At 63.0% G+C, this 56,161-nt stretch carries 55 protein-coding genes and 1 pseudogene (2 of these 56 only partly in view); 29 read left to right on the top strand and 27 right to left on the bottom strand.

The features are described 5' to 3' along the window. The 5 genes from lpxK to P0D71_RS09655 all read left to right on the top strand — a co-directional run. On the top strand, nucleotides 1–777 hold the 3' portion of the coding sequence (gene lpxK, locus P0D71_RS09675) for a tetraacyldisaccharide 4'-kinase (protein ID WP_408479814.1). 240 nt of this gene lie to the left of the window's left edge; the window shows 777 of its 1,017 coding nt (coding positions 241–1,017); its start codon lies off the left edge, out of view; the stop codon is at nucleotides 775–777. Then, the gene (locus P0D71_RS09670) at nucleotides 758–961 is read left to right on the top strand and encodes a Trm112 family protein (protein ID WP_007180583.1); all 204 of its coding nucleotides are present in this window, start codon (nucleotides 758–760) and stop codon (nucleotides 959–961) included. Before lpxK ends, P0D71_RS09670 begins: the two co-directional genes overlap by 20 nt. A gap of 161 nt (nucleotides 962–1,122) precedes the next feature. After that, nucleotides 1,123–1,923 (top strand): 3-deoxy-manno-octulosonate cytidylyltransferase, encoded by an 801-nt coding sequence (gene kdsB / locus P0D71_RS09665; protein ID WP_408186051.1) that lies wholly within the window; start codon nucleotides 1,123–1,125, stop codon nucleotides 1,921–1,923. A gap of 214 nt (nucleotides 1,924–2,137) precedes the next feature. Further along, entirely contained in the window at nucleotides 2,138–2,803 is a 666-nt protein-coding gene (gene adk, locus P0D71_RS09660; protein WP_091799577.1) for an adenylate kinase, read from the top strand. 233 nt (nucleotides 2,804–3,036) lie between these two features. Continuing rightward, nucleotides 3,037–3,795, top strand: coding sequence for a 3-hydroxyacyl-CoA dehydrogenase (locus P0D71_RS09655; RefSeq protein ID WP_091799574.1), 759 nt, complete (start codon nucleotides 3,037–3,039; stop codon nucleotides 3,793–3,795). Nucleotides 3,796–3,914: 119 nt separating this feature from the next. Here the strand turns inward: P0D71_RS09655 and P0D71_RS09650 are convergent, their stop codons facing one another. Together P0D71_RS09650 and murJ are read right to left on the bottom strand one after the other, a co-directional pair. Then, nucleotides 3,915–4,757 (bottom strand): SirB1 family protein, encoded by an 843-nt coding sequence (locus tag P0D71_RS09650; protein WP_091801044.1) that lies wholly within the window; start codon nucleotides 4,755–4,757, stop codon nucleotides 3,915–3,917. A gap of 5 nt (nucleotides 4,758–4,762) precedes the next feature. Further along, nucleotides 4,763–6,313, bottom strand: coding sequence for a murein biosynthesis integral membrane protein MurJ (murJ, locus tag P0D71_RS09645; protein WP_408479813.1), 1,551 nt, complete (start codon nucleotides 6,311–6,313; stop codon nucleotides 4,763–4,765). Nucleotides 6,314–6,847: 534 nt separating this feature from the next. On the opposite strand from murJ, the gene rpsT reads away from it, so the two are divergent. Further along, a complete protein-coding gene (rpsT, locus tag P0D71_RS09640; RefSeq protein ID WP_012434165.1) occupies nucleotides 6,848–7,126 on the top strand; it encodes a 30S ribosomal protein S20 in 279 nt (92 codons plus the stop codon). Nucleotides 7,127–7,315: 189 nt separating this feature from the next. Here the strand turns inward: rpsT and P0D71_RS09635 are convergent, their stop codons facing one another. Beyond that, nucleotides 7,316–7,657, bottom strand: coding sequence for a DUF3579 domain-containing protein (locus P0D71_RS09635; RefSeq protein ID WP_091799568.1), 342 nt, complete (start codon nucleotides 7,655–7,657; stop codon nucleotides 7,316–7,318). A 437-nt stretch (nucleotides 7,658–8,094) separates the two neighbouring features. Between P0D71_RS09635 and argF the strand changes: the two genes are divergently transcribed. Together argF and P0D71_RS09625 are read left to right on the top strand one after the other, a co-directional pair. After that, nucleotides 8,095–9,024, top strand: a complete 930-nt coding sequence (argF, locus tag P0D71_RS09630; protein WP_091799565.1) for an ornithine carbamoyltransferase — start codon at nucleotides 8,095–8,097, stop codon at nucleotides 9,022–9,024. 262 nt (nucleotides 9,025–9,286) lie between these two features. Then, a complete protein-coding gene (locus P0D71_RS09625; RefSeq protein ID WP_091799562.1) occupies nucleotides 9,287–10,513 on the top strand; it encodes an argininosuccinate synthase in 1,227 nt (408 codons plus the stop codon). Nucleotides 10,514–10,681: 168 nt separating this feature from the next. Here the strand turns inward: P0D71_RS09625 and murB are convergent, their stop codons facing one another. Continuing rightward, a complete protein-coding gene (gene murB / locus P0D71_RS09620) occupies nucleotides 10,682–11,722 on the bottom strand; it encodes a UDP-N-acetylmuramate dehydrogenase (protein WP_408479812.1) in 1,041 nt (346 codons plus the stop codon). Between the two features lie 209 nt (nucleotides 11,723–11,931). Here murB and P0D71_RS09615 point away from each other — a divergent pair, with 209 nt between their 5' ends. After that, a complete protein-coding gene (locus P0D71_RS09615) occupies nucleotides 11,932–12,417 on the top strand; it encodes a YajQ family cyclic di-GMP-binding protein (protein WP_007180572.1) in 486 nt (161 codons plus the stop codon). 41 nt (nucleotides 12,418–12,458) lie between these two features. Here P0D71_RS09615 and plsY read toward each other — a convergent pair whose 3' ends face one another. Together plsY and ybaK are read right to left on the bottom strand one after the other, a co-directional pair. Next, nucleotides 12,459–13,103 (bottom strand): glycerol-3-phosphate 1-O-acyltransferase PlsY, encoded by a 645-nt coding sequence (gene plsY / locus P0D71_RS09610; RefSeq protein WP_408186046.1) that lies wholly within the window; start codon nucleotides 13,101–13,103, stop codon nucleotides 12,459–12,461. A 125-nt stretch (nucleotides 13,104–13,228) separates the two neighbouring features. Continuing rightward, complete coding sequence (gene ybaK / locus P0D71_RS09605; RefSeq protein WP_408479811.1) at nucleotides 13,229–13,720, bottom strand: Cys-tRNA(Pro) deacylase; 492 nt, start codon at nucleotides 13,718–13,720, stop codon at nucleotides 13,229–13,231. 140 nt (nucleotides 13,721–13,860) lie between these two features. Between ybaK and P0D71_RS09600 the strand changes: the two genes are divergently transcribed. Next, nucleotides 13,861–15,423, top strand: a complete 1,563-nt coding sequence (locus P0D71_RS09600; protein WP_408479810.1) for a class I adenylate-forming enzyme family protein — start codon at nucleotides 13,861–13,863, stop codon at nucleotides 15,421–15,423. A 28-nt stretch (nucleotides 15,424–15,451) separates the two neighbouring features. On the opposite strand, the gene xerD is transcribed toward P0D71_RS09600, so the two are convergent. The 3 genes from xerD to queG form a co-directional block, all read right to left on the bottom strand. Further along, nucleotides 15,452–16,387 (bottom strand): site-specific tyrosine recombinase XerD, encoded by a 936-nt coding sequence (xerD, locus tag P0D71_RS09595; protein WP_408479809.1) that lies wholly within the window; start codon nucleotides 16,385–16,387, stop codon nucleotides 15,452–15,454. After that, a complete protein-coding gene (locus P0D71_RS09590; RefSeq protein WP_091799543.1) occupies nucleotides 16,384–16,854 on the bottom strand; it encodes a methylated-DNA--[protein]-cysteine S-methyltransferase in 471 nt (156 codons plus the stop codon). Before P0D71_RS09590 ends, xerD begins: the two co-directional genes overlap by 4 nt. Before the next feature lie 104 nt (nucleotides 16,855–16,958). Continuing rightward, entirely contained in the window at nucleotides 16,959–18,206 is a 1,248-nt protein-coding gene (queG, locus tag P0D71_RS09585; RefSeq protein ID WP_408186042.1) for a tRNA epoxyqueuosine(34) reductase QueG, read from the bottom strand. 17 nt (nucleotides 18,207–18,223) lie between these two features. On the opposite strand from queG, the gene tsaE reads away from it, so the two are divergent. Beyond that, nucleotides 18,224–18,802: a tRNA (adenosine(37)-N6)-threonylcarbamoyltransferase complex ATPase subunit type 1 TsaE gene (tsaE, locus tag P0D71_RS09580; RefSeq protein ID WP_091799537.1), complete on the top strand. Its 579-nt coding sequence runs from the start codon at nucleotides 18,224–18,226 to the stop codon at nucleotides 18,800–18,802. Further along, nucleotides 18,784–20,355, top strand: coding sequence for an N-acetylmuramoyl-L-alanine amidase (locus tag P0D71_RS09575; protein WP_408479808.1), 1,572 nt, complete (start codon nucleotides 18,784–18,786; stop codon nucleotides 20,353–20,355). The genes tsaE and P0D71_RS09575 overlap by 19 nt, the downstream gene beginning before the upstream one ends. Before the next feature lie 148 nt (nucleotides 20,356–20,503). Here P0D71_RS09575 and P0D71_RS09570 read toward each other — a convergent pair whose 3' ends face one another. Then, entirely contained in the window at nucleotides 20,504–21,406 is a 903-nt protein-coding gene (locus P0D71_RS09570) for an EamA family transporter (protein WP_408479807.1), read from the bottom strand. A 180-nt stretch (nucleotides 21,407–21,586) separates the two neighbouring features. Between P0D71_RS09570 and P0D71_RS09565 the strand changes: the two genes are divergently transcribed. After that, a complete protein-coding gene (locus P0D71_RS09565; RefSeq protein ID WP_408479806.1) occupies nucleotides 21,587–22,462 on the top strand; it encodes a pirin family protein in 876 nt (291 codons plus the stop codon). Nucleotides 22,463–22,583: 121 nt separating this feature from the next. Continuing rightward, a complete protein-coding gene (gene trxA / locus P0D71_RS09560; RefSeq protein WP_408479805.1) occupies nucleotides 22,584–23,432 on the top strand; it encodes a thioredoxin in 849 nt (282 codons plus the stop codon). A 102-nt stretch (nucleotides 23,433–23,534) separates the two neighbouring features. On the opposite strand, the gene tcdA is transcribed toward trxA, so the two are convergent. After that, entirely contained in the window at nucleotides 23,535–24,392 is an 858-nt protein-coding gene (gene tcdA / locus P0D71_RS09555; protein ID WP_091799522.1) for a tRNA cyclic N6-threonylcarbamoyladenosine(37) synthase TcdA, read from the bottom strand. 227 nt (nucleotides 24,393–24,619) lie between these two features. Here tcdA and pdxH point away from each other — a divergent pair, with 227 nt between their 5' ends. The 3 genes from pdxH to P0D71_RS09540 all read left to right on the top strand — a co-directional run bounded on the left by pdxH (nucleotide 24,620) and on the right by P0D71_RS09540 (nucleotide 27,979). Next, nucleotides 24,620–25,261: a pyridoxamine 5'-phosphate oxidase gene (pdxH, locus tag P0D71_RS09550; RefSeq protein WP_408479804.1), complete on the top strand. Its 642-nt coding sequence runs from the start codon at nucleotides 24,620–24,622 to the stop codon at nucleotides 25,259–25,261. Between the two features lie 142 nt (nucleotides 25,262–25,403). Then, entirely contained in the window at nucleotides 25,404–26,618 is a 1,215-nt protein-coding gene (locus P0D71_RS09545; protein WP_091799516.1) for a class I SAM-dependent methyltransferase, read from the top strand. 71 nt (nucleotides 26,619–26,689) lie between these two features. Further along, a complete protein-coding gene (locus tag P0D71_RS09540) occupies nucleotides 26,690–27,979 on the top strand; it encodes a DUF72 domain-containing protein (protein ID WP_408479803.1) in 1,290 nt (429 codons plus the stop codon). 30 nt (nucleotides 27,980–28,009) lie between these two features. Here the strand turns inward: P0D71_RS09540 and msrA are convergent, their stop codons facing one another. Continuing rightward, nucleotides 28,010–28,558, bottom strand: a complete 549-nt coding sequence (msrA, locus tag P0D71_RS09535; RefSeq protein ID WP_408479802.1) for a peptide-methionine (S)-S-oxide reductase MsrA — start codon at nucleotides 28,556–28,558, stop codon at nucleotides 28,010–28,012. A 263-nt stretch (nucleotides 28,559–28,821) separates the two neighbouring features. On the opposite strand from msrA, the gene P0D71_RS09530 reads away from it, so the two are divergent. Beyond that, entirely contained in the window at nucleotides 28,822–29,331 is a 510-nt protein-coding gene (locus tag P0D71_RS09530) for a flavin reductase family protein (RefSeq protein ID WP_408479801.1), read from the top strand. A gap of 20 nt (nucleotides 29,332–29,351) precedes the next feature. Here the strand turns inward: P0D71_RS09530 and P0D71_RS09525 are convergent, their stop codons facing one another. Beyond that, complete coding sequence (locus tag P0D71_RS09525; RefSeq protein WP_091799504.1) at nucleotides 29,352–29,867, bottom strand: Lrp/AsnC family transcriptional regulator; 516 nt, start codon at nucleotides 29,865–29,867, stop codon at nucleotides 29,352–29,354. Nucleotides 29,868–29,997: 130 nt separating this feature from the next. Between P0D71_RS09525 and kynB the strand changes: the two genes are divergently transcribed. The 4 genes from kynB to P0D71_RS09505 all read left to right on the top strand — a co-directional run bounded on the left by kynB (nucleotide 29,998) and on the right by P0D71_RS09505 (nucleotide 34,224). After that, nucleotides 29,998–30,636 carry an arylformamidase gene (gene kynB, locus P0D71_RS09520; RefSeq protein WP_408479800.1) on the top strand — a complete coding sequence of 213 codons (639 nt, stop codon included), beginning with the start codon at nucleotides 29,998–30,000 and terminating at the stop codon, nucleotides 30,634–30,636. A 29-nt stretch (nucleotides 30,637–30,665) separates the two neighbouring features. Continuing rightward, nucleotides 30,666–31,916 carry a kynureninase gene (gene kynU / locus P0D71_RS09515; protein ID WP_408188001.1) on the top strand — a complete coding sequence of 417 codons (1,251 nt, stop codon included), beginning with the start codon at nucleotides 30,666–30,668 and terminating at the stop codon, nucleotides 31,914–31,916. Nucleotides 31,917–31,926: 10 nt separating this feature from the next. Further along, the gene (kynA, locus tag P0D71_RS09510; RefSeq protein WP_408479799.1) at nucleotides 31,927–32,868 is read left to right on the top strand and encodes a tryptophan 2,3-dioxygenase; all 942 of its coding nucleotides are present in this window, start codon (nucleotides 31,927–31,929) and stop codon (nucleotides 32,866–32,868) included. Nucleotides 32,869–33,771: 903 nt separating this feature from the next. After that, entirely contained in the window at nucleotides 33,772–34,224 is a 453-nt protein-coding gene (locus tag P0D71_RS09505; RefSeq protein WP_408479798.1) for a hypothetical protein, read from the top strand. A 410-nt stretch (nucleotides 34,225–34,634) separates the two neighbouring features. On the opposite strand, the pseudogene P0D71_RS09500 reads toward P0D71_RS09505, so the two are convergent. Beyond that, nucleotides 34,635–35,531, bottom strand: a pseudogene (locus P0D71_RS09500) (AraC family transcriptional regulator); the annotation flags it as partial. 459 nt (nucleotides 35,532–35,990) lie between these two features. Between P0D71_RS09500 and dalD the strand changes: the two are divergent. The 3 genes from dalD (at nucleotide 35,991) to P0D71_RS09485 (ending at nucleotide 40,073) form a co-directional block, all read left to right on the top strand. Then, nucleotides 35,991–37,403, top strand: a complete 1,413-nt coding sequence (dalD, locus tag P0D71_RS09495; RefSeq protein ID WP_408186526.1) for a D-arabinitol 4-dehydrogenase — start codon at nucleotides 35,991–35,993, stop codon at nucleotides 37,401–37,403. 150 nt (nucleotides 37,404–37,553) lie between these two features. Next, nucleotides 37,554–39,035 (top strand): xylulokinase, encoded by a 1,482-nt coding sequence (gene xylB, locus P0D71_RS09490; protein WP_408479797.1) that lies wholly within the window; start codon nucleotides 37,554–37,556, stop codon nucleotides 39,033–39,035. 90 nt (nucleotides 39,036–39,125) lie between these two features. Continuing rightward, complete coding sequence (locus P0D71_RS09485; RefSeq protein WP_091799490.1) at nucleotides 39,126–40,073, top strand: sugar-binding transcriptional regulator; 948 nt, start codon at nucleotides 39,126–39,128, stop codon at nucleotides 40,071–40,073. A 52-nt stretch (nucleotides 40,074–40,125) separates the two neighbouring features. On the opposite strand, the gene P0D71_RS09480 is transcribed toward P0D71_RS09485, so the two are convergent. From P0D71_RS09480 to P0D71_RS09435, 10 genes are all read right to left on the bottom strand, one after another. Further along, nucleotides 40,126–40,422, bottom strand: coding sequence for a DUF1330 domain-containing protein (locus P0D71_RS09480; RefSeq protein ID WP_011489704.1), 297 nt, complete (start codon nucleotides 40,420–40,422; stop codon nucleotides 40,126–40,128). 57 nt (nucleotides 40,423–40,479) lie between these two features. After that, entirely contained in the window at nucleotides 40,480–40,614 is a 135-nt protein-coding gene (locus P0D71_RS09475) for a hypothetical protein (protein ID WP_408479875.1), read from the bottom strand. 24 nt (nucleotides 40,615–40,638) lie between these two features. Next, nucleotides 40,639–41,223, bottom strand: coding sequence for a hypothetical protein (locus tag P0D71_RS09470; RefSeq protein WP_408479796.1), 585 nt, complete (start codon nucleotides 41,221–41,223; stop codon nucleotides 40,639–40,641). A gap of 144 nt (nucleotides 41,224–41,367) precedes the next feature. Further along, nucleotides 41,368–43,167, bottom strand: coding sequence for a cholesterol oxidase substrate-binding domain-containing protein (locus tag P0D71_RS09465; protein WP_408479795.1), 1,800 nt, complete (start codon nucleotides 43,165–43,167; stop codon nucleotides 41,368–41,370). A gap of 277 nt (nucleotides 43,168–43,444) precedes the next feature. Further along, nucleotides 43,445–44,554: an ABC transporter ATP-binding protein gene (locus P0D71_RS09460; protein WP_091799482.1), complete on the bottom strand. Its 1,110-nt coding sequence runs from the start codon at nucleotides 44,552–44,554 to the stop codon at nucleotides 43,445–43,447. A 119-nt stretch (nucleotides 44,555–44,673) separates the two neighbouring features. Then, the gene (locus tag P0D71_RS09455) at nucleotides 44,674–45,387 is read right to left on the bottom strand and encodes an HAD family hydrolase (RefSeq protein WP_408479794.1); all 714 of its coding nucleotides are present in this window, start codon (nucleotides 45,385–45,387) and stop codon (nucleotides 44,674–44,676) included. Beyond that, nucleotides 45,384–46,217 (bottom strand): carbohydrate ABC transporter permease, encoded by an 834-nt coding sequence (locus P0D71_RS09450; RefSeq protein WP_286162061.1) that lies wholly within the window; start codon nucleotides 46,215–46,217, stop codon nucleotides 45,384–45,386. Before P0D71_RS09450 ends, P0D71_RS09455 begins: the two co-directional genes overlap by 4 nt. A gap of 38 nt (nucleotides 46,218–46,255) precedes the next feature. Beyond that, a complete protein-coding gene (locus tag P0D71_RS09445; protein WP_408296016.1) occupies nucleotides 46,256–47,191 on the bottom strand; it encodes a carbohydrate ABC transporter permease in 936 nt (311 codons plus the stop codon). Between the two features lie 164 nt (nucleotides 47,192–47,355). Next, nucleotides 47,356–48,678, bottom strand: a complete 1,323-nt coding sequence (locus P0D71_RS09440) for an ABC transporter substrate-binding protein (RefSeq protein ID WP_091799469.1) — start codon at nucleotides 48,676–48,678, stop codon at nucleotides 47,356–47,358. Nucleotides 48,679–48,750: 72 nt separating this feature from the next. After that, nucleotides 48,751–49,533, bottom strand: a complete 783-nt coding sequence (locus tag P0D71_RS09435; protein ID WP_408479793.1) for an L-iditol 2-dehydrogenase — start codon at nucleotides 49,531–49,533, stop codon at nucleotides 48,751–48,753. 322 nt (nucleotides 49,534–49,855) lie between these two features. Between P0D71_RS09435 and P0D71_RS09430 the strand changes: the two genes are divergently transcribed. From P0D71_RS09430 to P0D71_RS09415, 4 genes are all read left to right on the top strand, one after another. Then, complete coding sequence (locus tag P0D71_RS09430; RefSeq protein ID WP_408186533.1) at nucleotides 49,856–50,335, top strand: Fur family transcriptional regulator; 480 nt, start codon at nucleotides 49,856–49,858, stop codon at nucleotides 50,333–50,335. An 84-nt stretch (nucleotides 50,336–50,419) separates the two neighbouring features. After that, on the top strand, nucleotides 50,420–51,376 hold the full coding sequence (locus P0D71_RS09425) for a metal ABC transporter solute-binding protein (protein ID WP_408479792.1): 957 nt from the start codon (nucleotides 50,420–50,422) through the stop codon (nucleotides 51,374–51,376). Beyond that, complete coding sequence (locus P0D71_RS09420; protein WP_091799457.1) at nucleotides 51,373–52,320, top strand: ABC transporter ATP-binding protein; 948 nt, start codon at nucleotides 51,373–51,375, stop codon at nucleotides 52,318–52,320. The genes P0D71_RS09425 and P0D71_RS09420 overlap by 4 nt, the downstream gene beginning before the upstream one ends. Further along, entirely contained in the window at nucleotides 52,313–53,095 is a 783-nt protein-coding gene (locus P0D71_RS09415; RefSeq protein WP_408479791.1) for a metal ABC transporter permease, read from the top strand. Before P0D71_RS09420 ends, P0D71_RS09415 begins: the two co-directional genes overlap by 8 nt. A gap of 63 nt (nucleotides 53,096–53,158) precedes the next feature. Here P0D71_RS09415 and fghA read toward each other — a convergent pair whose 3' ends face one another. The 3 genes from fghA to P0D71_RS09400 form a co-directional block, all read right to left on the bottom strand. Next, complete coding sequence (gene fghA / locus P0D71_RS09410) at nucleotides 53,159–54,010, bottom strand: S-formylglutathione hydrolase (protein ID WP_408479790.1); 852 nt, start codon at nucleotides 54,008–54,010, stop codon at nucleotides 53,159–53,161. A gap of 24 nt (nucleotides 54,011–54,034) precedes the next feature. Then, on the bottom strand, nucleotides 54,035–55,141 hold the full coding sequence (locus tag P0D71_RS09405; RefSeq protein ID WP_020069206.1) for an S-(hydroxymethyl)glutathione dehydrogenase/class III alcohol dehydrogenase: 1,107 nt from the start codon (nucleotides 55,139–55,141) through the stop codon (nucleotides 54,035–54,037). Nucleotides 55,142–55,367: 226 nt separating this feature from the next. Further along, nucleotides 55,368–56,161, bottom strand: partial view of a xylulokinase gene (locus tag P0D71_RS09400; protein ID WP_408479789.1) — the 3' portion only. 652 nt of this gene lie beyond the right edge of the window; only the last 794 of its 1,446 coding nucleotides appear in the window; the start codon falls outside the window, past its right edge; the stop codon is at nucleotides 55,368–55,370.

Here is a 56,161-nt window from a genome sequence, read left to right as displayed (position 1 = left end):
GCGTTACGCGCCGCGGGCTTCAAGCCCGGCGTGGTATCGCGCGGCTACGGCGCGCGCGTGAAGAGCCCGACGCGGGTCACGCCTGCATCGGCGGCGAGCGTGGGCGGCGACGAGCCGCTGCTGATCGCCCGCCGTACCGGCGCGCCGGTCTGGGTCTGTCCGGATCGCGTGGCGGCTGCGCAGGCGCTGTGCGCCGCGCACCGCGAAGTCGACGTGATCGTGAGCGATGACGGCTTGCAGCATTACCGGCTCGAACGCGACGCCGAACTGGTCGTGTTCGATCACCGGCTCGGCGGCAATGGTTTCCTGCTGCCGGCCGGCCCGCTGCGCGAGCCCTTGTCGCGCCGCCGCGATGCGACGCTCGTCAATGATCCTTACGCGCGCACGCTGCCCGCGTGGCCGAACACCTTCGCGTTGAAACTCACGCCCGGCGACGCTTGGCATCTGGACAATCCCGCGTTGCGCCGACCGCTCGCGCAATTCAGCGGCGATCGCGTGCTGGCCGCGGCCGGCATCGGCGCGCCGGAGCGTTTTTTCGCCACGCTGCGCGCCGCCGGCCTGACGCCGGCCACCCGCGCGTTGCCGGATCATTACGCGTTCGAACGCAATCCTTTTACCGACGTGGACGCCGACGCCATCCTGATAACAGAAAAGGATGCGGTAAAATTAGGGTCCTGGCACGACGCGCGCATCTGGGTAGTCCCGGTCGAAGCCGCGCTCGATCATCGCCTCATCGCATTAGTTGTGGAGAAAGTCCGTGGACGCTCGCCTGCTTGAAATTCTCGTCTGCCCGATCTGCAAGGGCCCGCTCAGCTACGACCGCGCCGCGCAGGAACTGATCTGCAACGCGGACAAGCTCGCCTATCCGATCCGCGACGGGATTCCCGTCATGCTGGTCGACGAAGCGCGGCAAACCGTGGAAGGCACGCCGGTCGATCTGAATCCGGGTTCCGTGGCCTGAAGCCGGGCCGACTCGCACCGGGCGGCCGCCATGCGGGCGCCCCTTGTGTTTCGATCCGCATCCGCCGTCTTTCCGGTCCGCGCCCTTGCAGTTTGCGCGGCCACCTTCCCGCGGCTTGATCGCCGCCCGCCGTTCCGCCCGTCTCTGCGCCTGTCCTGCCGATGACCCACGCCAACACCACCACGCCTCCGTTCATCGCCGTCGTCCCGGCCCGGCTCGCCTCGACGCGTCTGCCCAACAAGCCGCTCGCCGATATCGGCGGCAAGCCGATGGTGGTGCGGGTCGCGGAACGCGCGCGCGAATCCGGCGCGCAGCAGGTGCTGGTCGCCTCGGACGCGCAAGCGGTGCTCGACGCCGCCCGCGATCACGGCTTCGAAGCCGTGTTGACGCGCGCGGACCATCCGTCCGGCACGGACCGCCTCGCGGAAGTCGCGGCGCAATTCGGCTGGAGCGACGACACGATCGTGGTCAACGTACAGGGCGACGAGCCGCTGATCGATCCAGCGCTCGTGTGCGGCGTGGCGTCGCACCTTGCGGCGAGCAGTGGTTGCGCGATCGCCACTGCTGCCCACCCGATCACCGACCCCGCCGAAATTTTCAACCCGAACGTCGTCAAGGTCGTGCTCGACGCGCGCGGCGTCGCGCTGTACTTCTCGCGCGCGCCGATTCCCTGGGCACGCGACGCGTATCAGCCGCACTGGCCCAATGTCGCGTCGATGCCCACTCCGCCCGCACCCGCGGTGGTTCATCGGCATATCGGCCTGTACGCGTATCGCGCGCAATTCCTGCGCACCTACCCGAGCCTCGCGATCTCGCCGATCGAACAGGTCGAAGCGCTCGAACAACTGCGCGCGATGTGGCATGGCGAGCGGATCGCGGTGCTCGTCACCCACGACGTGCCGCTGCCCGGCGTCGACACGCCCGCCGATCTCGCGCGCGTGCAGGCTTTATTCGGGTCTTGAGCGCAAAAACCCATGGCATAATCGGACGGTTGTGCGCGCCTCCCGAGACAAACGAGGTTCAGGGTTTGCCCGGTCGCGCCGTTGCGGTCCCTGCAGCGCCGTTTCTTTAACGTGCAGCGCGAGACTCGTACCGGCAGCCGACGCGGAGCCCTTCGAGACATCGTGGGACGGCTGCAGCGCCACCAAAGAATTCACATAGATCTGGAGATAGCACATGCGTTTGATCCTATTGGGTGCGCCCGGCGCGGGTAAGGGCACTCAGGCGACCTTCATCAAGGAAAAGTTCGGCATTCCGCAAATTTCCACCGGCGACATGCTGCGTGCGGCCGTCAAGGCAGGCACGCCGCTTGGCCTCGAAGCGAAGCGCTTCATGGATGCCGGCGAACTGGTCACGGACGAGTTGATCATCAACTTGGTGAAGGAACGTCTGCAGCAGGCCGACTGCGCGAACGGCTATCTGTTCGACGGTTTTCCGCGCACCATTCCGCAAGCCGAGGCGATGAAGCAGGCCGGCGTCGCGATCGACTACGTGCTGGAGATCGACGTGCCGTTCGACGAGATCATCTTGCGTATGAGCGGTCGCCGTTCGCACGCCGCGTCGGGCCGTACGTATCACGTCAAGTTCAATCCGCCGAAAGTGGAAGGCGTGGACGACGTGACGGGCGAACCGCTGATCCAGCGCGACGACGACAAGGAAGAAACGGTCAAGAAGCGTCTGGAAGTGTACGAGGCGCAAACCAAGCCGTTGATCGAGTACTACAACACCTGGGCGAAGAATGGCGATTCGTCGACCTCGTTGAAGGCGCCGCAGTATCGCCGCATTTCGGGGCTCGGCAGCGTCGAGGAAATTCGTGAACGCGCATTCGAGGCATTGAAGTAAGCGCGTTTTCGTTTGCGTTTGTTTCAATAGGACCCGCCCTTGCCGGCGGGTTTTTTATTGCATTGCGCGGATGCAGTGCCCGTTCTCTGCGCGTTGCACCTCGTATTACTTAGCCATCCATAATGGTTTGCTTTCAGCCCGTCGCGCTTTCCGCGTTGCAGCATAGTCGCTACAATCGATCATCGAAAAAATATTCGATCTAGACACTACTGAACCGTAGCAAAGGAGAAGACATGGAGATTCGTGACAATGTGTTCCTGATCACCGGCGGTGCGTCAGGCTTGGGCGCAGCCACGGCGCGCCTGCTCGTCCAAAATGGCGGCAAGGTGGTGCTCGCCGACCTGAATGTGGAGGCCGGCGAAGCGCTGGCCAGGGAACTCGGCGGTGTCTTCGTCAAATGCGACGTCAGCCGCGAAGACGACGCCACGCAAGCCGTCGATGCCGCCACCAAACTCGGCACGCTGCGCGGCCTCGTCAATTGCGCGGGTGTCGCGCCTGCCATCAAAACGGTCGGCAAGGACGGCCCCCATCCGCTCGATTCGTTCGCGCGCACCATCTCGATCAACCTGATCGGCACGTTCAACATGATCCGGCTTGCCGCCGCAGCCATGTCGAAGAACGAGCCGAATGCGAATGGCGAGCGTGGCGTGATCATCAATACGGCGTCGGTGGCCGCCTATGATGGCCAGATCGGCCAGGCGGCTTACGCCGCGTCCAAGAGCGGCGTGGTCGGCATGACGCTGCCCATCGCCCGTGACCTGTCGCGCAACGCGATCCGCGTGATGACCATTGCGCCGGGCATTTTCGAAACGCCCATGCTGCTCGGCATGCCGCAGGAAGTGCAGGACGCCCTCGGCGCAATGGTGCCGTTCCCACCGCGTCTCGGCAAACCGGCAGAGTACGCGATGCTGGCCAAGCAGATCTTCGACAACCCGATGCTCAATGGCGAAGTGATCCGTCTGGACGGCGCGATCCGCATGCAGCCGAAGTGAGCATCCATGCGGCGTGCCGGCTGAAAGGGGCGCGTCAATGAAAAAACGCCTGCACACGAATGTGTGCAGCCGTTTTGTTTTGAGCCGTACCAGCGGGCGCTACCCCCACTGCGCACTGCCTAGTCGCGATCGTTGTGCTGGGTACGCTGCCGCAGTTCGTGCAATTGCGACTCAACCACCGTTGCGTCTTCGGCATCCGGCCGGTCGCCGAGATAACGCTCCAGGTCTTCGAGCGCGGGGCGCAGGTAATCGAGCCGCGCATACGCGAAGCCGCGGTCGCGCACTTCTTCGATACTCTCCGGCAGCAGGATCACGAGACGCTGCTGCACCGCCAGCAAACGCTGCCAGCGTTCCGTCTGAAGATACGTGGACTTCAGGTTGCGCAGCATGCGGGCGATGATCTCGCGGCGCGTGGCCGGTTGCAGCAGCATGCGCAGCGCCCTGCTCACCGATTCGCCCGCCGACGCGACATAAGGTTCCAGCATCTCCACCATCTCCGACTCGGACAGCGAATGTCCGCTGGTCGGATCGAGCATCACGTCGCCGTCGGGCGTGGTCACGCGCAACAGGAAGTGGCCGGGAAAAGACACGCCGCGCGCCGGAACGCCGATCTGCTCAGCCATCTCCAGATACAGCACGGCCAGCGAAATCGGAATGCCGCGGCGCCGCTTGAGCACCGCGTTCAGATGGCTGTTGTCCGGGTCGTAATAGTCGTTGAGATTGCTGGCGAAACCCAGCTCGCGAAAGAAGAACCGGTTCAGAATGCCGACTTTCTGCTTGATGTCGGCGTCGTCCGGCATGCGCCGCTGCAGACGCACCACCAGCTCGTCGATCTCGGCGAGCGTGGCTTGCAGATCGAGGTCGGGATAAGCATCCTGCGCGAGCGAGAGCGCCGCCTCGGTCAACGGAAGACTGTCGTCTTCGGCAACCAGCGTGCTGAAATAGTCGAGAACTCGCGTCATCGTGATCACTTCGCTCGCCTTTTGAAATACGCGTACTTGAAGCCCATCAGCCAAAGCATACCGAAATATAGCGCGGCGAACAGAACGAGGCACGCTGCGAGCAACGCCATGCGGTCGACCGGCCGGCTATGCAAGCCGATCCAGTCGAAGCTGATCGCCAGCCAGTGCATCGCGCCGGACAGCACCAGGCAGGCGCCGAGCAACTGCACGAAGAATTTGAGCCAGCCGCTAGACGGCGTATAGATGCCGCGTTTGCGCAGGCCGAGAAACAGCAGCAGCGCATTACCGCAAGCGCCGAGCCCGACGCTCAACGTCAAACCTGCATGAGCGAAGATCGGCACGAACAGATAGTTGCTCAACTGCGTGAGAATCAACACGCCAACACCGATCTTCACCGGCGTCTTGATGTCCTGCTTGGCGTAGAAACCCGGCGCGAGGATCTTGATGAGAATGAGGCCGATCAGCCCGACGCCGTACGCGGACAGCGCGCGGGAGGTCATCACCACCGAGTTGCCGTCGAACTTGCCGTAGTGGAACAGCGTGGCGGTCAGCGGCTCTGCGAAGAAGAACAGTGCGACGGCGCTCGGCGCGGCGAGCAGAAAGGTGACGCGCAATCCCCAATCGAGCAGCGACGAATACTCGTGCGGATCGGCGTCGACGTGCGCCTTCGAGAGGCTCGGCAGCAGGATCGTGCCGAGCGCGACACCCAATAGCGCGGTCGGGAACTCCATCAGCCGGTCGGCGTAGTTGATCCAGGACACCGCCCCCGGGCCGATGCGCGACGCGATATTCGTGTTGATGATCAGGCTGATCTGCGCGACCGAGACGGCGAACATCGCGGGCACCATCTTGGACAGCACGCGCTTCACGCCGCGATGCGCGAGCGCCTTCACCGGATTCAGGCCGATGCGCGGAATCATGTCGATCTTCTTCAGACCCGGCAGTTGCACGACGAACTGCAGCACGCCGCCCGCGATCACCGCCCACGCGAGCGCATAGACCGGCGTTTGCAGGCGCGGCGCGACGAACACGGCGGCGACGATGAACGCGACGTTCAGCAGAACCGGCGCGAATGCGGGCAGCGAGAAGTTCTTGTACGTATTCAGCACGCCCGACGCCAGCGACGTCAGCGAAATGAAAATGATGTACGGGAACATGATGCGCGTCATGGTGACCGCGAGCGCGTACGCCTGGCCCTCGTGCGCGAGGCCCGAGGCGACGATGAACACCACGCCCGACGCGCCGACCACGCCGATCAGCGAGAGGACGGCGAGCGCCCAGGCGAGCACCGTCGACGTGGCGTCGACCAGTGCCTTGGTGGCGTCATGGCCTTGCTGATTCTTGAACTCGGCGAGGATCGGCACGAAGGCCTGCGAGAACGCGCCTTCAGCGGAGATGCGGCGCAGCAGGTTCGGAATGCGGAAGGCGACGTAGAACGCGTCAGTGTATTGACTGGCACCGAACGCGCGTGCGATCAGCGTTTCGCGGGCCAGTCCGGTCACGCGCGACAGCAGCGTGAAGCCGCTGACCGTCAGCAGGGCTCGGAATAGATTCATGGGGCGCTTATTATACGGGTGCCGCAAGTGCGGACGACGAGCCGGAACGCGATTCGGACCGATTTGCCGCGCAGACGTTCGATCCGACAGGCGGATTGGCGCGTTTTTTGTGGCCCGCCCGCGCGGCGGCGTCCTGTCGGACATCCCCGCAGCCCACTTCCAGGCGGACTCCGGCCAGACTTCGGGCGGCGGCCCCGGCATCGCCGCCAGCCGGGTGCCAGGCTTTACGCCACGGGGCGGCAGGACTTCGTAGCGCTTTCCCGTTGCCACGTGCCTGATTTTGTTGCTATAATCGCCGGTTTCGAAGCTCGCTCAACTTTCGGTCTACTTCCAGACGAGGTCGCGGCCGGCGACACGCCACCTGCGAACATCCTCGAATAGCCCGAAAACACAGGCCCGCCTTCACGTAGTCCGATCGATTTTTTTCGACACTTTTGCGCTCTTGGGCAATCGCTTCCAAGAGTTCGATCTAAAAGCAGCACCTCACCACTTGAAGGTCAGGTACTGGAAACAGGAACAGGATAAGGAACCGTCATGGCTAACTCCGCACAAGCACGCAAGCGCGCCCGCCAGGCCGCCAAGGCAAACTCGCACAACTCGGCACTGCGCTCGAAGTTCCGCACGGCTATCAAGGCTGTCCGCAAGGCGATCGACGCCGGCGACAAGGCTAAGGCCGCTGAGATCTTCCAGGCATCGTCGAAGACCATCGACATCATTGCCGACAAGAACATCGTTCACAAGAACAAGGCTGCTCGCCATAAGAGCCGTCTCGCTGCAGCCATCAAGGGTCTGCAAGCGTCCGCAGCGCAGTAATTCCGGTCAGCCCGCTTCGGTGGGCTACCTCCTGTTTCCGCTGCACAGAAAGGCCCGCCTCGGCGGGCTTTTTTGCTTGGCACCGGCGCAGGCCGATCGTGCGCCCCACTCGCCGATGCCGATGCTTCGGTCGCAAAAAAACCCGCTGCTGGCGGGTTTTTGTTTTTGCCGACTCGACTGGCTTGCGCCTTAGCGCGTGTTCTTGGTCTGCTGCGTGCCATGCTCCGGCGGCAACTCGCAAGCCTCGGTCACGATAAGGTCGTTGTCTTTCGCGAAGTTGAGGACGAAGTCGAAAGCCATCGGCTCGATGTCACGCAAGCGCGAATCGAGAATCACGCACTTGAGGTCGCCGAGCATGGTCGGCCGGACGTAAAGCGAGTACTGCATATAAGCGTTCGGCCCCTTCCTTGCACCGGGGCCGAAGCACGCCATGACGCCTGCGAGGCGCTCCGACCAGTCGCTCGGCCGAAACTTTTTTCCCGTCGACGTAATGCCCTGAATGAAATATTCGGTTGGAGCTGCTTCGGCCATGTAGGAATACCTGTGTGACTGCCCAGCGGGATGACGGCAAAGCGAACGGCGAAGCGGCTTTGAATTGCCTGGACTCGCCGACCGTGCCGCGATGGCGAACCACACCACCGAAACCGCGAAGGGCCGGCTGAGCCGCCTTTGCGCTTGTCATGACGGCACACCGCGAGCAGGCCTTTCCGAGCCGCGCGAGCCGTGTCCCGCAAGCGAAATACCGGCCTGCTGGGCTTTGGGATAACCCGTAGATTATAGCGCAGCGGACCTTTTTCCGCAGCGCACACAAGACAAGTCTGAGATATCGGCGACGCTTTCAGCCGGCTTGCCCGGCCTTTTGGCCGACTCGTCAAATCGGGCGAAATCCTTTATGCTGCATTGAGTTACCACAAACGACGGCGGCGCCGTCCGGCAATCCTGCCGGGTGAGACCGCCGTATTTGTTTCATGACCGCCAAGAAAATTCGCCACTACCTGCAGTTCAAGGATTTCTCGCTGGAAGACTACGAGTACGTGCTGGAACGCGCGCGCATTCTGAAACGCAAATTCAAGAACTACGAGACCTACCATCCGCTGCACGATCGCACGCTGGCGATGATCTTCGAAAAAAATTCGACACGCACGCGCCTGTCGTTCGAAGCCGGCATCTTCCAGTTGGGCGGTCACGCCGTTTTCATGAGCACGCGCGACACGCAGCTCGGCCGCGGCGAACCGATCGAAGACGCAGCGCAAGTGATCTCGCGCATGGTCGACATCATCATGATCCGCACGTTCGGCCAGGACATTCTCACCCGCTTCGCCGAGAATTCGCGCGTGCCGGTAATCAACGGGCTGACCAACGAATATCACCCGTGCCAGGTGCTGGCGGACATCTTCACGTACTTCGAGCATCGCGGTCCGATTCGCGGCAAGACGGTTGCGTGGGTCGGCGACGCCAACAACATGCTGTACACGTGGATCGAAGCCGCGCAGATTCTCGGCTTCAAGCTGCGCCTGTCCACGCCGCCAGGCTACAAGCTCGACCGCGCCATGGTCGCCGCCGAGAGCGCGCCGTTCTACGAAGAATTCGACGATCCGAACGAGGCCTGCACTGGCGCCGACCTCGTGACCACCGACGTCTGGACCAGCATGGGCTTCGAGGCCGAGAACGAAGCGCGCAAGAAAGCCTTCGCCGACTGGTGCGTCGACGCCGACATGATGGCGCGTGCCAATGCAGATGCGCTCTTTATGCACTGCCTACCTGCCCATCGCGGCGAGGAAGTCAGCGCCGAAGTGATCGACGGCCCGCAAAGCGTTGTGTGGGACGAGGCGGAAAATCGTTTGCACGTGCAAAAGGCCTTGATGGAATATCTGCTGCTCGGCAAGCTGAATCACTGAGCGAGCCGCTGCCCGGCATTTAATGCAGCACCTAATGCAGCATCTGCGTGTAGCGCGACGGGGCCTTGAATACGAGGCAAGGTGTCCACGTTTAGCGCCACGCATCGAGCCGGCGTCCACTGCGTCAAGCGGACCCGGCTTCATCACCGCACTGCCCCAAAAACGCGGGCAACCCGCGGTTTAGTGTCAAAATAGTGGTTTTCCGCGCTCCGGGACCGCCGGCGCGCCTTGTTTTCCCGCTTTCTCCAGCTACGAGTTCACCATGAGCGATATCAAGAAAGTCGTGCTCGCCTATTCGGGCGGCCTCGACACCTCCGTCATCCTGAAGTGGTTGCAGGACAATTACGACGCCGAAGTCGTCACGTTCACGGCCGACATCGGCCAGGGCGAAGAGCTGGAACCGGCGCGCAAGAAGGCCCTGCAACTCGGCATCAAGCCGGAAAACATCTTTATCGAAGACCTGCGCGAAGAGTTCGTGCGTGACTTCGTGTTCCCGATGTTCCGCGCCAACACGATCTATGAAGGCGAGTATCTGCTGGGCACGTCGATCGCGCGTCCGCTGATCGCCAAGCGTCAGATCGAAATCGCGCGCGCCACCGGCGCACAAGCGGTCTCGCACGGCGCAACCGGCAAGGGCAACGACCAGGTTCGCTTCGAACTCGGTTACTACGCGCTGGAACCGGGTATCAAGGTCATCGCGCCGTGGCGCGAATGGGATCTGCTGTCGCGTGAAAAGCTGCTCGCGTACGCCGAAAAGGCCGGCATTCCGATCGAAATGAAGCACAAGCAAGGCGGCGCGCCGTATTCGATGGACGCGAACCTGCTGCACATTTCGTTCGAAGGTCGTCACCTGGAAGATCCGAAAGCGGAAGCGGAAGCCGATATGTGGCGTTGGACCGTGTCGCCGGAAGAGGCGCCGGACCAGGCTGAATACCTCGACATCGAGTACGAGCACGGCGATCCGGTTGCGATCAACGGCAAGCGTCTGTCGGCCGCGGAAATGCTCACCGAGCTGAACCGCCTGGGCGGCAAGCACGGCATTGGCCGTCTGGATCTGGTGGAAAACCGTTACGTCGGCATGAAGTCGCGCGGCTGCTATGAAACGCCGGGCGGCACGATCATGCTGAAGGCGCACCGCGGCATCGAGTCGATCACGCTCGACCGTGAAGTGGCTCACCTGAAAGACGACCTGATGCCCCGCTACGCGGCGCTGATCTATAACGGCTACTGGTGGAGCCCGGAGCGCCGTGCGCTCCAGGTGCTGATAGACCATACGCAAGAGAAGGTCAACGGCTGGGTGCGCGTGAAGCTGTACAAGGGCAGCGTGTCGGTCGTCGCGCGCGATTCGAAGGAAACGCTGTTCGACAAGACCATCGCCACTTTCGACGACGACGGCGGCGCTTACAACCAGGCCGACGCTGGCGGGTTCATCAAACTCAACGCACTGCGTATGCGGATTGCGGAAAACGCTCGCCGTCAGCGCGATTGATGAAGCACGGCTTGGCAGCAGGCTAACTTCGCGCTAGCGAAGTTCAGCGCCGAAAGGCGCGGCCGAAGCCAAACGCAAAAAAGGCGCCGGGAGGAAACTCCCGGCGCCTTTTTTATCACCAACACATCCGCATCAACACGTCCGCACCGACCAACCCGACTCAACCCATCACAAACAAACCGGCTCCGCCTCCAGCTCCACCCCAAACCTCTCCAGCACATCGCGCTGAATCGCTTTCGCCAACGCCAACACCTCCGCGCCGCTCGCGCCGCCGCGATTCACCAGCACCAGCGCCTGCCTCTCGTGCACGGCCGCCGCGCCCATCGCGCGACCTTTCCAGCCGCATCGATCGATCAGCCAGCCCGCGGCAAGCTTCACCCGGCCATCCGGCTGCACATAGGACACGACTTCCGGCTCCCGGAGCTTCAGCGCCTCGAACTGCGCCGCCTCGACCACAGGATTCTTGAAGAAGCTGCCGGCATTGCCGAGCTCCAGCGGATCGGGCAGCTTGGCGCGCCGCACCGCCACCACCGCATCGAAGATAGCCTGCGCGGTCGGCGGCGTATCGGCGTGGCCGTTCGCGGCCAGTTCGCGAGCGAGATCCGCATACCCGGCGCGCGGCTGCCAGACCTTCGGCAAACGGAACGTCACCGACGTAATCACGAAACGCTCGCGCCCTTCCCGCTTGAAAAAACTGTCGCGATAGCCGAAGCGGCAAGCCTGCGCGTCCAGCTCGACCACGGCGCCCGTGGCCAGCTCCACCGCGCGCAGCGACGCGAAACGCTCGCACATCTCCAACCCGTACGCGCCGATGTTCTGGATCGGCGCCGCGCCCACCGTGCCCGGAATCAGCGCGAGGTTCTCGAGGCCAGCCATGCCTTGCGACAAAGTCCAGGCCACAAACTCATGCCACGGCTCGCCGCCGGCCGCTTCGACGTACCATGCATGATCGTCTTCACGTACCACGCGGCGGCCCCGCAGCGCGACCAGCAACACCAGGCCGCCAAAGTCGCCGGTCAGCACGACATTGCTGCCGCCGCCGAGCACGAGGCGCGGCAGCCCGGCTGCGCGCGGATCACGCACCGCGGCCATCAATTGCTCTTCTCGCTCGATGCGGCACGCAAACTGCGCGCGAACATCGAAGCCGAAGGTGTTGTGCGGCTTCAGCGGATGGCCGGCAACGAACGCGGCAGATTCGGAGTGGGACATCGGAATGAGAACAGTGAAACGACGAATGAAACGACGAAATAAGCAGCCTATGAAAACGGCTTCGGACCCGGGCTGCGCGGCAATGCGCGGCGGCCTTGGGCAAAAGGGAGCGGCGTCGGTAAAATGACGTCCGGTCCGTGATTATAGCGAGTGCCTCATGAGCAGCCGGCCGGCTGCGTCGCGCACCGCAGCACTATTGGGAGAAAGCAATGCCATCGTTTGACGTCGTCTGCGAAGCGAACATGATCGAAGTCAAGAACGCGATCGAGCAGTCCAACAAGGAAATTTCAACGCGCTTCGACTTCAAAGGGTCGGACGCGCGCGTCGAACACAAGGAAAACGAAATCACGGCCTACGCGGACGATGATTTCAAACTCGGCCAGGTAAAAGACGTGCTGCTGTCGAAAATGGCCAAGCGCAACGTGGACGTGCGCTTCCTCGACTACGGCAAGATCGAGAAGATCGGCGGCGACAAGGTCAAACAGGTCATCAAGATCAAGAAAGGCGTGTCGGGCGATCTGTCGAAGAAAATCGTGCGCCTCGTGAAGGACAGCAAGATCAAGGTCCAGGCGAGCATTCAGGGCGACGCGGTGCGCATCACCGGCGGCAAGCGCGACGATCTGCAAAGCGTGATCGCCATGCTGCGCAAGGACGTGACGGACACGCCGCTCGACTTCAATAACTTCCGCGACTGATGCGTCGGCGCGCGAACGCCGCGCGCCAATGCATCAACCCGTCAGACGTCGCTCCCCGCCGCCGGCTTTGCCGCCGCATCCGCCTTCTTCTTGTCGCCAATGCGGCTCTCCTGCCCGCGCATCAGCTTGGCGATGTTGCCGCGATGGCGCCACACCAGCAGCGAACTCATCACGACGATCGCCAGCGCGATGATATGCGGCCCGAACAGGAAGCCGTCGAAGATCGGCGCAAATACCGCCGCGGCCAGCGCCGCCAGCGACGAATAGCGCGTGAAGAACGCCACGATCAGCCAGGTCAGCAAGGTCGCCACGCCGAGGATCGGATTGATCGCGAGCAGCACGCCCGCCGCGGTCGCCACGCCCTTGCCGCCTTTGAAGCGGAAGAAAACCGGATACAGGTGACCGAGAAACACGGCAACCGACGCAATCGCCACCGAAGTCTCGTCGAGCCCATAGCGCGCGCCGAAATGCACGACGAACCACACCGGCAGCCAGCCCTTGAACGCGTCGCCGATCAGCGTGAGAATCGCGGCCTTCTTGCTGCCGCTGCGCAGCACGTTGGTGGCGCCCGGGTTGCCCGAGCCATAGGAGCGGGGGTCGTCGAGGCCCATCGCGGCGCTCACGATCACGGCAAACGACACCGAACCGATCAGGTAGGCAACGACAGCAACGATCAGGTTTTGCATCTGGGACTCTTAAAAGGATCGGCGGTCTGAAACTCGATACCCCAACCGCAACAGGGCGCGCAACTCGGAACAAAGCGGCGCACATTCTACCGAACGCGCGCGCCCGGAAAACATTCAGGCAAACGTCAATCGACGCTCGCGCACTGAACCGCCTTTGCCGCCAGCAACGCCGTCAACACCTTCGGCTCGATGCTGACCAGGAAACCGCGCCGCCCGCCGTTCAACCAGATCTTGTCCATCTCGAGAATGCTCGACTCGACATACACCGGCATCTGCTTCTTCGTGCCGAACGGCGAGGTGCCGCCGATCAGGTAGCCGGAATGCCGGTTCGCCACTTCAGGCTTGCACGGCTCGACGCGCTTCGCGCCAATCTGCCGCGCGAGGTTCTTGGTGCTGACGGTGCGGTCGCCGTGCATCAGCACGATCAGCGGCTTGGCGTGCTCGTCTTCCATGACCAGCGTCTTCACGACGTGATGTTCGTCCACGCCGAGCTGACGCGCCGATTCCCCGGTGCCGCCATGCTCGACATAATCATAAGGATGTTCGCCGAAAATGACGCCGTGGCGGCGCAGAAACTGCGTGGCCGGCGTTTCGGAGACGTGTCGGGATTTGCTCATCGGCGCATTGTAATGGCGACTTTCCGCAACGGCTATTTGCTGAATGGTCAATTGTGCGGGACCGGCGATTATGGCACGATCGTTCGAAAATATTCCGGCGCACCGCACGCCGGGCAACGAGCCGTTCCAAGGAGACAGCGTTGAACCCAGATTCGTCCACCCGTTCCACGATCGACATTCCCGCGCTGCTGGCCGCCCTGCCCGCGCGTATCGCCGACATTCCGGCGCTCGCCGCCGCGCGCGATCCGCAACATATCGCCTTGATCGAGGATGCGCGCCGTTTGAGCAGCGCGCAACTGCTGCAAGCCGTCGACGCCGCTACCGCGCTGCTGCGCGAATGGGGCGTGCGTGGCGGCGATCGCGTGATGATCGTCGCGGAGAACAGCATCGCGCAGATCGTCCTGCTGTTCGCAGCCGCGAGGCTCGACGCGTGGGCGCTGGTGTCGAACGCGCGCCTGTCGGCGGGCGAACTCGATTCGATCCGTGCTCATGCGCAGCCTCGCGTGGTCGCCTACGCCACCGAAAGCTCGACCGATGCCCAGCAGCACGCGCAGCGGCATCAAGCCAGCGCGGCGCCGGCCATCACGCCAGATATCGGCGCGTGGTCCTACTCCGTGAACAACGCGGCGATAGCCGAACCGGTCGAAGCCGAAAACCACCGCCAATGCGCCGCGCTGATTTACACCACCGGCACGACCGGCGCACCGAAGGGCGTGATGCTCTCGCATCGCAATCTGCTCTTCATTGCCGCAATCTCGAGCCGCCTGCGCAAAGTCGGCCCGGACGATGTCGTTTATGCCGTGCTGCCGATTTCGCATGTCTATGGCTTCGCGTCGGTGTGCCTGGGCAGCCTGCACGCAGGCGCAACTTTGCGGCTCGTGCCCCGCTTCGCGCCGGAAGCCGTGCGCCGCGCTCTCGCCGAAGAACGCGTATCGATCTTCCAGGGTGTGCCCGCCATGCACGCCAAATTGCTCGAGCATCTGCACACGCACGGCCACCCGTGGTCCGCGCCGCAATTGCGCTTCGCGTATTCCGGCGGCTCGCCGCTCGACGCCGCTCTGAAAGCGCAGGTGGAGAGCGTCTACGGTCTGCCGCTGCACAACGGTTACGGCATGACCGAGAGCAGCCCGACCGTGTCGCACACCATGCTCGACGCGCCGCGCAACGACTGCTCGGTCGGCGAGGTCATTCCGGGCGTCGAGGTACGTTTCGTGGGACTCGACGGTGTCGATGCCGCGAAAGGCGAGATCGGCGAGCTATGGGTGCGCGGTCCGAACGTGATGCTCGGCTACTACCGCAGCCCCGAGCAGACACGTGCGGTCGTGACCGAAGACGGCTGGCTCAAAACCGGCGATCTCGCGCGCCAGGACGCGGACGGCGCCTTGCATATCGTCGGGCGCAGCAAGGAGTTGATCATCCGCTCGGGCTTCAATGTCTATCCGGCCGAGGTCGAGCATGTGTTGAACGCGCATCCGCAGGTCGTGCAGTCGGCGGTGGTCGGGCGCGCGGTGGAAGGCAACGAGGAAGTGGTGGCGTTCGTGGAGTTGATGGCCGGCGCGGACGTCACGCCCGCCGACTTGATCGACTGGTGCGGCGAGCGTCTCGCGCCGTACAAGCGGCCAGCCGAAGTCAAGGTACTCGCCGCGTTGCCGGCTGCATCGACCGGCAAGATTCTGAAGCATCGGCTGCGCGAGTTTCTCTGAACGAGAGCCAAGCCAGGCGAAACGCAAATCACCCTCGCGGATGATGCTGCGCATGCAGCGACTTCAACCGTTCGCGGGCCACGTGCGTGTAGATCTGCGTGGTCGAAATATCCGTGTGGCCGAGCAGCAGTTGCACGACACGCAAATCAGCGCCGTGATTGAGCAGATGCGTGGCGAACGCGTGCCGCAACGTATGCGGCGACAAAGGTGCATTCACACCGGCCGCCAACGCGTGGCGTTTGATGATGTTCCAGAACTGCTGGCGCGTCATGCCCTCCGCGCGGTTCGTCACGAACAGTGCATCCGTTGCGCGGGCGCCGAGCAACGCGGGCCGCGCCTCGCGCAGATAGCGCTCGATCCAGCCGTGCGCCTCTTCGCCGAACGGAATCAGGCGCTCCTTCGAGCCCTTGCCCATCACACGCACCACGCCCTCGTTCAGTCCCACTTCCACGGTCTTGAGCGTGACCAGTTCGGTCACGCGCAAACCGCTCGCATACATCAGTTCAAGCATCGTGCGATCACGCAGGCCCAAAGGCGTATCGATGTCGGGCGCGCCGAGCAGTGCTTCGACTTGCGCTTCGGTGAGCGTCGACGGAAAACGCGGCGGCTGTTTCGCCGAGCGGATGCGCACCGTCGGGTCGACCTTCGTGCGATGCTCGCGCACGGCCCAACCGTAGTAGCGGCGAAACACCGAAAGCCGCCGGTTCGCCGAAGTCGATTTGTCCTTCTGGCGTGCAGCGCTATACGCGTTCAGATCGGCTTCGCTCGCGGTGTCGAGTGAAGCGTCGCGGCTCTGCGCGAGCCATTCGCAAAAGAGACGCAGATCGCGGCGGTACGCGTCGAGCGTGTTGCGCGACAGGCCATGTTCGAGCCACAGTGCGTCGCAGAACGCATCGATCGATGCCGAGCTTGCGACAAAGAGAGGGGACGCGGCGGGCGCGTCGTCGATCAAGGTATCGCTCATGCGTAGGGAATGCCTTCATGCGCCAGCAGCCAGCGCTTGACGTTGCGGAAGAAACCATCTTCGGCGTGATTCGCAAAACCGCCGATGCCGCTCGAACTTACCACCCGATGGCAGGGAATCACGATCGGAAAGTAATTGGCGCCGCACGCCTGACCGACCGCGCGCGGCGCGCTGCCGAGTTGCCTCGCCAATTGCCCATAGGTCAGCACGACGCCCGGCGCAATGTCACTGATGGCCTGCCAGACGCGCTTCTGAAATGCGGTGCCGACCGGGGCAAGCGGCAACTCGAATTTCGCCGAAGCACGTTCGAAATACCGTTCGATCTGTTCGGCCGCCCGCCTCGCCAACGGCGTGTCGGGCGCGACGCTTTGCATGGAATCCGGCAGATAGACGATCTCGCGCACGGCCTCGCCTTCGAGACGGATGCCGACCTTGCCGAACGGCGCATCGATCACTGCGTTGAACATGATTGCCTGCTCCTTGCTGGCGCGGCGCTCCGGTTTGCAAGGTTGGCGCACTTGCATGTCGTGCAGCACGCTGCACACGCCGAACCCAATAGTGTGCCGCTACTTTACGCCGCTTCCAACGCCCATTCCACATGCTCGCGCACAACGGCCGAAGCGTCGCCGGCCCGCGATTTCAGCGCCTGCACGATCGCCTCGCGCGCCGGCTCGCTCAAAGTATCGCGCGACGCACGCAGCGCGTTGCCCATGCCCACCGCGAGATTGCGCAGCCAGCTCTCATAGCCGATCCGGCGAATCGCACTGCCCTGCATGCGCGTATCGAACTCGTCCGCGCTCCACGAGAAAAGCTCGACAAGTGACGCGCGATCTAGTCCATGCCGCACGTCGAAATCGGCGACCGGCGCGGCCTGTGCGAACTTGTTCCATGGGCACACGAGCTGACAATCGTCGCAACCGTACACGCGATTGCCGATCAGCGGCCGCATTTCCAGCGGAATGCTGCCCTTCAATTCGATCGTCAGATAGGAGATGCACAAACGCGCATCGACCTTGTAAGGCGCGACGATCGCGCCGGTCGGACAGGCGCCGAGGCAACGTGTGCAACTGCCGCAGTGCGAGCCCGGCGTTTCGGGCGCGACCTCGGGCGAGGTTTCGGCATCCGTCGGCAACGGCACATCGACATAGATTTCGCCGAGAAAAAACAGCGACCCGGCGTCGCGCTGCAACAGCAGCGTGTGCTTGCCGCGCCAGCCGATGCCGGCCTTCTGGGCAAGTTCTACCTCCAGCACCGGCGCCGAATCGGTAAATACGCGGTAGCCAAATGCGCCGATCTCCGCCTCGATTTTTTCGGCGAGATGTTGCAGACGGTTACGCATGACCTTGTGATAGTCGCGGCCGCGCGCATAGATCGACACCACCGCCGCCGACGGGTCCGCGAGCCGCGCATGCTCGGCTGCGCGCCAGTCCCGGCTGTCCTGCATCAGCGGGCCGTCATGCAAAGCGCTTTCGGGCGCCTTTCCGCTCAGTGTCTGAGCGGGCAAATAAGCGATGCGCGCGGTAATCACACGTCGCGTGCCGGCCACAAGCTCGGCGGGCCGCGCGCGTTTCATGCCGTGTTTCGCCATATAATCCATCTCGCCGTGGCACCCCGCTTCCAGCCAGGCTGCAAGCGGCGCTTCGGCCGCGGAGAGATCGGTGTCGCTAATGCCGATTGCTCCGAAACCCAGTTCACGGCCCCACGTTTTGATGTTCAGCGCGAGCGCATTCAGCGCCGTTTCATCGAAATGACGCTCGGCACGCGCATCGTCGTCAGACGCAGGCGGGCAGGAAACAGGGGACTCCGGACTTCGGTTCATCACGCCATTTTACGAGAATGCCTGACAATCCCGATCTCGCGATCCAACCGCCCGCCAATGTCCTGCTCGAACGCACCTTCGCGCTCGCGGACGAAGCCGCCACACTCGCATTCGGCGAGCGCTTCGCGAAGGCGATTGAAAGCGTGCGTGAAGCGTCGCAACACGCGCCGGGCGTTCAAGACAACACGGCATTCCACGGGCTGCAAGTGCAACTCGTCGGCGATCTTGGCGCCGGCAAAACCACCCTCGTGCGCGCCACCTTGCGCGGCCTCGGCCACACCGGCCGCGTGCGCAGTCCCACCTACACACTCGTCGAACCCTACGTGCTCGAACGCCCCAGCGGGGAACTCGCGCTCTATCACTTCGATCTGTACAGATTCACCGATCCGGCCGAATGGGCCGACGCGGGCTTTCGCGAATACTTCGACAGCGGCGCCGTCTGCCTCGTCGAATGGCCGCAACGCGCAGGGCGTCTCTTAGGCGTGCCGGATCTCGTCTTCTCGCTCGACCTCGACAATGAGAACCAAGGCGACGGCCGTGTACTCGTCGCACGGGCATACAGCGAACCAGGAAAGGCATGTCTCGAAAGATGTTGATCAAACCGTTCCGCTCGATCGAATCGGCGGCTACCGCAACGCATAACTGGCGGCGCCGGCAGATTCTGCGCGCGGGTGCATCCACGCTCGTGCTCGGCCTCGTCGCGCCGCGTCTTGCGTGGGCCAGCTCGGTGCTCGGCGTGCGGGTCTGGCCCGCGCGCGACTACACGCGCGTCACGATCGAATCCGATCAACCTTTGCAGAACGCCCAGCAGTTGCTGCAGGGACCGGACCGGCTGGTGGTCGATCTGAGCGGCCTCGATCTGGATCAGGCGCTCAAGGACCTCGTGTCGAAGATCACACCGAACGATCCGCAGATTCAATCGGTGCGTGTGGGGCAATATCAGCCGCATGTGGTGCGCATGGTGTTCGACCTGAAGGGCTTGGTGAAGCCGCAGGTGTTCACGCTGCCACCGGTCGGCGCATACAAATACCGGCTCGTGTTCGACCTGTATCCCGCGGTCGCGCCCGATCCGTTGATGGATCTGCTCGCGCAGACAGAACGCAAGCAGCAGACGTTGAACGACCAGAACGCCGCGCCACCGCCCGCCACCTTGAGCGGCCCGGGCACCACGCCGCCCGCCGCCGACAACAGCGAGGCATTCTTCGAGCGTTACGCGCAGAACGGCGGCAGCGGGTCCACGCCGAGCGTGCCGCGTCCGCCGGTGCATGTCACGCCAACGCCTGCTCCGCCGATCGTCGGCAAGCCCGCCACGCCGCCGGCGCCGTCCACGGCCATCGCGCGCAATAAAGGCAACAGCGCCAGCACGCTGGGCGCGGACGACGCCGGCAGCGACGATACCTACGCGTTCACCACGCCCAAATCCGGCAAGAGCAACACGGTGCGTTTGCTGACCGTCGCGATCGATCCGGGTCACGGCGGCGAAGACCCGGGCGCGATCGGCGGCTCGGGCACCTACGAGAAACACGTCGCGCTCGACATCGCCAAGAAGCTGCGCGCGAAGATCGACGCGCAACCGAACATGCGCTCCATGATGACGCGCGACGCCGACTTCTTCGTGCCGCTGAACGTACGTGTGCAGAAAGCGCGCCGCGTCGGCGCGGACCTGTTCGTATCGATCCACGCCGACGCGTTCACCACGCCCGACGCCAAGGGCTCGTCGGTGTTCGCGCTGTCCGAGCATGGCGCGTCGAGCGCCGCGGCGCGTTGGATGGCGAACAAGGAGAACTCGTCGGATGAGATCGGCGGAATCAACATCAAGTCCGCCGACGCCACCGTCAACCGCGCACTGTTCGATATGTCCACTACCGCGCAGATTCGCGACTCGATGCGCTACGGCAACTTCGTGCTGAAGGAAATTGGCGGCATCAACAAGCTGCACAAGGGCTCGGTCGAACAGGCGGGGTTCGCGGTGCTGAAGGCGCCGGACATTCCGTCGATCCTCGTGGAAACCGCCTTCATCAGCAACCCGGACGAAGAGCGCCGCCTGAACGACGACGCGTATCGCGACAAGATGGCCGATGCGATCATGACCGGTATCAAGCGCTATTTCGCGGCGAATCCGCCGCTCGCGAAGAACCGCATGACGTGATGCTTTCGCTTGCAACGATGCAATGAAACACGGCCGCTCGATGCGGCCGTAGTTTCGTTGGTGGTGTGGTTGTCGGCGCTGTGCGCGCTCTGGTTTGCGTTTTATCGTCCGCGTCTTTTTGTCCGCTTTTTCGTCCGCTTTTTCGTCCTCAATCGGACGCGCCGGTTGCCCGGCGCGCCGGTAAAAACCGCTGCACGACCCAGCCACCGAACACGTTCACGGCCAACCCTGCCATCACCAGCAAAGCGCCGGCGATTTGCGCCGCCGACAGTTGCTCGTCGAGAAACAGCGACGCCGACGCGAGCCCGACGATCGGCACCAGCAGCGAAAACGGCGCGACCTGGCTTGCCGGATAGCGCGACAGCAGGCGGCTCCACAATCCGTAGCCGATCAGCGTGGCGATGAACGCGAGATACACGATGGCGAAGATCGACATCGCGCTGATGCCTGAAAGCGCGGCAACGATGCGCTGCGGCCCCTCGAACGCATACGACAGCGCGAAAAACGGCAGCGGCGGAATCAGGCTGCCCCACACCACGAGTCCGACGAGATCGACCTTGCCGACCTTCTTCGTGACGATGTTGCCGAGCGCCCACGAGCACGCGGCGCACAATGTGAGGACAAATCCGGCCAGCGTCATGGCATGGCCGCCTTGCAGGCCGATCACGGCAAGCCCGCCCGCCGCGATCACCAAACCCACGACATTCGGCAAGCGGAACCGCTCATGCAGGAAGATGGCCGCGAATATCAGCGTAAAAAACGCCTGCGCCTGCAACACCAGCGAAGCGAGTCCGGCCGGCATGCCGACATACATGGCCGAGAACAGAAAAGCGAACTGCCCGAACGAAATCGTCGCGCCGTACGCGAGCAGCCAGCGCCACGGCAGGTTGGGCCGCTTGATGAAAAACACCGCCGGCACCGCGGCGAGCGTGAAGCGCAGCGCGCCGAGCAGCATGGGCGGCACGCCATGCAGGCCGACCTTGATCACGACGAAGTTGACGCCCCACGCCACGACGACAACCAGCGCGAGCAGCAAATCCTTGGGCGACATCCCGGTCTCCAATTGATTGTTCGATCCGGCAGTTTAGCGGAGCCGGCAACGGCAAGCGACGGGCCGCGCTACGGATTCCCGGAGCGTCGACATGGCGCTCAGCCCTCATCATTGCGTCCTCCGCAGTAGAATCGTCCATTCAGCAAAAATTTCCTCTCACCTTCCCAGCCGAGTCTGCCCATGTCTTCCTCGATCAAAGCAGTCCTCAAGCCGCACCTGCGCGACGTCGGCAGTCTGACCGTGCGGCGCGTGCTGCCGGCCATGGCGGCGCGTCTGATCGGTCCGTTCATCTTCTTCGACCATATGGGCCCGGCCACCCTCGAACCCGGCGTCGGCCTCGACGTGCGCCCGCATCCGCATATCGGCCTTGCCACGGTGACCTATCTGTTCGAAGGCGCGATCATGCATCGCGACAGCCTCGGCTCGGCGCAGAAGATCGTCCCCGGCGACGTCAACTGGATGACGGCCGGGCGCGGTATCGTCCACTCCGAGCGCACGCCGGAAGAGGACCGCGCGAGCGGCCTGACCATGCACGGCATTCAGACGTGGGTCGCGCTGCCGCTCGAAGACGAAGAGATCGAGCCATCGTTCGCCCATCACGCGGCGGACACGCTGCCGGTGGTCGAGCGCAACGGCGTGACGCTTCGGGTGATCGCGGGCACGGCGTTCGGCGCGACCTCGCCGGTCGCGACGTTTTCGGGCACGCTGTATGTCGCCGGCGAATTCGCGCCGGGCGGCGCCTTCGCGCTCGAACCGGAGCACGAGGAACGCGGCGTCTATCTCGTGGACGGCGATCTGGAAATCGACGGCACGCCGCTCGAAGTCGGCCAGATGGCCGTGCTCGCGCTCGACGAAACGGTCACGCTGGCGAGCACCCACGGCGCGCGCGTCATGCTGCTCGGCGGCGAGAAGCTGGAGGGCGAGCGCTTTATCGAGTGGAATTTCGTCGCCAGTTCGCGCGAGAAAATCGAAGCCGCGAAGCTCGTATGGACCAATCAGGAAATGGGCAAGGTGCCGGGCGAAACCGAATGGATTCCGCTGCCCCAGCGTAAATGATCGCCAAGGCGCGCAAGTAAGCGCAACTGAGCGAGAATCGGCGCAAGCGCGCTCAGCCCGCATTGAATCCGCGGCGTTCGGCCCCAAATAACCAATAGACCGTTTTATCGACGAGGACGCAATGGACACCACTCTGGCCACTTTCGAACAGGACGTCATCACGGCGTCGACACTGGCCCCCGTGCTGGTCGATTTCTGGGCGCCCTGGTGCGGCCCGTGCAAGACCCTCGGCCCGATGCTCGAAAAGCTCGAAGCCGAAGCCGCCGGCAAATGGAAGCTGGTAAAAGTCAACGTAGACGAAAACCAGGAACTGGCCGCGCACTTCCAGGTGCGCAGCATTCCGCACGTCATGGCCTTTGCCGACGGACAGCCGGTCGATCAGTTTGTCGGCGTGCTGCCTGAAGGCCAGTTGCGCGAGTTTATCGAGCGGCTCGTGCCGCAGGGCGCTGACGCCGCGCGCCTCGAGGCGCAAACCGCACTGGCCGAAGGCCGCCGCGAGGATGCCTACGACGCGCTGCAAGCCGCCCTCGCCTACGACCCGGGTTTCGACGAAGCACGCATGGACCGCATTGAAATGCTGCTCGAAGACAACCGTATCGACGAGGTCCGCAACGAAATCGATCTGCTATCGCCGAAAACCACGCAAGGTATCGACGCGCGTTTCAACGCGATCAAGACGCGCCTCGACGCCGTGGACGCCGCCGCGGACTTGCCGCCGACCGATGCGCTGGAAGCCAAGGTCGCCGCCGACCCAACCGATCTCGAAGCGCGCTTCGATCTGGCCAGCGCGTTCATCGCCCGCCTCAAATACGCGGAAGCGCTCGAACAACTGCTGGCGATCGTGCAACGCGACCGCACGTTCCGTGACGATATCGGCCGTAAGACGATGCTGTCGGTGTTTGATCTGGCCGCGCATCAGCCGGAGCTGGTGGCGCAATGGCGGCGCAAGCTGAGCGCCGCGCTGTACTGATCCGCCTGATCAGTGTTCGGGCGTGGCCACTGTGCCGCGCCTGAATGCCTGCAGGTCTCAATTCCTGAAGACGCCGCGGCATTTGCCGCGACGTGAATCACCTCAAGCCGTCGCCTGCTTCGCCAACGCCCGCAGCACATGCGCGGCCGCGGCAAAACCGAAGCTCGCCGTCACGCACACGCTCGAACCAAATCCCGCGCAGTTCAAACCGACCGGTCCCGTGTGTCCCGGCGACGTGCTCACGTGCTCGGCTTCCGTGTCGATATCGCAGACGGCGGCTTCCGGATAGATCAACGGTTCGTCGGAATACACCGCGCTCACCTTGAACCTGGCCTTCGGCCCGCGCGGAAAACCGTGCTGCTTGCGCAACTGTCCGCGCACTTTCGACAGCAACGGGTCCTGGATCGTCAGCGCGAGATCGTCGATGCGAATGCGCGTCGGATCGAGTTGACCGCCCGCGCCGCCAATCGTGATCAACGGCTGTTTCCTCTCCACGCACCATGCGATCAACGCGGTCTTGGTGCGCACGCTGTCGATCGCATCGATCACGTAGTCGAAGCCGCCGCCGAGGGTGGCGTCGAAATTGTCCGGCTCGACGAAGTCTTCGATCAGCCGCACGTCGCAAAACGGATTGATCGCCGCGATGCGTTCCGCCATCGCTTCGACCTTCGGTTTCCCGTAGTTGCCGTCGAGCGCGTGGATCTGCCGGTTAGTGTTGCTCTCGGCGACGTTGTCGAGGTCGATCAGCGTCAGCGTACCGACCGCGCTGCGCGCGAGCGCCTCGGCCACCCACGACCCCACGCCGCCAATGCCGATCACCGCCACGTGCGCGCCTTCGAAGGCGGCGAGCGCCGGTGCGCCGTACAGGCGGGCAATGCCGCCGAAGCGCCGCGCGCGGTCGGCGGTTTCACTCCCGTCGAGGCTGGTAGTAAGATCGGATGGCGCGGTGGTGCTGGACATGATGGCAGGGCTCGTTGGTCAGGCAAAAATACAAGGTGGCGACGCGAATGCATACGCAGCCCCGTATTTTGCCTGAACGCACCAAGTTGCATCGCCGGGTAGAGAACAACTCAAAGGCTCGCGGCGCGTCGGCATGCTCCGCTCACCACGCTGGACCTTGACTTGGCTGCGCGCAAAAAATTAGCGCCTTGGCTATACTGATTGAACTGTAGCGTTCGCATAAGAACATGACCTCACTCGCCGAACTTCGAAAAAACTATTCGCTGGGTTCTCTGGACGTCGGCGATGTCGGCCGCAACCCGTTTCGTCAATTCGATACGTGGTTTAAACAGGCCGTGGACGCTCAACTGCCCGAACCGAACACCATGACGGTGGCCACGGTCGACTCGCGCGGCCGGCCTTCGGCGCGCATCGTGTTGATCAAAGGCGTCGACGAGCGTGGCTTTGTGTTCTTCACCAATTACGAAAGCCGTAAAGGCCGCGAACTGGCGGCCAATCCTTACGCAAGCCTGCTGTTCTACTGGATCGAACTGGAGCGGCAGGTACGCGTCGAGGGGCGCATCGTCAAAACCAGCGCGGAAGAAAGCGACGGGTATTTCGCGTCGCGTCCGCTCGGTTCGCGTATCGGCGCGTGGGCATCGAATCAAAGTCAGCCAATTGAAAGCCGTTCGCAGCTCGAAACGCGCGAACGCGAATTCAGCCTGCAATACGGCGACCAACCGCCGCGTCCGCCACATTGGGGCGGCTATCGTTTGGTGCCCGAAGCAATCGAGTTCTGGCAGGGCCGGCCGTCACGTCTTCACGACCGTTTGCTCTACACTCGGTCGAACGAACATAGCGACTGGCAAATCTCCCGCCTGTCGCCCTGAATCGGAATACAACGCCGGCAAGTGCGCTGCCAACGCAGCAGCGCACGCCGGCCGGATGGCATCTCGCGGCATGGGAGCTGCGCCGCATCGAGCTGCAATCCACACAAGCTTTGCTTTAATTCAACGGACACGGAGAGATCACATGTTCTGGGAGAAGAAGCTGGCGCAGTGGGTGGAAGATGTAAAAACCAAAGCTAATGTTCCGGCGCGCCTCGTGCTCTGGGACGGTCAGCAACACGACTTCGGGCAGTTCGCCGCGCCGCAGGTCACGCTTCATGTCAAAAGCGCCACGGCGCTGCCCTATCTGCTCGAACCGAGCCTCGACAATCTCGGCGAGGCGTACGTGAAAGGCAAGATCGACATCGAGGGCAAGCTGTCGGACATCATCAATGTCAGCTACGAATTGGCGCGCAATACCGTCACGACCGCGGGCAAGCTGGCGCGCGTGCGGCGCTACTTCAATCATTCGAAGGCGTCGGACAAGAAGGCGATCGAGTATCACTACGACGTCTCGAACGAGTTCTACAGACTCTGGCTCGACGAGAACATGGTGTACTCGTGCGCGTACTTCGAGAACGGCGACGAAGATCTCGCCACCGCGCAGATCAAGAAGATCGACCACATCCTCACCAAGATCCAGTTGCAACCGGGGCAGCGCCTGCTCGATATCGGCTGCGGCTGGGGCGCGCTCGTTTTGCGCGCGGCGCAGAAGTTCGGCGCGAAGTGTGTGGGCGTGACGCTCTCGCAGAACCAGTTCGACCTTGCCACCGCGCGCGTGAAAGCCGCGGGCCTGGAAAGCCAGATCGAGATTCGTCTGCAGGATTACCGCGACGTGCAGGGGCAGTTCGATCGCATTACGAGCGTCGGCATGTTCGAGCACGTGGGCCGCAAGAATCTGCCGGGCTACTTCGAGAAAATCCGCGATCTGCTGGTCGACGACGGCGTCGCCATGAATCACGGCATTACCTCGAGCGATTCGGACAGCGGTGAGACCGCGCTCGGCGGCGGCGAATTCATCGACCGCTATGTGTTCCCCGACGGCGAGCTGCCGCATATCAGCCTCGCACTCGAAGCGATGCAGCGCGGCGGGCTCGAAGCGGTTGACGTCGAAAGCCTGCGCCGTCACTATGCGCACACGTTGAACATCTGGGCGGAAAATTTCGAAACGCATGCGGAAGAAGCCCGCAAGCTGGTCGACGACGAGAAATTCCGTATCTGGCGCGTGTATCTGGCGGGTTGCGCCTACGCGTTCGAAAACGACGACGTCTCGATCTACCAGGTGGTGTGCCGCAAAGCCGGCCGCAGCGCGAAAACCCTGCCGTGGTCGCGCCGCTATATGTACGACAAACCGCTGTAATCCGGTTGCGCCACGGCGCCGTGCATGAGCGGGCGACGCGGCGCAACCTTTGAACAGCAGGTCGAACACCGATGGACCAGAGCGGGACAAGCGAAGTTGAACAGCCGGTTGAAGGCGAAGCGGGCGCCGCAGGCGAAGCCGTGCAGTTCGATCTGTTCGGAATGCCGGTGGAGCCAGCGCCGCAGAAGGCCGATGCCCGAGTCAAGCAGGCGCGCGGCAGCGCTGGGGCCGCCGCCGTGTCGCAGCCAGACGAAGGCGACGCCCCGCCTGAAGCCGACACCGCGAACGTCCCTACCGACACCCCGAAAAAGCGCCGCACCCGCGAAATCCTCGCCGCCCCACCCTCGCCCGAGTTGCTCGCGCTCGCGGCCCAACTCCCTGCGCAGATCCACCTCGGCACGTCCACATGGTCGTTTCCTGGCTGGAACGGCATCGTCTACGGCGACGAATACAGCAACAGCAAGCTCTCCCGCGAGGGTCTCACGGCCTACGGCGCGCATCCGCTGCTGAAAACGGTCAGCATCGACCGGTCGTTTTATCAGGCGCTCACGGTCACCGAATACTTGCGCTACGCGCAGCAGGTGCCCGAGCACTTCCGCTTTATCGTCAAAGCGCCGATGACGATCACCGACGCCACGGTGCGCGCCGAACGCGGCGAGCCGGTCTCGATGAACCCGTGTTTTCTGAACGCGCAAATGGCGATCGACGACTTCGTCACGCCTTGTCTCGAAGGCCTCGGCGCCAAGGCCGGCGCACTGGTGTTTCAGCTCTCGCCACTGCCGGACCAGATGCTGGCGCAGCCGGCGGCGTTCATCGAACGGCTGGCCGAATTCCTGACAGCCTTGCCGAAGCTGCCGGAAGGCACCTGCTACGCAATCGAGATCCGTGACGCGAGCCTGCTCACGCCGCGTTTCATCCGTACGCTCAAGACCGCGGGCGTGCGCTATTGCGTGGGCATTCACGCGAGTATGCCCGATCCACTGCGCCAGGCTGCAGCGCTCGCACTGCTGGACGGCGAACCGGCCGGACCGCTGATCGTGCGCTGGAGTCTGCACGGTGGCTTCAAATACGAACAGGCGAAGGCCAAGTACGAGCCGTTCAACCAGTTGGTCGACCCGGATCCCGCAACCCGCGCGTCACTCGCCGAACTGGCCGCGCGCTATGCGCTGGCCGGCCAGCCGGTGGTAATCGCGATCAACAACAAGGCGGAAGGCTCGGCGCCGCTGAGCTGTCTGGAGTTGGCGCGGGCCATTATCGAGGCGTATGCGCGGCTGGCTCATGAACACGAGCATGAACCTTCGCACGACAATGCGTCCGCGCCGCCCAACGAAAACGACTGCCCGCCACACTCGGGAACTTAACAAGCAGCGCGTGACCGGCGGCTCAGCTCGTTAACCCACCCTGACCCGGTGAGCAAACTTCTGACGAAACTTCGCCACTTTCGGCGCCACCACGAACGAGCAATACCCTTGATTCGGGTGGTGCGCGAAATAGTTCTGGTGATAGGCCTCGGCAGGCCAGTAGTTGCCGTCGAGCGGCAGCACCTGGGTGACGATCTGCCCGTCGTAAATCTGCTGTTCGCCAATCTCGCGGATCGCCTGCAGCGCGGTTTCCCGTTGCGCTTCGGAGTGCGCAAAGATCACCGAGCGGTATTGCGTGCCGACGTCGTTGCCTTGCCGATTCAACTGCGTCGGATCATGGATCGCGAAGAAGATGTCGATAATCTCGCGGTAACTGATTTTGGCCGGATCGAAGTCGACCTTCACGACTTCGGCGTGGCCCGTCTCGCCGTCGCATACCTGCTCATACGTCGGTTGCCGGGTCTGGCCGCCCGCATAGCCCGACTCCACCGCGTTCACGCCTTCGACGCCCAGGTACACCGCTTCGAGGCACCAGAAACAACCGCCGCCAAGAGTGGCGACTTCGCCTGTCTGACTCATGCTGCCCGCTCCTTGAACTCACAATCGCACAATCGGCCGATGCCGGTCCACGCTTCGCCGCAACACTCGTTCCACCCACGAGCTTTCCAGCTTAGCGGTTTTTTCATACAACGGATGGGGTCGCGGCCAATCCGCCGCGATTGCAGTTAAAATTGGGACAAATCGACGATTTTCACTATGACTTTCGAATCATTTGTTTTCGGCCGCGCGCGCGACAGCTTCATCCCGGGCTTTAGCCGGTTTGCGCCAGAGGCCTGCGCCCAATGAAGCGCGCCAGCCCGCCCAACTTCGACCAGAACGCCTTTAAACAGGCGCTCAGCCAATTCGCCACCGGTGTCACCGTCATTACAACGCGCGCGGCATCCGGCCAATTGATCGGCATCACGGCCAGTTCGTTCAACTCGGTTTCGCTCAATCCGCCGCTGGTGTTGTGGAGTCTCGCCACGCGCTCGGCGTCGATGCCCGTATTCCGCGCCAATAGTCACTACGTGGTCAACGTGCTGGCCGCGTCGCAGCTCGATCTGTGCAAACGCTTTGCGACCGTCAAGGGCGACCGCTTCGAAGGCGTGTCGCATGCGGAAGGCGACACCGGCATGCCGGTGCTGAATGGTGCGCTCGCCTGGTTCGAATGCCATAACCGCAGCCGTTACGAGGAAGGCGACCACGTGATTTTCGTCGGCGAAGTGGAGCGCTGCGGCGTGCATGAGAATGCCGCCGAGATCTCGCCGCTCGTCTTTCAGAACGGCCAGTTTCACGGACTCAAGCCGCTTTGACCGCGCGGCCGCCCTCGCGCTCAGCGATCGTTATGCGTGGCGCCGTGCCCGCTGCTTTTCTTCACTAACGAGACGGGCACGCCCGAATCTTCCTTGAGAGTCTGCAGCACGATATTCGAACGAATATCCATCACGCCCGGCGCCTTGTAGAGCCGCTGCAGCACGAAATCCGAATAATGCTTGAGGTTGTGCGCGAGAACTCGCAGCAGATAGTGCGTCTCGCCGGTCACCACGAACGCGCCGACCACTTCCGGCCAGTCGCGCACCGCTTCCGCAAACCGCTCGTGCCAGTTCTCCTGGTCGTTGCGCATGGACACCTGCACGAACGCTTCCAGTTCAAAACCCAGCACTTCGCGGTTCAGACACGCGCGGTAATGTTCGATGACGCCCTGCTCTTCGAGCAGCCGCAGGCGTCGCAGGCACGCTGACGGCGAGAGCGAGATGCGCTCCGCGAGGTCGAGATTGCTGATCCGTCCTTCTTGCTGAAGCACCGTCAAGATACGGCAATCGGTGGCGTCGAGCGAGATCGCGTTCATATTCGGTCTCCCTTTCCCATTTATATCAAATTATGTTCCAAGACACGGCGTAGAAGGAGATTTTTTCGCAATCACATTTCGCGGCAAGCCACCTATCATTCCCTGATAGACACAAACCGCCGATGCGACTATGCCAACACTCTGGGACATCACCCCCGCCGTCGATACCGCCACGCCCGTGTGGCCGGGCGATACGCCGGTGGGTATCGAGCGCGTGTGGCGCATGGAGGCGGGCTCGCCCGTCAACGTCGCGCGGCTGACGCTGTCGCCGCACACGGGCGCGCACACCGACGCCCCGCTGCACTACGACGCCGAAGGCGCCGCGATCGGCGAAGTCCCGCTCGACGCGTACCTCGGCCGATGCCGCGTGATTCATTGCATCGGCGCCGCGCCTGTTGTGACGCCACAACACCTGAATGGCTCGCTCGACGACCTGCCGCCGCGAGTCTTACTGCGCACTTACAGAAACGCGCCGACTACGGCCTGGGACAGCGCGTTCTGTGCAGTCGCGCCGGACACGATCGACCTGCTGGCTTCGCGCGGCGTAAAGCTGATCGGCATCGACACGCCGTCGCTCGACCCGCAGGAGTCGAAGACGATGGACGCTCACCACCGGATATGCGCGCATCGCATGGCGATTCTCGAAGGCATCGTGCTCGACGACGTCGCCCCCGGCGACTACGAACTGATCGCGCTGCCGCTCAAGCTGACCACGCTCGACGCAAGCCCGGTGCGCGCAATATTGCGCGCGCTGCCCGAGTCTCACTGACTACCTCTGATCTGACTGACGGAATCACCATGAACCACCGTGAAGAAGCATTGGCGCTCGATAGTGCCGACCCGCTGGCGGCGTTGCGCGATCAATTCGCGCTGTCGTCGACGACCATCTATCTCGACGGCAACTCCCTCGGCGTGCCGCCGGCCGCCGCCGCGCAGCGCGCGCAGACCGTGATCGCCGCCGAATGGGGCGAAGGCCTGATTCGCAGCTGGAACACCGCGGGCTGGTTCGCGCTGCCGCGCCGCCTCGGCAACAAGCTCGCGCCGCTGATCGGCGCGGCCGAAGACGAAGTAGTCGTCACCGATACGATTTCGATCAACCTGTTCAAGCTGCTGTCCGCCGCGGTGCGGGTGGCGAATGCGCGAGATCCGAAGCGTCGCGTGATCGTTTCCGAGCGCTCGAATTTCCCGACCGACCTCTACATTGCGCAGGGGCTGATCGAACAGCTCGACCGAGGCTACGAATTGCGTCTGGTCGACGATCCTTCCGAATTGCCTGCCGCGATCGGCGACGACACCGCGATTGCGATGATCACGCACGTGAACTACCGCACCGGCTACATGCACGACATGGCCGCACTCACCCAACTGATCCACGACAAAGGCGCGCTCGCGCTGTGGGACCTCGCGCATTCAGCGGGTGCGGTGCCGGTCGATCTGAACGGCGTTGGCGCGGATTACGCGGTCGGCTGCACGTACAAGTATCTGAACGGTGGCCCCGGTTCGCCCGCGTTCGTCTGGGTGCCCAAGCGCCATCAAAACGAATTTTCGCAACCGCTGTCCGGCTGGTGGGGACATCGCGCGCCGTTCAAGATGGATCCGGCGTATCAGCCCGACGAGGGCATCGGCCGCTTTTTGTGCGGCACGCAGCCGATGGTGTCGATGTCGCTCGTCGAATGCGGACTCGACGTGTTCCTGCAGACCGACATGCAGACGATCCGCCAGAAGTCGCTGGCGTTGACCGATCTGTTCATCGAACTCGTTGAAACGCGTTGCGGCGAGTTTCCGCTGAAGCTCGTGACCCCACGCGAGCATGCGCAGCGCGGCTCGCATGCGAGCTTCGAACATCCGCATGGTTATGAGGTGATGCAGGCGTTGATTGCACGCGGGGTGATCGGCGATTATCGCGAACCGCATGTGCTGCGGTTTGGTTTTACGCCGCTGTATACGCGCTTTGTCGACGTGTGGGACGCCGTGGAAACCTTGCGCGATGTCCTGACGCAAGAGACCTGGCGTGCGCCTGAATTTGCCGCACGCGGCGCTGTGACCTGAGGAGCGCGCGATGACCGATCACATGCAAACACCGGGGTTGCCGGAAGAGAAACCGGCACAGGGATGTCCGTTCGGGCATGGGAGTGTGGCTTCACATTCGGCCGCCCCGGCCGTTTCCGCCGCTAAGTCGGGCGATGGCTGGCACGACGCGCAGCTCGATTTTTCGGAGTCGATGAGTTACGGCGATTATCTGTCGCTCGGGACGGTGCTCGATGCGCAGCATCCGCTGTCGCCGGATCATAACGAGATGCTGTTCATCATTCAGCATCAGACGAGCGAGTTGTGGATGAAGCTCGCGTTGTATGAGTTGCGGGCGGCGCTGCAGGCCGTGCGTCGCGATGAGTTGCCGCCGGCGTTCAAGATGCTCGCGCGTGTGTCGCGGATCATGGAGCAGCTCGTGCAGGCATGGAGTGTTCTCGCGACGATGACGCCGTCCGAGTACACGGCGATGCGGCCTTATTTGGGGAGTTCTTCCGGGTTTCAGTCGTATCAGTATCGGCAGATCGAGTTTTTACTCGGCAATAAGAATGAGCTGATGCTGAAGCCGCATGCGCATCGGGCTGATGTGCTGGCTGAGGTGACAGCTTCGCTGGAGGCGCCTTCTTTTTATGATGAAGTGGTGCGGTTGCTGGCGCGGCGTGGGTTTGCGATTTCGCCTTCCCGGCTTGAGAGGGACTGGACACAGCCTACTGCGCATGATGCTTCTGTTGAAGCGGCCTGGCTGGAGGTTTATCGGAATCCTTCGCAGTATTGGGAACTGTATGAGATGGCTGAAGAGCTCGTCGATCTGGAGGATGCGTTTCGGCAGTGGCGGTTCAGGCATGTCACTACCGTTGAGCGGATTATTGGGTTTAAGCAGGGCACCGGTGGGACTAGTGGGGCTACTTATCTGCGCAAGATGTTAGATGTGGTTTTGTTTCCTGAGCTTTGGCATGTTAGGACTATGCTGTAGTTAGGGCATTTGCCTCGGCGGCTGGTCTTTTTTTGGGGTGTGCTCTTTGGGGGTTGGCCTTTCCTTGATTTGTTTGTGGTCTATTCGCGTTGCCCCTGTGCGGGGCGGCACCTACTTTCTTTGCCGCGGCAAAGAAAGTAGGCAAAGAAAGCCGCTTTGAACCGCCAGCCCTTAAGCGGGTCCCCCGCACAGCCACGGTAGTGGTCCATCTGGAATCCGTGTTCTCGCACATTCGACGCATGTGACAAGGCCGTCATTCTTCCCGCCTCGCACTGCGCGCTCGCCGGAAGGGTCTGTTCAAAACCAAGGGTTCTATCGGTGCGCGGTGGGAGCCCTCGGCTTCGCCTCGGCGGTGCCACGCAACGGCATCGTTTTACACGTGTCACCCGCACTCGAATCGCTCGGTTTGAGCCTCAAAAAGCTCAAGGGTCGTGACGCTGATAGCAGCGCTGGAATGATCGCGCGCGAGAGGATGATCGTCACACGCCCCAAACAGCCGGCTCGCTATTTGATAATCAACGCGTTTCTGCCCTGACACTTCTCGCGCGCTGTAGTCTTTTATTCGCGCACTCCTCCAGGAAATTTCAGAAATCGACGTGGTGTGCGCTTTTTAGCTTGTTCAGGTGATCACGTGCGAAGCGATGTGATTAAACTCATTCTTGTCGTGTGCTTCACGACAGCAGGTATAGCAGCCTGTTATGCGTAGTATCCCGTGCGTTTGTGCAAGCAAATGTGCGGCTGCCTTTGCACGCCTTTCTTCGATGGGCGGGCCATGGTGGGGGAGCCTCGCGGCTCGCCGGTTTCTGGTACTACGCACCGGTCTGCTAAACCCATCAATGTGCCCGCTCACCACCGCGCAAGCGACTGTCGGGCGATCCAGTCAAGTTTCAGGGAGATCGCGCCATGAGTAAATCAGCCAAGCATTCACGAACCACATCGCGCCCACCTGTTGACGCACTTCAATACGAGAAACTCGCGCTGTCCGCATTCGGACTGATTGAAAGGCAACTGAGTCAACTGGACAAGTTAGTCACGCTTTTGGCTTCGATAGTTAGGAGTCCGGCTGTGACGAGAGAGGAGAGGCAGCAACAGCGAAAGTTGCTGGAGTTACTGCTCGACACTGGCGAGGATTACCAGCGCGAGGTTGAGATTGACCGTGAACTGTACCAGGTGATCGCGCTGGACGCGAAGGGAATCCCTCAAAGCCGGATTACGGCACGTCATGCAGCAGACCTGTTGATGAAGGCGACACGAAGGGCGTCAGAAGGCCGCGAACGTATTGGCGCAACGAAGCTGATGGAGAACGGGCGAATACGATTCAAAACGCTCGCGTGTCGAAGTGCAGCGGCACATTGAGAGCGACCCACTACTCGCAGACCGGAAGGCATTAACGGCCTTTTCGCCGAGGCGAAGCCGACGGCCCCCACCTCTCCCCGACAATCGCGCAGGTTTTGAGCCACCCGTTCCGGCGAGCGCGGAGCGCGAGGCGGGAAGTATGACGCCCTTGTCACTGCCGCCGAATGTGCGAGAACACAGATTCCAGATGCACCACTACCGTGGCTGCGCGAGGGACCCGCTTATGGGCTGGCGGTTCAAAGCGGCTTTCTTTGCCTACTTTCTTTGCCGCGGCAAAGAAAGTAGGTGCCGCCCCGCACAGGGGCAACGCTAATAGACCACAAACAAATCAAGGAAAGGCCAAAACCCTAAAACCAGAAACCAGCAGTCATCCCCTTGCGCATGCCCCCCCCACCTCAAACAACCATCGACCGCCCCACCCCTCCTTCGGAACCATCACGACTAGCCCCATTCAACTGCTGATAACGCCGAAACTTTGAAGGCGCCATCCCCTTCACCGCCAGAAACTGCCGGTTGAAATTCGACAAGTTATTAAACCCCGCCTTGAAACAAATATCAGTAACGCTCAACTCATCTTCGGTGAGCAACTGACAAGCCAGATTGATCCGCATCCGATTCACATACTGCACAAACGGCAAGCCAGTATGCCGCCGAAAATACCGCGAAAACGCGCTGACACTTTGCCCCGCGAGCTGCGCGAGATCCGACTCCCGCAACTCACTAGCGAGATTCCCCCCGATATAAGTGAGGACATGATTGATCCGGGTCGAAGCAAACCCCCCAGGATCGGCCTGATAAGCAGGACTCGCCAGCATCTCACGATCTTCAGCGTTCACCAGAATGTCGAGCATCGACATGAACAGCACGAGCCGACGCAACCCACGCGCCGCCAGCAACTCAAGAAACAGCGGCTGGATCGCCGCGCTCGTCTGCGCACCGAACGACACGCCACGCCGTGAATCCGCGAGCAGTGCCTCGACCTGACGCCACTCCGGAAAACTCTCAACGCAGCTCGACACGAACTCCTGCCCGAACTGCACGACCAGATTGCGCTGCGCAATGCTTTCCCCTTGCGGCACTTCACTCACCCAGTTGTGCGGCAAGTTCGGTCCGATCAGCACCAGATTGCCAGGCGTGAAGCTGCTGATGTGATCGCCGACGAACATCTTGCCGGTCGTCGCCACGATCAGATGAATCTCGTATTCGGGATGAAAGTGCCAACGCACGGTGCGATACGGATAACCGTGCGACCACACTTTGAACGATTCGTCGCGGCGCACGGCCACGAGTTCGAGATCGGGTTGCACTGTCTGCCTCCATGAAGCGGCCTGCCAACGGCGCCGCCGGTCTTTGTCTTATATAGCGAACCGTAACCCTCTAACGCGCTCTTCACCACTAAAAATGAAACCGCGGATCGATACTTTTTTGCATTCGGGTTAGTCCTGGCGCATCGCCTGTCAAATTTGATGCAACGCAATACATGCGGCAACGCACTTCCACCACACAACGGCGTCCCGCGAGCCACGTCGAAAAGCCCCGCTGCGCCGCGCTGCGCCACAAAAAAGCCTGTGGCTCCGCCTTGACTTTCGTTTCAGCCGGTACGATCATTCGCTCACACACAGAGCAAATGCTCCATACCGAGACAACGCCAGGCCTTCCAGGTTTCTTCGCTACCCGGGGCGCGGACGCGATGCGTCTGGTTGGAGGCACTCACGAAAAAAACGCACGCTTCGAATCGTGCGAGCAAGGACATTCAGGAGACGCACATGAACAGCGGGCAAGGCAGCGGCGCTGCCGCACACGTGATCCTGCACATCGGCGCGGGATCGTTTCATCGCGCGCATCAGGCGTGGTATCTGCATCGGTTGAACGAGGCCAAGGTGCCCGGCGAGCCGCACTGGTCGCTGACGGTCGGCAACATCCGCAGCGATATGAATGCGGTGCTCGAAGCGCTCGCCGCGCAAAACGGCGTCTACACACTCGAGACCGTCACGCCCCAAGGTGAGCGCGCGTACGAAACCATTCGCTCGATCGAGCGCGTCGTGCCGTGGACCGAAAGCCTCGACGCGCTGATCGAAGCGGGCGCCGACCCGGCCTGCAAGATCATCGCGTTCACCGTCACCGAAGGCGGCTATTACCTCGACGAAGATGACGAACTCGACACCGCCAACGCCGATCTCGCCGCCGACCTCGAGGGCGGCCACACCACCATTTACGGCGCGCTCGCAGCGATTCTCGACGCGCGCATGAAACGCGGCGCGGGCCCCGTCACGCTGCAGACCTGCGACAACCTGCGCAGCAACGGCGAACGCTTCCACGCGGGCATGAGCGAGTTTCTCGAACGACGCGGCGCGGAGGAACTCGCGCAATGGTTCGACGACAACACGGCCTGTCCGAGTTCGATGGTCGATCGCATCACGCCGCGTCCCACGCCGGATGTGCGCGAACGCGTCAAGGCCGCCACCGGCGTCGACGACGCCTGCCCGGTAATGGGCGAAGCGTTCATTCAGTGGGTGATCGAGGACCGGTTTATCGCGGGCCGCCCGGCATGGGAAAAGGTCGGCGCGGAACTGGTCGACTCGGTGATGCCGTACGAAGAAGCGAAGATCCGCATTCTCAATGCGCCGCACAGCTGCATCGCATGGGCGGGTACGCTGGTCGGGCTGAACTACATTCACGAAGGCACGCTCGACGCGGACATCAATCGATTCGCCTTCGACTACGTCACGGAAGACGTGATTCCGTGTCTCACACCGAGTCCGCTCGATCTCGAACGGTATCGCGATGTGGTGCTGGAGCGCTTCAGCAATCCGTATATCCAGGACACGAACCAGCGCGTGGCGGCGGACGGCTTTTCGAAGTTGCCAGGCTTTATCGCGCCGACGTTGACGGAATGCTTCGAGCGCGGCGCCACACCGGCGGCGACGGCGATGCTGCCCGCGCTGTTCTTCCGCTTTCTCGAACGCTGGAACGCCGGCAAGCTGCCGTATACGTATCAGGATGGCGTGATGGACGAGCGCGTGGCGCGCGGCTTTTTCGCGGCGCCCGATCCGTTGAAAGCGTTCGCCGCCGACCGGCTGCTATGGGGCAGCATGGCGCAGACGCCGGAACTGGAGTCGGCGCTGGAGGGCGCACTGGCGCGTGTCGATGTATGGCTGGCCAAACGCGGCGCGATTTGAGCGCCGACCGCGCCAGCCTCATCCATTGAGCTCAACAAGCGCCGCGCGTCGCGCGGCATCGAAACACGCGCTGCCAGGCTTAATGCGCATGGCACCGCGCGCCATGTGCGGCTAAAGTAGCGCATCTCTAACGACGAAGGTTCCGCGCCCATGTATCTCGGCATCGACCTCGGCACGTCCGAAGTGAAAGTTCTGCTGCTCGCCTCCAACGGACGCGTGATCGGCACCGCAGGCTCGCCGTTTACCGTTTCACGCCCTCATCAGCGCTGGGCCGAGCAGAATCCCGAAGACTGGTGGGCGGGCACGCGCAGCGCGCTCGCCGCCCTGCGCGCCAAACATCCCGACGAGTTCGCGCAGATTCGCGGCATCGGCCTGTCCGGTCAGATGCACGGCGCCGTGCTGCTGGACGCGCAGGACCGCGTGTTGCGGCCCGCGATCCTATGGAACGACATGCGCAGCGACAAGGAATGCGCGGAATTGACCGAACGCGCGCCGGAGTTGCACAGCGTGGCCGGCAATCTCGCCATGCCCGGCTTCACCGCACCGAAGCTGCTGTGGGTCGCGCGCCATGAGCCGGACATTTTTGCGCGGACCGCCTGCGTGCTGCTGCCGAAGGATTACTTGCGCCTGCAATTGACCGGCGGCAAGGTGTCCGATCCATCGGACGCGGCCGGCACGCTGTGGCTCGACGTCGCCAAACGCGACTGGTCCGATTCGCTGCTCGCGGCCTGCAACATGTCACGCGCGCAGATGCCGAGCCTGTGCGAAGGCAGCGAGCCGTCCGGCACGCTGCTGCCCGAGGTGGCGCGCGAATTCGGCCTGAGCGACGGCGTGATCGTCGCGGCCGGCGGTGGCGACAACGCCACCAGCGCGATCGGCATCGGCGCGACGCAACCCGGCGACGGCTTCGTTTCGCTCGGCACGTCGGGCGTGTTGTGCGTGGTCGGCGACAGCTTCCGGCCGAATCCGGCTTCGGCGGTGCATGCGTTCTGTCACGCGATTCCGGATCGCTGGCATCAGATGAGCGTGGTGCTGTCCGCCGCGAGCTGCCTGCGCTGGGTCTGCAAGCTCACCTCCACCGACGAGCCGACCCTGCTTGCCGAAATCGAGGCGCTCCCGGCCGACGCGTTGAACACCGCGCCGCTCTTTTTGCCCTATCTGTCCGGCGAACGCACGCCGCACAACGACCCGTATGCGCAAGGCGTGTTCTTCGGCATGAATCACGCAACTGATCGCGCGCTGCTCGGCTACGCGGTACTCGAAGGCGTCACGCTCGCGCTCACCGACGGCCTCGACGCGCTGCGCGCGGCCGGCACCGAAGCGAAGGCGCTATCCCTGCTCGGCGGCGGCGCCCGCAGCGACTACTGGGCGCAATTGCTGGCCGACTCGCTCGATACGGCGACGCGCAAGCACGGCGGCGGCGAAACCGGCGCGGCGCTCGGCGCGGCACGTCTCGGCTGGCTGGCGGCCGGCGGCGATCCGGCCACGGTGCTGACCAAGCCGCCGATCGAAAAGGAGTTCACACCGAACCCGCGCCGCCACGCCGAATTGCGCGCGCGACTCGAAGCGTATCGCGCACTCTATCGCCATGTGCGGCCGCTGTTCGACCCCGCGCGGCAACCGCTTGCCTGACCGGCAATCCGCCACCGGTTTGCGCGCCAGGTGCAATTAAAGCGCGCAGACCGGCTGCTATCATCGGCGCACTTCAAGCGAACCGTCACCGTGCCCAAGTCCACAGAAAAATTAGATCTTGCTACCCGCGCCGCGTGGCTCTACTACGTCGCCGGCAATACCCAGAACGAGATCGCCGAAAAACTCCAGGTGTCGCGTCCGGTCGCGCAGCGGCTGGTCGCCTTCGCGGTGGAAAAGAATCTGATTCGCGTGCGCGTCGATCATCAACTGGCCGATTGCCTCGCGCTCGCCGATCAACTGTCGAAGCGCTACGGTCTGAGCATGTGCGAAGTGGTGCCGGTCGACAGCGATACGTCGGAGGAAGTCGACCGCAAGCTGGCGGTGGCCGGCGCGCAGGTGATGGAGCGCTATCTCGGCGAGGAAAAGCCGATGGTGGTCGCGGTGAGCAGCGGCCGGACGCTGAAGGCCGCGGTCGATCAGATCGCGCAACTGGACCGTCCGCAACACCGGCTGGTATCCATGGTCGGGGCGATCGCCCAGGACGGCTCCTCGAACCGCTACGACGTCGCGCTGCACATTTCGGAGAAGACCGGCGGCAAGCATTTTCTGCTGCCCGCGCCGCTGCTCGCCGATAGCGAAGCGGAGCGCGCGCAGTGGTGCAATCACCGGCTGTACCGGATCGTCGAATCGCTGTCGGCGCAGGCCGACGTGGCGTTCGTCGGCATCGGCAATATCGGGCCGAATTGTCCGTTGCACGAAGACGGCTTCATTACGTCGGCGGAAGTGAAGGAATTGATGCAGAACGGCGCGGTGGCCGAAATGCTCGGACTGCCGATCGATTCGGCCGGCGCGCACGTCGAATCGCCGATCGGCCGGCGCGTGACGAGCATCGCACTGGATTCGCCGCCACGGCGTCCCACCATCGGCTTCGCCGGCGGCGAGCGCAAGCGCGAGGCGCTGATTGCGGTGCTCAAAGGCGGCTGGCTCTCCGGACTGGTCACCGACGAGTCGTGCGCGCGAGCCGCGCTCGAAGCCTGAGCGGAAGTTCGCACACCGTCGGACGCAGCGCTGAAAGCGGTCCACGTTCGTCTTACATGACCGGCAAGCCTTCGGTGATGATGATGCGATAGTCGGCGCCTTGCAGGCGCGTGTCGCTGACGGCCTGATACTCCGGGCTGTGATACCAGGCGAGCGCTTCATCGTAGCTGGTGAATTCGAGGATCAGAATGTCTTCGATCGCCGGACCTTCCACCACTTCCCTGCGCCCATGGCTCGCCAGCATCATCACCGGATGCTGCTCGAAGGTTGCAGGCGCAACCTGTTTGTACTCTTCCAGTTTGGCGGGATCGAGCGTTTTCTCGCGCGTAATGACGACATAGGCGGGCATGAGCGTTCCAGAGCGTGATTGAAAAGGAAAGCGGCGCGCCCGCCGCTTTCCCAATCGTCACGCGGCTAGCACTTCAACGATCTTACGCTGGAATGCTTTGCCTGCGCTGTCGAACAAATGGCAATGCTCGGGCGTCGTGCCGGGATTTTGCCGCTCGCCGGTTCGCCGCGAAACAACAACATCATCGGACATGACCGACTGCGCATGCCGAAGGGATCAGGCCCGCGCCGGGGACGTGCCGCCGGGCACCCACTCGTGCTCGAAGTGGTAGTTCGGCGAGCCGGTACCGCCTAGCGCCCGACCCATATCGGCCACCGCCTTGGAAACGGCATAACCTGCCAGATCGGGCAAGACGTGGCAAATCCGCCCGCAGGGGCCGGCCAGGTTGAACAGCTGGCCGACCGAGGAAATGAGCGGCGTATTCAGAAAGTCGTTGCTCCTGGACACGCAGTCGATCATCGCTGAGCCGATCAAACTGTTCACGCTCTTCATGTTCGAGTCCGCAGATTGGTCAGGCTTGCCGCATCTGGAAGGATAGGAAGACGTCGACATCCCGTTCCGGCTGGTGACCATCGAGCTTGCGCTCATGGCATCTGAGTCGCGTACCCGTTCGCGAGTGGCGCTGGAGCCAGCGCAGTGGCGTTCCGTATTGCCGAAGGTGGCGTTAAACCCCGACCTCCGCTGCTCACGCTCGTGACCACCGCACGTGGACGGGGCAGAGGGCACGTCCGAAGCATTCGAATTGCTGAATCGCGCACTGGAAAAATACGTGTCGATTTTCGTCGACGTGAGTCGTTGCATGCTGATTTCCTCTGTTGATTTTGCGTGCCAGATAACCCGTCTGGCCGGGTATTGGTCAGCGGCTCGCGACGAGTCGCCGTTCAATGCTGGAGCCGGTTGAAAGCGGGTCCGCTGCCGATCGCTCGGACGCGCTCGCCGCCTGCGTTAAGGGAGCAGACAGTCACGCAGCGTGGAAGAAAAGATGCGGTGCGGATCGTGGCGGTCAAGCGTATTGCGCGCCGTGTTCCAGCTGGCCCCTGACGGCTGCCCCTCGGAATACAGATTCGGAATCGTGCTGCCAATCATCACGCTGTCCTGCCACGCGGCGGCATTCGTATAGGCCCAGCCTTTCGACCATTCGGGGCGCACGGTCGCATATGAGCCTGCGTAGTTCGACATCATCCACTGCTCGATTTCCCGATAGAAACTGTTCGCCGCCGGCGTGCCGGGCATCGTCAAAATGTCGAAGTAGACGGCGATGTTCCACTCCGGATGGTCTGGGCGCGGCTTGAGTGCGGCAAGCGACGGTGTGGCGGCACCCGGCCCGACATCGGCCGGTTGGTCGAGCCCGGTCACGCGGATTTCGACAGGGCCATTCATTGGGTATTCGCCGCGTTGCCTGTAGGCCTCGACCCGGTTCTGGTAGAACTGCACGAACTCGTAGATGACGCGTTGCACGTCAGCACGCCGGGCAAGCACGGCGTAGCCGTTTGCGGTCACGCGCAGCGTCGAAGGACGGACGTATTGCAGAACGTTGCGCGACCAGCCCCAGATGTCGCCACTGAACGTGACGCCCAGCCCCGCCACGACGATACCCATCTGCAGTTGCCCAAAAGCCGGCGTCAGGTGGCGTTCCCCCCCGATCACGATGCGTTTGATCAGCTCCGCCAGCGGCTGCGGGATGGAATCGGAAAATGAATAGTTATAGGGCTTCGTTACCTCCCGCGAGAAGAGCGGCTTGCGGGATTGCACCGTCCACACCTTGAGCCACGGGCAACTCGTGAACGGAAACCAGATCGCCTCCATCCGGCCTGTGCGGTCGAGGAACGATTCGATCGTACGTCCCCCGGACTTCGCCGGGGCGAACAGTTCGGATGCCGGAATATCCACGAAACTCTGGCAGCGCAGCCGCTGGTTGACGCCCGCTTCGAGCGTCGCCTCGACGATCAACGCGCGGCCGAGATGAACGAGGAACGCACCGATGTCCGGATCGGTTCGCTTGAACGTGCGCAGCGCATACTGCTGTTTCTGGGCATCGAACACGACCGCCGTCAGCGACAGGATCAGATTGCTCAACGAGCCGTAGGTATGCCCCTTCAAAGCGGTTTCGCCGGAAGCGGGTATGGCTGTTCCGTGCGCACCGATCGCAAGAGCGCCGCCTAGCGTAATGTCACCTGGAGCTGGCGAGGCCGTCACGCCCAGACCGAATTTTTCCAGCGTGGCGAGTAACGCCTCCATCGAAATGCCGGTTTGCGCGGTGACGCGTGCGGGCTGAGATGACGTGTCCACGGTTACTGCGTTGAGCGACCTCGTCGTGTCGAGCAGGACGACTTGTGACGCCCCGCTGGTCCGGTCGATCGTCAGCGGGGACCAGTTGTGCATATAGCCGCGCGGCCTGATGCGATATCCGTTCGCGCGCGCCCAATTGACAATCGTGACGACAGCAGCGGGCGTGTCGGGCGACGCTGTCCAGACGTCCGCTATCGCGATTTCACCGCTCCAATTCTGGAATGCCTGTTTATACAGCGGAATACCGGTGGGAAAATTGGCCGGAACAGGCGCGGCGCCTTGCGCGTGCGCGGCGATCTGATAAACCGGCGTCCATCCGGTCACGACTCCAGCCACCGAGAGCCGGGCGACATCGGCAATGAATTTACGTCGTGGCGGTGGTGTAAGAACATCTTGAAGAGAGTGGGTCACGTTCGCTCGAATGCCTGTTGATGGGAAGAAGATTTCAGTCCCCATGCTATTTTCTTTAGGCGTTCGCGAGGCGATGACTATTCATGACATGACCGTGACGATCACGATAAACGCGGTTGACCGGATGCGGCGAGCTGTTGCGGTGAGCAGATGGGATAGGCGGGACGTTAGCGCTTGCGCGTCGCTCGATTGATCAGGATGGATCTATCGAGCAACGCAGCCACGCATTACTGATGAAAAAAATGCCGCGCTCGAAGGGCGCGGCATAGAGTCGTTGCAGCGTTCGGAAGTCAGGGCCGCAAGAAGGCGGCCCTTGGAGAACTTACGCGGCCAGCACTTCGACGATCTTTCGCTGAAATGCTTTCCCAGCGCTGTCGAACAAATGGCAATGCTCCGGCGTCGCGCCGAGTTTTTGCGTCTCGCCCTTGGTATGCCGCTCGAGCGGCGGAATCCGCGCGATCAGCCCGTCAGGCGCAACGCTCGACTCTGCATACAGATACGCCGCGTCGCCGAGCGATTCGACCGCCATGGTGCGGGCCGAAACGCCGTCCTCGGCCATGCCGACATGCAGATGCTCGGGGCGAATGCCGACCGTCACTTTGTCGCCCTGCTTCACCGCGGCGGGCTCCACTGCGACGCGCTGTGTCTCGCCGGTTTCATAGCGCACCGTGACGCCGTCGTGCGTGACCGACTGCACCACCCCTTCCATGAAATTCATCTTCGGCGAACCGATGAATCCCGCTACAAAACGGTTGGCCGGCGCGTGATACAGCATGGTCGGGCTGCCGACCTGCTCCAGATTGCCCGCCGACAGCACGACGATCTTGTCCGCAAGCGTCATGGCTTCGACCTGATCGTGCGTCACGTAGATCATCGTGGTCTTCAGTTCGTCATGCAGACGCGCGAATTCGAGGCGCATCTTCACGCGCAACGCGGCGTCGAGATTCGACAGCGGTTCGTCGAACAGGAACACTTTCGGCTTGCGCGTGATCGCGCGGCCGATCGCCACGCGCTGACGCTGTCCGCCGGACAACTGCTTCGGCTTGCGGTCGAGCAGATGGTCGATGTGCAGGATCTTCGCCGCGTTGCGCACGGCCGCGTCGATTTCCGGCTTCTTGGTGCCGGCGAGTTTCAGGCCGAACGCCATGTTGTCGTACAGCGTCATGTGCGGATACAGCGCGTACGACTGGAACACCATCGCAATGCCGCGCTTGGCGGGTGCGACGTCGTTCACGCGCATGCCGTCGATGGTCAGATCGCCGCCGCTGATATCTTCGAGGCCGGCGATCATCCGCATTAGCGTTGATTTACCGCAACCGCTCGGGCCCACGAACACGACGAACTCGCCGTCGGCGATATCGAGGTTGATGTCGCGCATCACTTCGTTGTCGTCGTACGCCTTCCGGATGTTGCGCAGAGTTACGCTTGCCATGATGTGTCTCCGTGTAATGCTATGTGTTGCTTGTCCGTTGCTTCGGTTGCCTGAATTTCCCCAGGCTGCCGCGTTGATTCGTATCCTGGTGCCTCGCTTTCCCGTGCCACGTATGCCGTTTACGGCGCGGCGGCCGTCACGCTCAGCGTCCATTGCGCGACCAGTTCCGGCAGCTGCTGCATGTCGTCGAATACGTGACGCGCGCCCGCCGCATGGAGCTTGTCGATCTGCGCATCGCTCGCATGACCGCCGCCTATGAAACCGAGCACCGTCATACCCGCCGCGCTCGCCGCCGTCACGCCCGTGACGCTGTCCTCCACCACGAGGCACCACGAGGGCGCGAGGCCGAGCCCCCTCGCCGCCGCCAGATAAACATCGGGCGCGGGCTTCGGATTCGGCACCGTATCGGCGCAGAACAGGCGGTCGCCGAAAAACCTCACGAGGCCCGTGCGCGCCAGCACCGATTCCACATACGGGCGGAAGCTGTTGCTCGCGCAACCTTTGGTGAGCGGCACCTGAGCCAATGCGGCCTCGATGCCGTCGACTGTCGGTGCCTGCATCGCCGCCGCTTCCACCGCGCGGCGGATCGCATCGATATCCTCGAGCGTGAGGCTTCTGCCGAGCTGCGCGGCGGTGCCTTGCAGCACTTTCTCGATGCGTAGTCCGAGCAACGGCAGCACCACCGGTTCGACATCAGTGCCGGGCCACAGTGTTTCGAGTTCGCGCACCAGCATGCGCGCCGCCACGGCTTCGCTGTCGATCAACACGCCGTCGCAATCGCAGATCAGCGCGAAATTGCCGACCGCCGTGCTTCCACTCGTGCCTGACGTCATTTGACCGCCCCGAACGTGAGGCCGCGCACCAGTTGCTTCTGCGACAGCCAGCCGACAATCAGAATCGGCGCGACCGCCAGCAGCGAAGCGGCGGACAGCTTGGCCCAGAACAAGCCCTCGGGACTCGAATACGAGGCGATGAACACAGTCAGCGGCGCGGCGTTCGAACTCGACAGGTTGATGCTCCAGAACGCTTCGTTCCACGACAGGATCACGAGCAGCAGCGCAGTGGAAGCCAGTCCCGGCAGCGACATGGGCATCAGCAGATAGACGATTTCCTGCCACGTCGCGGCGCCGTCGATCCGCCCGGCTTCGAGAATGTCGCGCGGAATTTCGGCGAAGTACGTGAACGACATCCACACCGCGATCGGCAGGTTGATGAGCGTGTAGACGATCACGAGGCCGGATACCGTATCGAGCATGCCGCTGTTTTTCCACAGCAGATAGATCGGCACCAGCACGCCGACCGACGGCATCATCTTGGTCGAGAGCATCCACAGCAGCACTTTCTGTGTGCGGCGGGTCGGGAAAAACGCCATCGCATACGCGGCCGGCACGGCGAGTATCAGGCACAGAATCGTCACGCCCGCCGAGATCAGCACCGAATTCAACGCGAACGAAAAATAATTGCTGCGCGCGAACACCTCGCGGAAGCTATCGAGCGTCGGGATGAAAAACAGCGATGACGAATAGGCCTGCTGCTCCGTCTTGAACGCGGTGATCGTCATCCAGAAGATCGGAAAGAACAGCAGCAACGCGACGAGCCAAGCGATCACGCCGGGGATGCCGCGGCGAATCGCGGCGAACGGCGACTTGGCCGGCACGGTCATGGGTGTCGTGCTCGACACCGGGGTAGAGGCAACCTGGCTCATTTTTCGTACTCCCCTTTCAGGTTCTTCGCGAGCATCCGCACAAGGAAGAACGACACGATATTGGCCAGCACGACAGCGAGAATGCCGCCCGCCGAGGCGAGACCGACGTCGAACTGTTGCAGGCCCAGCGAATAGATCAGGTACGACAGGTTGGTGGTCGCGGTGCCCGGACCGCCGCCCGTGGTCGTATAGATTTCGGCGAAGATCGACAGCAGGAAAATGGTTTCCATCATCACCACCACCGCAATCGCCCTTTTCAGGTGTGGCAGCGTGATATAGAAGAACATCGAGAACGGACCCGCTCCGTCGATCCGCGCCGCTTCCTTCTGCTCCTGATCGAGCGACTGGATCGCCGTGAACAGAATCAGGAACGCAAACGGCAGCCACTGCCACGCCACGATCATGATCACCGCTGTCAGCGGATATTCGGCGAACCAGTCGATCGGCTGCATGCCCATGGCGCGCATGCCCTGCGCGATCAGGCCATACACCGGATGCAGGATCATGTTCTTCCAGATCAGCGCGCTCACGGTCGGCATCACGAAGAACGGCGCGATGGCGAGCAGCCGCGCGATCCCTTGCCCGTAAAACTTGCGGTCGAACAGAATCGCCATCAGCACGCCGCCGACCACCGTGATCACGAGGACCGAGATGATCAGTTCGAGCGTGTGTCCGATCGAAGGTCCGAACGACGGATCGCTGGCAAGATACTTATAGTTGTCGAAACCCGCGAAGCCTTTGAGGTCCGGGTTCAACAGGTTGTAGCGCGAGAACGAAAACCAGATCGTCATCGCGAGTGGAATCGCCATCCACAGCACCAGCACGGCAACCGAAGGCGAGACTAGCCAGCGGGCGGAGTTGGCTTTGCGAGTTTCGCGTTCTTTTTCTGTCTGGGGTTGGGCATGCATGAGAGGTAGGCGCAAAGGACGCATGATTGACCACCTGTTCGGTAATGCGCGGGCCGCCGCCTGAAGCCGCATGAAAACCGCAGCGACACCCTGCGATGTCGCGGCGCCCGCGCGGCGGAAACGGCCCGCTGTGCTGCGTGGGCCGGCTGACGGGCGTCAGCCGGCGCGTGCCACGTAACGCTCGTGGCTTACTTCTGGTAGCCGGCCTGCTTCACGGCGCGATCCGCCGTGGCGTTGCCCGCTGCCAGCGCCTGGTCGACCGTCATCTGACCGGCAATCGCGCCGGAGATGCTCTGACCGACCACGGTGCCGAACGACTGGAACTCAGGAATCCCGACGAACTGCACACCGGTGTACGGCACCGGCTTGAGGGTCGGATGCTCCGGATCCGCCGTTTCGATCGCCTTCAGCACGAAGTCGCCGAACGGTGCTGCCTGCTTGTACTCGGGGCGAGCGTAGGTGGATTGACGCGTTCCCGGCGGCACCGAGGCCCAGCCTTCGTCCTTCGCAACCAGTTCGATGTACTCCTTCGACGTGGCCCACGTGATGAACTTCTTCGCCGCGTCAGCCTGCTTCGACGACTTCGGAATCGCCAGCGCCCAGGCCCACAGCCAGTGCGAGCCCTTTGGCGTGACCGCGATCGGCGCCGCGGCGAACCCGACCTTGTCGGCGATCTGCGACTGCTGCTTGTTATAGAGCATGCCGGCAGCGACCGTCGCGTCGATCCACATTGCACACTTGCCGGACGACATCAGCGTGAGGTTCTCGTTGAAGCCGTTCGAGCTCGCTCCCGGAGGGCCGTCTTTCTTCAGCAGATCGACATAGAACGTGATCGCCTTCTTCCATTCCGGCGAGGTGAGCTGCGCGTTCCACTTCTCGTCGAACCAGCGGCCGCCGAACGTGTTCACCACCGTCGTGCCGTAGGCCATGTTCTCGCCCCAGCCCGCCTTGCCGCGCAGACAGATGCCGTACATGCCATTGGCCTTGTCGGTGAGCTTGTCGGCGAATTGCGCGATCTGGTCGTAGGTGGGCTGATCGGGCATCTTCAGGCCCTTGGCCGCGAACAGGTCCTTGCGGTAATACGTCATCGAGCTTTCGACGTAGAACGGCAGCGCATACAACTGGCCGCCGCTCGAGAGGCCGTCGCGGGCCGTCTTCACGACGTCGTTCAGATCGTAATCGGCGGGCAGATTGGTGAGCGGCGTGAGCCAGCCGCGCTTGCCCCATTGCGGCGTTTCGTACGCGCCGATCGTCATCACGTCGAACTGGCCGCTGCCGGTCGTGATGTCGGTGGTGGCGCGCTGACGCAGCACGTTTTCTTCGAGAATCACCCAGTTCAGCTTGATGTCCGGATTCGCCTTTTCGAATGCGGGCGAGAGCTTCTTCAGCTCGATCATGTCCGGATTGTTCAGCGTGGCGATCGTCACCGTGGCCGCCGACGCGCTCAATGCAAAGCATGCAACAGCGCCGGCACTGACCGCCTTTAGCGTGGATTTGAGAGCTGGCTTCATGTGTTGTCTCCTTTCTCGTACGTTATGTAGTACAGCGTTTGTTCTACGAAAATGACGATGAACGGCGCGGACTCAGCTCATCCAGTTGCCGCCGTCCACGTTCAGGGTTTGCGCGGTGATGTAGTCGGCATCCGCCGACGCGAGAAACAGGGCGGCGCCGGTCAGATCGTCCGGCACGCCCATGCGGCCGAGCGGCACCGCTTCGCCGACAAGGCGTTTCTTCTCGCCGAGCGGCCGGTTTTCATAGCGTGCGAAAAGTGCGTCGACTTCGTTCCACATCGGCGTATCGACGACGCCCGGCGCGATACCGTTCACATTGATCTTGTGCGGCGCGAGCGCCAATGCCGCCGACTGCGTGTAGCTGAGCACGGCCGCCTTGGTCGCGCAGTAGTGCGAGACGAGCGCCTCGCCACGCCGGCCGGCTTGTGACGACATATTGATGATCTTGCCGCCATGGCCCTGCTCGACCATCTTCTGCGCGACGGCTTGCATCAGGAAGAACATGCCCTTCACATTGACCGCGAAGAGTCGGTCGAACACGTCCCAGGATTCGTCGAGGATCGGGCGCATATCGAAGAGCGCCGCGTTGTTGAACAGAATGTCGACCTGGCCGAAGCGCTCCAGCGTGCTCGCCACGATGCGCTGGATATCCTCGCGGCGCGTGACGTCGGCGCTCACGCTCAGCACGCGTTCGCCGTAAGCGGCACGCAGCGCGTCGCCGAAACTGTCCGCCGGCTTCACGTCGACCAGCACGCAGCGCGCGCCTTCGTCCAGATATCGGCGGGCTACGGCTTCACCGATTCCGCTTGCCGCGCCCGTCAGAATGGCCACCTTGTCTTGCAATCGTGCCGCCACTGCTTGTCTCCGGTTCGTTTCGCTTCTTGAGGCGCGGTGAGCGAACGCTCGTTGCGCGAACAATTGCTCTGTTTGTGATCGAATGATCGGATACGCACCGGGTCATGTCAAGGCGCCCGAGCAGATTTCGATGGTGCAGCGCGGCAGGACATCAGGTGGCCTTCCCTGCTTCGAACCACACTAATACGAGAAATCGAAGACAGCCAATCTCCATTCCACTCAACCCGCTGACAAAAATTCGAGATACGTTATATCATTGCGACCTCGCTTCGCCTCGAAGCCTTCGCCGCTTGATCGCCTTTTCGTCAGGAGCTCCTCGCTGATGGCTACATCGATTGCAGAACGCCATGCCGTGCGGCTCGCGCATGCCGAAGCGCATGCCACGTTGCACGGTCTCGCGCTGACGCCGCTGCGTCGTCAGGTGTATGAGGCGATCGTCGCCAACGAGCGGCCGATCGGCGCTTACGAGTTGCTTGACGCGCTCGAACCCCAGCGCGGCCGTATGCCGCCCACGACCGTGTACCGCGCGCTGGACTTTCTGCTCGCGCATGGCTTCGTCCATCGGATCGAATCGAAGAATGCATTCGTGGCCTGCTGCGAAGTCGGCGTGCCGCATCGCAGCCAGTTCCTGATGTGCGACGGCTGCGGTGCGACCGTCGAGATTCCCGGCGACGATCTCGCCGAACAGTTGTCGCATAGCGCGCCGGCACATGGCTTCGAAGTGCATCGCCAGGTCGTCGAACTCAGCGGGCTGTGCGCACTGTGTGCCCGCGCGGTGCGGCCAGCGGGTGGTTCGGCATGAGACGGTGCGTCAAGCCGGCATAAACCAGGCACACCCTTCCCAACGTTTGTGGTTCTTTCAACTCTCACGCAGCAGGACAGAACAATGAAGAAATTCGGCTCGATGTTGAACGGGGCGCAGCGAGCGCTGAAGCTGTCGAAGTACCTCGCCGCGAGTGCCGCGGCGTTCGCGTTCGGCCACGCCGCAATGGCCGCGGATGCAAAAATTCCGGTGGTCGCCGCGGAAAATTTTTACGGCGACGTGGTGCAGCAACTGGGCGGAGATCGCGTCGACGTGACGAGCATTCTCAGCAATCCGGACCAGGATCCGCATCTGTTCGAAGCCAGCCCCAAGACGGCGCGCGCGTTGCAGCATGCAAGCCTTGTGGTCTACAACGGCGCCGACTACGATCCGTGGATGGCAAAATTGCTGGCGGCGTCGAAGGGCACGAAGCGCGTCACGATCGTCGCCGCCGATCTCACCGGCAAGAAGAGCGGCGATAATCCGCACCTCTGGTACGACCCGGCCACCATGCCGAAAGTGGCGCGCGCGGTGAGCGAAGCGCTCGTCGCGGCTGACCCGGCGCACAAGTCGGCGTACGATGCGAATCTCGCGAAGTTTCTCGATTCGCTGAAACCGGTCGACGCCAAGGTCGCCGAGCTGCACGGCCGCTACGCGGGCGTGCCGGTCACGGCGACCGAGCCGGTGTTCGGCTATATGTCCGACGCGGTGGGCCTGACCATGCGCAATCTGCGCTTCCAGCTCGCCACCATGAACGACACGGAAGCCAGCGCGGCGGATATCGCTGCGTTCGAAGGCGATCTGCGCGAAAAGCGCGTCCGTGTTCTGATCTATAACAGCCAGGCAACCGAGGCCCTGACCAAACGCATGTTGAAGCTCGCGCAGCAATCGAAGGTGCCGACCATGAGCGTCACCGAGACCGAACCGGCCGGCAAGACCTACCAGACGTGGATGCTCACGCAGCTCGACGCGCTGGGCACGGCGCTGGCCGCGGGCCATGCCAATGCGGCTGCGTCGGGCGCGAAAGGAAAAACCCAATGACTCAGACTGGCCGCAGCGCGCCAGCGCCTGCCCCCACCACCACACCCGTGCTCGAACTCGAGCACGTGACGCTCGAACTCGGCGACCGCACGATTCTGCGCGACACCGGCTTCGTGGTGAATCAGGGCGAATTCATCGGCGTGCTCGGGCCGAACGGCGCGGGCAAGACCACGCTGATGCGCGCCGTGCTCGGTCTCGTGCCCGCCGCCCACGGCGTGATCCGCGTGCTGGGTCAACCCGTCGAGCGCGGCCACGCGTCGATTGGCTATATGCCGCAGACGCGCAGTGCGCTCGCCGGACGCCGCGTGCGCGGCCGCGATTTCGTCGCGATGGCCGCCGACGGTCATCGCTGGGGCTTGCCGCATGCGGACGCCGCCACTCGCGCCGACGTCGAGCGTGTGCTGGATCTGGTCGGCGGCCGCAAGCTTGCCGAGCGGCCGCTGTCCGAGCTGTCGGGCGGCGAGCGTCAACGGCTGCTGCTCGCGCAATGTCTGCTCGGCAATCCGAAACTGCTGTTGCTCGACGAACCGCTGATCAGCCTCGACCCGCATCATCAGAAGAGCGTGGTCGAACTGGTGCGGCGCGTGCAGCAGGAACTCGGCATCGCCGTGCTGTTTTCGGCGCATGAACTGAATCCGCTGCTGAACTCGATCGATCGCGTGCTGTATCTCGGCAGCGGCGTGGCCGCGCTCGGCACCGTCGACGAAGTGATTACCCGGCCGGTGCTGTCGCGTCTCTATGGCTCGCCGATCGACGTGATGCGCGTGAATGGCCGCATCTTCGTGATGTCGGGCGATGTGGAAGTCGAGAAACACGATCACGAGCACGAACACGACGAAGACGGCGGCCACAGCCACTCGCACGCGCATTCACATTCGCATGGCCGCTCGCACGGCCACTCACACCAGCACGACTCAAGCGACGGACACACGCACGATGTTTGAATACGATTTCATGGTGAACGCATTCGCGGCGTCGGGGATCGTCGCGGTGCTGGCCGGCGTGGTCGGATATTTTCTCGTGCTGCGCGGGCAGACCTTCGCGGGCCACGCGCTCTCGCACGTCGGCTTCACCGGCGCGACCGGCGCGGTGCTGATCGGCATCTCGCCGATCTGGGGGATGATCGGCTTCACGCTCGCGGCGGGCGTCGGCATGGGCGCGCTCGGCGAGCGCCTCGCCGGACGCGATGTGGCGATCGGCGTGATCCTTTCGCTCTCGCTCGGCTTCGGCTTGCTGTTTCTGCACTTCTTCACCGCGTATGCGACCCAGGTCACCGCGCTGCTGTTCGGCAATGTGCTCGGCGTGAATGCGTCGACGCTCGTGGTGCTGGCGGCCCTAGGCGTGGTGAGTCTGATGGCGCTCGCGGCGATCATGCGGCCGCTGCTGTTCGCTTCGTTGCAGCCGGAACTGGCCGAGGCCAAGGGCGTGTCGTTGCGCCTCGTGTCCGTGCTGTTTCTCGCGATTGCCGCGCTCGCCGTGGCGGCATGTACGCAGATCGTCGGCGTGCTGTTGGTGTTCACGCTGATGGTCGGCCCGGCCGCCGGCGCGCAAAACATGACGACGCGCTTATCGGCCGGCCTCGTGCTCGCCGCTGTGTTTGCGCTGTTGCAGGCGTGGCTCGGCTTGACGCTCGCGTTCTACACCGATTGGCCCACGAGCTTCTGGATCACCGTGTTGTCGGCGCTGGTGTATGGCGGGAGTTTGTTGCGACGGCGTTGAGCGAGGACGAGGACGATGGCGGTGACGCACCGGCACACCGCCGCCATCGTCCTGCGAGAGACTTCAGCCGAGCAGCACCTTCGCGTGATGCGCGAGATGATCCTCGATGAACGTCGAGATGAAGTAGTAGCCGTGGTCATACCCCGCGTGACGGCGCAATGTCAGCGGCTGACCGGCTGCCTGGCAAGCGGCTTCGAACACGTCCGGATTCAGCTGCTCCGCGAGGAACTGATCCGCGAGGCCCTGATCGACCAGAATCCCCGCCGAAAACTTGCGTGACGCCTGCGCCACAAGCTCGCTCGCGTCGTACTGTTTCCACGCTTCGCGGTCGTCGCCCAGATAGCCGCTGAACGCTTTCTCGCCCCACGGGCAGCGCGTCGGCGCGGCGATCGGCGCGAACGCCGACACCGATCGATAGATCTCAGGGTTGCGCAACGCGAGCATCAGCGCGCCGTGACCACCCATCGAATGCCCGAAGATGCCGAGGCGCGCGCCGTCCACCGGCAGATTCGCGAGCACCGTTTCGCGCAGCTCGTCGCGCACGTACGAGTACATGCGATAGTGCTGCGCCCACGGCTGCTGCGTGGCGTCGACGTAAAAGCCCGCGCCCACGCCGAAGTCCCACGCCGCGCTTTCGCCCGGCACGCCCGCGCCGCGCGGACTGGTGTCCGGCGCGATGAGCGCAATGCCGTGCTGCGCCGCGAAGCGCTGCGCGCCGGCTTTGACCGCAAAGGTCTCTTCCGTGCACGTGAGTCCCGCGAGGTAGAACAGCGCGGGCACGTTCGCGTTGGCTCGCAAAGCCTGCGGCGGCAGATAGATGGAGAAGCGCATCGGCAGGCCGATGGTCTGCGAGTCGTGTTTATAAATGCGCTGCTCACCGCCATGACAGGCGTGCGACGACAGAAGTTCAAGCATGCCGATGCTCCTCGTTACGCCGCGTTAGTACAGCACGACCGAGCGGATCGACTCGCCCTTCTTCATCAGATCGAAGCCCTCGTTGATGCGTTCGAGCGGCAGACGGTGCGTGATCAGATCGTCGATATTGATCTTGCCTTCCATGTACCAGTCGACGATCTTCGGCACGTCCGTGCGGCCACGTGCGCCGCCGAACGCCGAGCCCTTCCACTCGCGGCCCGTCACCAGCTGGAACGGACGCGTGCTGATCTCCTCGCCCGCCGCCGCGACGCCGATGATGAACGACTGGCCCCAGCCCTTGTGCGTGCACTCCAACGCCTGGCGCATCACCTTGGTGTTGCCGATGCATTCGAACGAATAGTCCGCGCCGCCATCGGTGAGTTGCACGATGTGATCGACCACGTTCTCGACTTCGTTCGGGTTGATGAAGTGCGTCATGCCGAACTTCTTCGCCAGTTCCACACGGCCCGGATTGATGTCGACGCCGATGATCTTGTCCGCACCGACCATCTTCGCGCCCTGGATCACGTTCAACCCGATGCCGCCGAGGCCGAACACCACCACGTTCGCACCCGCCTCGACCTTCGCCGAATACACGACCGCGCCGACACCCGTCGTCACACCGCAGCCGATGTAGCAGATCTTGTCGAACGGTGCGTCTTCACGCACCTTCGCGACCGCGATTTCCGGCACGACGATGTAATTCGAAAACGTGGACGTGCCCATGTAGTGAAACAAAGGCTTGCCGTCGAGAGAAAAACGCGAGGTGGCATCCGGCATCAAGCCCTTGCCTTGCGTCGAACGGATGGCCTGACAGAGGTTGGTCTTGCGCGACAGACAGAACTTGCATTGCCGGCACTCCGGCGTGTAAAGCGGAATGACGTGGTCGCCCTTTTTCAAGGTGCCGACGCCCGGACCCGTGTCGACGATCACGCCCGCGCCTTCATGGCCGAGAATCGCCGGGAAGATGCCTTCCGGATCCGCGCCGGAGAGGGTGTAGTAATCGGTATGGCAGATGCCCGTGGCCTTCACTTCGATCAGGACTTCACCGGCGCGCGGACCTTCCAGATCGACTTCCTCGATCGTCAACGGCGCGCCAGCTTTCCATGCGATTGCTGCTTTGGTCTTCATCGTGAATGCTCCTGTGAGTCTGTCAATGCAAGGCGCGTCGCGCGCCGACATCATTGCGGCGCACACGTGCTGCGATTCGGTACTGCGGTTGATGCGTGTGTCAGGCTCAGGGCGCACAGTGGCGCCGCCACCCGGCGCAGTGCGCCGAGCGACACCTTAGCGTGCGAAACACGTCATGGTATTGCAAAGTGCGTCACGGCATTGTCTGAACTCGACATGGTTTCGCTCAGCGCTGAGGTTTGTCGGCGAACCATGTCTCGACACGTCCGTAGAGATCGAGAAAGCGGGTGTAGCGTTCTGCAAGCGCTGCATCGCCTTGCGGACCGGCGACACGAGTCGCGCCGGGCGCGAGCGCGGCGAGATCGCTCGCGTGCCAGTGCCCGCTTGCGAGACCGCCGAGCATGGCCGCGCCGCGCGGCGCCGCGTTCGGACAATCGACCGCGTGCAGCTCGACATTCAACGCATCGGCCAGCAACTGGCGCCAGCGCGCGTCGATGGAACCGCCGCCCGCCAGCTTCAATGCGCTCACCGTCGCGCCGCTCGCGCGAATCGCGTCGAGCCCGGCGCGCAGCGAGAACGCGACGCCTTCGAACGCGGCGCGCATCATCGTGCCGCGCGTGTGATCGAGCGCGAGGCCGAGCCAGCCGCCGCGCGCCATCGGATTGAGCCAAGGCGTGCGTTCGCCCGTGAGGTAAGGCAGGAAGGTGAGGCCGCATGCGGCCGTTGGGCTCGCAACCGCTGCGTCGCCGAACGCATCACGATACGCATCGGCCCACTCATAGGAGAGCCAACCGCGTACACGTTCGAGCGCGATGCCGACGTTCTGCATCGCCGCCATCCGATACCAGTGATCGCTCGCTGCCCGATAGCGGTGCAAGCCCCTGACCGCAGCGGGCGCGTGTTCGGCCAGCACGACGATTTGTCCGCCGGTGCCGGTGGTGAGCAAGGCGTCGCCGTCGCGAGCGAGTCCGCTGCCGAGAGCGGCGCAAGGCGTATCGGCAGCCCCGGTTGCGAGCACGA

Source organism: Paraburkholderia sp. RL17-383-BIF-A (assembly GCF_046028015.1).
Classification (GTDB): Bacteria; Pseudomonadota; Gammaproteobacteria; order Burkholderiales; family Burkholderiaceae; genus Paraburkholderia.
This window is presented reverse-complemented; position numbering and strand designations above follow the sequence as displayed.

Bases quoted from the DNA above. Each gene is read 5' to 3' on its own strand.
- P0D71_RS09505 (WP_408479798.1), top strand. From the start codon at position 33,772: ATGAGTAAATCAGCCAAGCATTCACGAACCACATCGCGCCCACCTGTT.
- xylB (WP_408479797.1), top strand. From the start codon at position 37,554: ATGTATCTCGGCATCGACCTCGGCACGTCCGAAGTGAAAGTTCTGCTG.
- kynB (WP_408479800.1), top strand. From the start codon at position 29,998: ATGCCAACACTCTGGGACATCACCCCCGCCGTCGATACCGCCACGCCC.
- trxA (WP_408479805.1), top strand. From the start codon at position 22,584: ATGGACACCACTCTGGCCACTTTCGAACAGGACGTCATCACGGCGTCG.
- dalD (WP_408186526.1), top strand. From the start codon at position 35,991: ATGAACAGCGGGCAAGGCAGCGGCGCTGCCGCACACGTGATCCTGCAC.
- P0D71_RS09480 (WP_011489704.1), bottom strand. From the start codon at position 40,422: ATGCCCGCCTATGTCGTCATTACGCGCGAGAAAACGCTCGATCCCGCC.
- P0D71_RS09625 (WP_091799562.1), top strand. From the start codon at position 9,287: ATGAGCGATATCAAGAAAGTCGTGCTCGCCTATTCGGGCGGCCTCGAC.
- queG (WP_408186042.1), bottom strand. From the start codon at position 18,206: ATGAACCGAAGTCCGGAGTCCCCTGTTTCCTGCCCGCCTGCGTCTGAC.
- P0D71_RS09590 (WP_091799543.1), bottom strand. From the start codon at position 16,854: ATGTTCAACGCAGTGATCGATGCGCCGTTCGGCAAGGTCGGCATCCGT.
- kdsB (WP_408186051.1), top strand. From the start codon at position 1,123: ATGACCCACGCCAACACCACCACGCCTCCGTTCATCGCCGTCGTCCCG.
- P0D71_RS09655 (WP_091799574.1), top strand. From the start codon at position 3,037: ATGGAGATTCGTGACAATGTGTTCCTGATCACCGGCGGTGCGTCAGGC.
- P0D71_RS09425 (WP_408479792.1), top strand. From the start codon at position 50,420: ATGAAGAAATTCGGCTCGATGTTGAACGGGGCGCAGCGAGCGCTGAAG.
- xerD (WP_408479809.1), bottom strand. From the start codon at position 16,387: ATGAGCGATACCTTGATCGACGACGCGCCCGCCGCGTCCCCTCTCTTT.
- P0D71_RS09460 (WP_091799482.1), bottom strand. From the start codon at position 44,554: ATGGCAAGCGTAACTCTGCGCAACATCCGGAAGGCGTACGACGACAAC.
- pdxH (WP_408479804.1), top strand. From the start codon at position 24,620: ATGACCTCACTCGCCGAACTTCGAAAAAACTATTCGCTGGGTTCTCTG.
- kynA (WP_408479799.1), top strand. From the start codon at position 31,927: ATGACCGATCACATGCAAACACCGGGGTTGCCGGAAGAGAAACCGGCA.
- P0D71_RS09525 (WP_091799504.1), bottom strand. From the start codon at position 29,867: ATGAACGCGATCTCGCTCGACGCCACCGATTGCCGTATCTTGACGGTG.
- kynU (WP_408188001.1), top strand. From the start codon at position 30,666: ATGAACCACCGTGAAGAAGCATTGGCGCTCGATAGTGCCGACCCGCTG.
- P0D71_RS09635 (WP_091799568.1), bottom strand. From the start codon at position 7,657: ATGGCCGAAGCAGCTCCAACCGAATATTTCATTCAGGGCATTACGTCG.
- tcdA (WP_091799522.1), bottom strand. From the start codon at position 24,392: ATGTCCAGCACCACCGCGCCATCCGATCTTACTACCAGCCTCGACGGG.
- P0D71_RS09440 (WP_091799469.1), bottom strand. From the start codon at position 48,678: ATGAAGCCAGCTCTCAAATCCACGCTAAAGGCGGTCAGTGCCGGCGCT.
- murB (WP_408479812.1), bottom strand. From the start codon at position 11,722: ATGTCCCACTCCGAATCTGCCGCGTTCGTTGCCGGCCATCCGCTGAAG.
- plsY (WP_408186046.1), bottom strand. From the start codon at position 13,103: ATGCAAAACCTGATCGTTGCTGTCGTTGCCTACCTGATCGGTTCGGTG.
- P0D71_RS09565 (WP_408479806.1), top strand. From the start codon at position 21,587: ATGTCTTCCTCGATCAAAGCAGTCCTCAAGCCGCACCTGCGCGACGTC.
- P0D71_RS09650 (WP_091801044.1), bottom strand. From the start codon at position 4,757: ATGACGCGAGTTCTCGACTATTTCAGCACGCTGGTTGCCGAAGACGAC.
- murJ (WP_408479813.1), bottom strand. From the start codon at position 6,313: ATGAATCTATTCCGAGCCCTGCTGACGGTCAGCGGCTTCACGCTGCTG.
- P0D71_RS09530 (WP_408479801.1), top strand. From the start codon at position 28,822: ATGAAGCGCGCCAGCCCGCCCAACTTCGACCAGAACGCCTTTAAACAG.
- tsaE (WP_091799537.1), top strand. From the start codon at position 18,224: ATGCCTGACAATCCCGATCTCGCGATCCAACCGCCCGCCAATGTCCTG.
- adk (WP_091799577.1), top strand. From the start codon at position 2,138: ATGCGTTTGATCCTATTGGGTGCGCCCGGCGCGGGTAAGGGCACTCAG.
- P0D71_RS09615 (WP_007180572.1), top strand. From the start codon at position 11,932: ATGCCATCGTTTGACGTCGTCTGCGAAGCGAACATGATCGAAGTCAAG.
- P0D71_RS09475 (WP_408479875.1), bottom strand. From the start codon at position 40,614: ATGTCCGATGATGTTGTTGTTTCGCGGCGAACCGGCGAGCGGCAAAAT.
- P0D71_RS09570 (WP_408479807.1), bottom strand. From the start codon at position 21,406: ATGTCGCCCAAGGATTTGCTGCTCGCGCTGGTTGTCGTCGTGGCGTGG.
- P0D71_RS09405 (WP_020069206.1), bottom strand. From the start codon at position 55,141: ATGAAGACCAAAGCAGCAATCGCATGGAAAGCTGGCGCGCCGTTGACG.
- P0D71_RS09420 (WP_091799457.1), top strand. From the start codon at position 51,373: ATGACTCAGACTGGCCGCAGCGCGCCAGCGCCTGCCCCCACCACCACA.
- P0D71_RS09470 (WP_408479796.1), bottom strand. From the start codon at position 41,223: ATGCAACGACTCACGTCGACGAAAATCGACACGTATTTTTCCAGTGCG.
- P0D71_RS09545 (WP_091799516.1), top strand. From the start codon at position 25,404: ATGTTCTGGGAGAAGAAGCTGGCGCAGTGGGTGGAAGATGTAAAAACC.
- argF (WP_091799565.1), top strand. From the start codon at position 8,095: ATGACCGCCAAGAAAATTCGCCACTACCTGCAGTTCAAGGATTTCTCG.
- msrA (WP_408479802.1), bottom strand. From the start codon at position 28,558: ATGAGTCAGACAGGCGAAGTCGCCACTCTTGGCGGCGGTTGTTTCTGG.
- ybaK (WP_408479811.1), bottom strand. From the start codon at position 13,720: ATGAGCAAATCCCGACACGTCTCCGAAACGCCGGCCACGCAGTTTCTG.
- P0D71_RS09445 (WP_408296016.1), bottom strand. From the start codon at position 47,191: ATGCGTCCTTTGCGCCTACCTCTCATGCATGCCCAACCCCAGACAGAA.
- P0D71_RS09430 (WP_408186533.1), top strand. From the start codon at position 49,856: ATGGCTACATCGATTGCAGAACGCCATGCCGTGCGGCTCGCGCATGCC.
- P0D71_RS09575 (WP_408479808.1), top strand. From the start codon at position 18,784: ATGTCTCGAAAGATGTTGATCAAACCGTTCCGCTCGATCGAATCGGCG.
- fghA (WP_408479790.1), bottom strand. From the start codon at position 54,010: ATGCTTGAACTTCTGTCGTCGCACGCCTGTCATGGCGGTGAGCAGCGC.
- P0D71_RS09540 (WP_408479803.1), top strand. From the start codon at position 26,690: ATGGACCAGAGCGGGACAAGCGAAGTTGAACAGCCGGTTGAAGGCGAA.
- P0D71_RS09415 (WP_408479791.1), top strand. From the start codon at position 52,313: ATGTTTGAATACGATTTCATGGTGAACGCATTCGCGGCGTCGGGGATC.
- P0D71_RS09455 (WP_408479794.1), bottom strand. From the start codon at position 45,387: ATGACGTCAGGCACGAGTGGAAGCACGGCGGTCGGCAATTTCGCGCTG.
- rpsT (WP_012434165.1), top strand. From the start codon at position 6,848: ATGGCTAACTCCGCACAAGCACGCAAGCGCGCCCGCCAGGCCGCCAAG.
- P0D71_RS09465 (WP_408479795.1), bottom strand. From the start codon at position 43,167: ATGGGGACTGAAATCTTCTTCCCATCAACAGGCATTCGAGCGAACGTG.
- P0D71_RS09450 (WP_286162061.1), bottom strand. From the start codon at position 46,217: ATGACCGTGCCGGCCAAGTCGCCGTTCGCCGCGATTCGCCGCGGCATC.